The sequence below is a fragment of the Microcoleus sp. N3A4 genome, from assembly GCF_036701805.1.
Taxonomy (GTDB): Bacteria; Cyanobacteriota; Cyanobacteriia; order Cyanobacteriales; family Microcoleaceae; genus Microcoleus.
This window is the reverse complement of sequence record NZ_JAUBRJ010000047.1, coordinates 1-55,724: the sequence shown is the minus strand read 5'-3', so window position 1 is coordinate 55,724 and position 55,724 is coordinate 1. Positions and strand designations below refer to the sequence as shown.

Genomic DNA, 55,724 nt, shown 5'->3' with positions numbered 1-55,724 from the left:
CCCTGCATGAGGTTGAGGTGCGACTTGTGAATGCAGCGAGACGCCATATCCTGCTTGCGGCAAAAGTTTGGGATAATATAGGTATTCTAGGCTGAGAAAAAATGCTACTTTGTGATGAGCAACAGAGGTCGATCGCGATCGGCGTCACAATGATCAATAAGAATTGGGAATTGCGAATTGGGCATTGGGCATTGGGCATTGGGCATTGCGAATTGGGAATCGGTAATCGATGATTCTTCCTTCTTCCTTCTTCGTTGTTCCTTGTAACTGAGATATTGCACCATTCTCAATAATCTTTTCAGGGCAGGATGCCCACCCCACAAGAAAATCTACTCTTTGTGGAACAGGCATCTTGCCTGTTCTTGAGAATGGTGCAAGATGTGAGTTCTAACTAATATCAACTTTTGCCTTTAATTGAACAATAAAAGTAGATCCAACACCCAACTGACTCTCAACAGAGATATCGCCCCCCATCATCTGGCAAAACAAGCGGCTAATGGCCAATCCCAAACCGGTGCCCCCGTACTTGCGAGTAGTCGAAGCATCCCCTTGAATAAAAGGTTCAAACAAACCGTGCTGCTGTTCTGCCGACATCCCTATCCCCGTATCAGATACCTGCAAATAAAGCCAATCGCTGCCGCCTGCGCGTTCGCGAGTCGCGCTCAACAGCACCGTTCCACTTTCGGTAAACTTCAGGGCATTCGAGAGCAAATTGAACAGAATTTGCCGGACTTTAGTCAAATCTGCATACATCACTCCCAAATTCACAGAGCAAGAAACTTGCAATTGATTGTGATTTTTTTCGACCAAAGGGTGCAAAGTTGCAACGACTTCTTCTATTAAATTGCCGAGGTCAAATTTTTCTAAATAAAGCTCCATCCGACCGGCTTCTATCTTAGAAAGGTCTAGAATATCGTTAATTAAAGTCAGCAAGTGTTTGCCGGCGTTGTAAATTTTTTGGGTATCGGGAATGATGTTTTCGAGTCCCGATTCCAGTGCTTCTTCTTGTAGCATTTCGCTGTAACCGATAATCGCGTTGAGCGGCGTCCGCAGCTCGTGGCTCATATTGGCTAAAAAAGTGCTTTTAGCTCTGGAAGCTGCTTCAGCTTTGTGTACGGCTTCTTGCAAAGCTATTTCGGCTCTTTTGCGCTCGGCAATTTCGATGCGGAGCAGTTTATTGGCGGCGGTGAGTTGAGCGGTGCGCTGATTGACGGTCATTTCTAGCTGCGCTTTGGCTTTAGAGAGTGCTTCCTGAGCCCGCTGGCGTTCAAATCCTTCGATCGCCAGCGCTACCAAATTTGCCAAAGAATCGGCGAAGGTGCGCTCCTCCAAAGCCCACTGGCGGGGCGCGCCGATATGTTCGAGAGAGAGGATGCCCACGATCTGGCCGCCGAGCCTAATTGCTACATTTAATATGCATGAATTGGGCTTGGTGGCATTCGGCTGCACAGCGAAATGTTCCGCTATCGAAGATGAGGGGTACAAATTTGTTTTTATAGAGTTTTGACTGTTTGGCGCAGGTTCTAAAGCTTTGTCCGATCGCAAGTTTTCGCCCGGTGCGTCGCCTTCGACACCTAAAACTGAAAAGTTTAAATCGCTTGCCAATATGGACTCGCGGCTCAAATGATTCTCGTGGGTGCGATCGTACAAGTCGAGACAAACTAATTTGAGGTTGGGGATTTTAAATTTTGCAGGATTGACCGACTCTTTTTCCTCTCGGGCGGCCGTCTCTGTATCGATTGATTCTGTTTGGTTGTGGGCGAGCGCTCTCTCGGTAAAATTTAGGCGAGGATCGATCGGGTAGCGAGTTCCATATCTGAAATGGTTGTAAAGCCAGACGCTGACTTTTTCCACCTCCAAAGTGCGGGCTGCCGCTTCGGTAATTTCGCGAATTCCCACATTCAGCGCACCGCTGTTGAAAGTTCTCTGCCGGCCTAGCTGCAACAAAGCCAGACTCTGGCGGCGGAGCCGCTTTTCGCTCTCTTGGAGGGTTTGTTCTGCTTCCTTGCGCTGGGTGAGGTCGTACAATGCACACAATGCTGTCTGTTCGCCGTTAAACTGAAGGGGCTGAACGGAAATCATCGCCCAGAAGAGAGTGCCGTCTGCCTTTTTGCAATGGAGTTCGTAGTTTTTGAGATAACCGTTTTTGGTAAGTGTGTCAAGTATCTTTGGGCGATCGGCGGGGTTGAAGTAAAAGTCTGGGGTGCTGCTGCCGATCAATTTTTCTAAGGGTATGTTCAGCAGAGAAGCCAATTGAGCGTTGGCATAGAGAATTAAGCCGTCACAGAGGCGAGAAACCAATACCGGAACGGGAGTTGCTGAGGCGATCGCCCGAAACTGGTCTTCGCTTGAGAGCGCTGCCACCTCAGCTTTGCCGAGCAAGTCAGCTTTCATCGTATCCGAATGTTCGGTGGTAGTCTCCAGCAAAATTTCTAGCTCAGCCTTTTCGCGTTTCAAGTTTTCAAGTTCCGCACTCAGTCGCTGAACGTCCAAAAGTAGCTGTTCTCGTGATGGTTCTTCCTGCATAGCAATTGACAATTGGTAATTTTTAGTCTGTTGAGAGTTTTTTAGGATTTGGTGGTAACTTAACTATGACTTATTCCCATTAACTTGGGCCGCCCTTATCTTGGTTCTCGGACTTAGCCTGCACTGATTTTTACCTTTTTCGATTTACTATTCCAATTCTAAGTGTAAAGAAGGCATCAGCCGCTGCAAGTTCTTCAGGGATTTTCCCTGCCACGGTATGTGTTTAGAGCCTTTTATGGCGATTTGAATATTTTTTTGCTGGCGCACTTTGATCACAAATTTTGAGACAATGTTAATTCCCGAACTATTTAAAAATTCTAGCTTTCGCAAGTCTAGAGTAATCGTGTTTGGCGAGGAGTCAGCCACTTCGTTGAGCAGATCGACGATCGGCGTGTATTCTTCCATCTGGCTGAGCCGGAACGAGCCGCAGCAGGTGACTGTTTGGGTAGCGCGATCGTAGTGGATCGTGTAATCTTTGGTCTGAATCTCCATACTTTTGTCAGTTGCCGGTTGTGAGCGGTAAAGGGGCTGTGGCTGCGCGAGGGAGGATTGAGCTTCAGGCTAGCACGATAAAAATTCGGCCGAATGCCGACTGCCGACTGCCTTTGCCTGTGTAACTTGTACTACATATACTGCCAACTGTATCATTGCCGCAGGGCAGTGATGAGTTATTTTGGGATTTATCAGTTGTGATATCAATTCCGGTTGCACTCCTCGAAATGATTGTTGATTGTTGACTGTTGACTGTTGACTGTTGACTGTTTGGACATTTGAACAATACCCATGCAACTGGAAACGATATGAGTTGTCGAAGTTGAGGAGACCAGCTTTTGCTGAAGTTCCGAGCGATCGATTCTGTTTTTTTTCTCAGCTTGGTATTGACAAAATCACCAAAATGTGAGACAAATTTCACATCTAACACAGCAGTGAGTAGGAGCATATTTAATGGCAATTTCACAAATTACAGAAAAGCTTTTGGCTGCTAAAAAAGCTAAGGGAATTAGTTTTGCAGATTTGGAAAAACTTTTGGGGCGCGACGAAGTTTGGATTGCCGCGGTTATTTACCGTCAAGCAACCGCATCTGAAGAGGAAGCAGAGAAAATTGTCTCGGCTTTGGGACTAGATGGCGAGACGGTTGCGGTTCTCTGCGAACCTCCGTTAAAAGGTTCTTTGGATCCCTCAGTTCCAGTTGACCCTCTGATTTATCGGTTCTATGAAATTATGCAGGTTTACGGGATGCCGCTCAAAGCAGTGATACATGAAAAATTTGGTGACGGGATTATGAGCGCGGTAGACTTTACTTTGGATGTCGAGAAAGAAGCAGACCCAAAAGGCGATCGAGTGAAATTAATTATGTCGGGGAAATTTTTAGCCTACAAAAAATGGTAAGCAAGTGTCGCTAAACTCGGCCGGTGAAAATTAAAATATTTTAATCGGTCGAATGACTGATGACTAATCACTAATGCCTCACAAGTGTTAACTTAGAAATAGAGTCGGCGAAGCTTGACTGGTTTTGGTGTCCGCGGGAAACCTTTCTAGGGTAAGGCTAAGATCGATCGCGCGGCAACTTCCCCAGTCAAAGAAAGCAACCGCAACCGTAAAGTAAGAGGCAAATATGTCAAAATATGACTCCCATCTCAGATGCTCATTTTGCGGCAAGTCGCAGGAGTACGTCCGCAAGTTAATAGCTGGGCCCGGCGTCTACATTTGCGATGAATGCGTGGAACTGTGCAATGAAATTTTAGAAGAAGAGTTTTTTGACTCCAGCAAAACAATTGGTCAACAGATTCCCCAATCAGAGGTGCGAGAGTCTCAGGGACAAGGAACGCGGCGTCAAGGTCGATCGAACAAATCGAAAATCGTTTTAGCTCAAATTCCGAAACCGACAGAAATTAAGCAGCATTTAGACAACCACGTCATCGGCCAGCATTCAGCAAAAAAAGTCCTTTCTGTAGCAGTTTACAACCACTACAAGCGCTTGAGCGTTGACCAAGCTAAAGATAGCGACAAGTCTTCTGCTGACAGCGATGTAGAACTGCAAAAATCCAACATCCTGCTAGTTGGGCCGACAGGTTGTGGCAAAACTTTGTTAGCGCAAAGTTTGGCGCAAATGCTCGAAGTCCCCTTTGCGGTAGCCGATGCGACGACGCTGACAGAAGCTGGATATGTCGGCGACGATGTAGAAAATATTTTGCTGCGGCTTCTGCAAATGTCGGATTTTGATGTCGAATCGGCGCAGCGCGGCATTATTTATATTGATGAAATTGACAAGATTGCTCGCAAAAGCGAAAACACTTCGATCACAAGGGATGTATCGGGAGAAGGAGTGCAGCAAGCCCTGCTAAAAATGTTGGAAGGAACGGTGGTTAACGTGCCCCCGCAAGGCGGCCGCAAACATCCTTACCAAGATTTTATTCAAGTTGACACGAGCAAGATTCTATTTATTTGCGGCGGTGCTTTTGTCGGTTTAGAAAAAATAGTTGAACAGCGTTTGGGTAAAAAATCTTTAGGCTTTATTCAGCCAACAGAAAGCGACAGTAACTCAACTTTGCCGGCCAAGGATAAGCGGGCTGCTGATATTTTGCAGCAGGTACAGCCCGACGATTTAGTCAAGTTTGGTTTGATTCCTGAGTTTGTCGGGCGGATTCCGGTGGTGACGGTGATTTCGCCGCTGGATGAAGCAGCTTTGATGCAAATATTGACCGAGCCCCGAAATGCGCTGGTGAAGCAGTATCAAAAGCTGTTGAAAATGGACAGCGTGGAGTTGGAATTCCAGCCGGAAGCGCTGCGGGCGATCGCCCAGGAAGCCTACCGCCGCAAAACTGGCGCGAGAGCTCTCCGCAGCATTTTAGAGGAGTTAATGCTAGATGTGATGTACGAATTGCCTTCTCGCAAGGATGTGGCTCACTGTATGATTACTCCTGAAATGGTCGAGAAGCGATCGACTGCTGAATTGCTGTGGCATCCGGCATGGCGCAAACAGCACGAAACTGCATAATTTGTAATCTGTAGGGTGCTTGTGGCGCACCCTACAAACTACTAAACCAGCCCCAGATTTATCCCTGGGGTCGCTTTCTCTAATCAGAAATCTAAAATCTAAAATCTAAAATCTAAAATTGATTGGTGGCAAGTGCGGTATGATGTGATTTCGCGATCGGTTCTAGCGGGGAGCAGCCGCTAGAGGAAACGGGGAAAGTTCGGTGCAAGTCCGGCGCTGTCCCGCAACTGTAATGAAACCCTTGTGGTTTCTCAAGTCAGAATGCCCGCCGATATCTAACTCACTTTTGAACGCATCTGCGAGGTACGGATGATGGATGGAATTAATGCGGCTGTACCCACAAAGCACAGTCTGTTTGTTTGCACTGCTTGCGCTAGTGTTTGGAAAAACGGCAAGCGCGAAGGCAAAAGCGGCGGTCAACAATTTATGGAAGACTTATCGAAACTCGCTAAAGATTGGGAATTTTGCGATGAGTTTGATATTCGGGAAGTTGAGTGCATGAGTGCTTGCAGTCGCTCTTGTGCGGTGTCTTTTGCTGCTGTTGGAAAGTACACTTATCTGTTTGGCGATTTGCCTGCAAATGAACCGGAAAGTGCGGAAGCTGTACTCGAATGCGCGGGTCAATACTATGCTAAATCGGACGGTTTGTTGCCTTGGTCTGAGCGTCCTCAAGCTCTGAAAAAAGGCATTTTGGCGAAGATTCCGCCGCTGGGAAATTAGATAGGTTTGTAGTAGGGACTTTAGTTTTTTCCTTCTCGTTCCTAGGCTTTGCCTGGTAACGCATACGCCGAGGCTCTGCCTCGTTTTAAAAGCGATCTTTTATTCCAGCGAGGCAGAGCCTCTAGATCGGTATTCCCAGGCAGAGAGAGCCTGGGAACGAGATATCCCATCACCAAATAAGCACAAAATCATCAATGCACAAAATTCCTGTTACAGTCATTACCGGCTTTCTCGGTAGCGGCAAAACTACCCTAATTCGTCACTTATTGCAAAATAATCAAGGTCGCCGAATTGCTGTTATGGTTAACGAATTTGGCGAAATTGGAATTGACGGAGAACTGCTGCGCGATTGCCAAGTTTGCGACGAAGAAGAAAATGTCAGCAGCAATATTGTAGAACTAACAAATGGTTGTCTTTGCTGCACTGTTCAAGAGGAATTCTTGCCGACTATGCAGGAATTGTTGAAGCGCCGAGAGCAAATTGATTGTATCTTAATTGAGACTTCTGGTCTCGCACTTCCTAAACCTTTGATTCAAGCTTTTCGCTGGCCGGAAATTCGCACGGGTGCTACTGTAGACGGTGTTGTTGCTGTTGTCGATTGCGAAGCTGTTGCTAGCGGTACTTTTGTCGGTGATATCGATGCTTTGATGGCACAGCGGCAAGCTGATTCTAGTTTAGATCACGAAACTCCGATCGAGGAATTGTTTGAAGACCAGTTAGCCTGTGCCGATATGGTACTTTTAACGAAGGTCGATCGCGTAGATGCTGAAACTCACCAGAAAGTCCAAACCTGGTTGCAACAAGAATTGCGTCCGAGTGTGAAAATTGTGCCCTGCAAAGGTGGCGAAATTAACCCCGATGTGCTGTTGGGATTTAATGCGGCGGTTGAGGATGATTTGGAGTCTCGCCCGAGTCACCATGACACTGAGGAGGAACACGAGCACGATGATGATATTAACTCGACTTTCTTTATTGCCGATCGCGAATTTGAACCTGAAGCTTTGGTGAAAAAACTGCAATCCTTGATGCAGCAGGAGGAAATCTATCGGATTAAAGGGTTTGTGGCGGTTCCCAAGAAACCGATGAGGATGGTGTTGCAAGGTGTGGGTTCGCGGATCGAACATTTTTACGATCGCCCTTGGCAACCTTCGGAGATCCGGCAAACCAAATTAGTGTTTATCGGTCGGGAACTCGACTCTGTTAAAATACAGTCATTCTTGTAGTTGAATGCGGGCGATCGCTTTTTTGTAAAAAAGGGCGATCGTTCGATTTTAGATTTTAGATTTTAGATTTTAGATTGGGGATTAAATAATCGATTATAGTGGTTCCAATTACCTACGAATTACCCATTACCCATTACCCATTAAACCAACCTGATATCATATACTGCCACAGGTTCCTGTTTCATTGAGGCGAAACATTGTTAACATCACACTTTTATCGCCGTACTGTTCCTTGATTTTTTGCACAATGCCTAAAAGTTTGGGGTCAACCAAATACTTTTCACGATCCGGCTCGATCGCAATATACCAGTTGTAATACTCGCCGATCAGTTCCGGACGAATTCGCTCAAATATTGCTCGGCAGCGCAAACCGAGTTCAGTTCTTTCTGCTTCGCGCCTTGCTAATTCTTCGGGTGGTATAGTCTGTTCGGGAGAGATTCTACCCCGCAGCGCTTTTCGCTTTTCTGATAGCTGAGTCATGGTGTTTTTTAGATTAAATGTATAGATTGATTTATGATAGCCCACTAAGTAGGTCGGTGGGGAAATTCATAAGTATGTAACAAAATATTAAGTAAGCTGTCGCGCATTTAAATTGCACATACTCGGCGGGCGGGACGCCCACCCCACAACAGTTTGATTGTTTTTTGACATACAATTTAAATGCCGCAACAGCTTAGGTGATGAGACTTAAATTTAATACGTTGTGTACGATAATTTCCTTTTTTTTCTCTAGCCCCTACCCCATCAATTACGGCATAAGCAAGCTCTAATTCATCCTCAAATATTTGCCCTGCTAGTTCATCTTTTTTGAGGTGTTGCCACTCCAATTCAATTGGATTCATTTCTGAACAATATTTGGGTAAAAAGAAGATGTATAAACCCTAGCTTTCCCACTTCGACCATAACTGTTGGACTTCATGGCTACGTTGTTGGGCTTGGGCCCTCAAGCGTCTGGGTGGTTATGTAAGCTGTCAGTCATACCTCATCTTTTTGAGAAAGGCTATACCTCACTAGAGCTATTTCTTCGTTTAATTATCTTAACATAGTTGTGTTTTTCCGCGCCGACTTACTTATCTGGTGGTGATTCCATCATTTGACCGTCCAAGGCAAGCAGGCCGATCGAAGTACGGCAAGTTTTACCCTGATTATCCCAATTCTTTTTAGCATTAAAGGCTACTTCCCAAACTCTATCCTCAAAATAAGCCTCAATTTCGGCATGAACTAAAACTCTGTAGGCAAGAGTTAAGGCTAACTGCCGATCGGAATATGAACCTATAGGGTTAGTCTTAGGAATAAATTGTTTTTTTAACCTAATGCTGATGACCAAGGTAATGTCATTGCGGACAATGCGTAAGGGAGCATCTCAGTTTTGCATTTATAGTGCGAGCTTAAGAGCTCGCGATTTGTAGAATACGCGAGCTCTTAAGCTCGCACTATAATAAAAAAAATGCTTTTTGCAAAACTGAGATGCTCCCATGCGTAACGCCTAAATCTGACACTTGCATTTAACCAAAGCGTCCACTAATATATTCTCCGGCTTCCTGTGTCTGCGGGGTATGAAAGATTTGCTCCGTCGGGCCAAACTCTACTAATTTGCCCCGGCGTTTGCCTTGCTCGTCCGTTTCTGTATTGAAAAATGCCGTCCAATCCGCGATTCTTGACGCTTGTTGCATATTGTGAGTCACCGTAATAATTGTGTATCGTTCCTTAAGTTCTAAGCACAGTTCTTCAACCTGTCGCGTAGAAATGGGGTCGAGAGCAGAGCAAGGTTCATCCATCAATAAAACATCGGGCTTCATCGCGATCGCGCGGGCAATACAGAGCCGTTGTTGTTGTCCCCCAGATAACGCCGTTCCTTTATCTTGCAGTTTATCCTTGACCTCATTCCAGATAGCTGCTTGTCTGAGGGAAGATTCCACTAATTCATCCAGATTTCCTTGATAACCGTTAGTTCTGGGGGCATAGGCAATATTTTCATAAATGCTCTTGGGAAAAGGATTCGGTCGCTGAAACACCATTCCCACCTGTCGCCGCAATTTGACGGAATTCACTTGCGGATCGTAAATATTACGGTTGCGGTAAATGAGTTTCCCTTCCACTCTGGCACCAGGGATTAGATCGTTCATCCGATTAAAACAACGCAATAAGGTACTTTTGCCGCAACCTGAAGGGCCGATAAAGGCCACAATTTTTTGACTGGGAATTTTGATATAGACATCGACAAGAGCTAAAAAGTCATTGTAAAAAACCTTTACGCCCTCTGCATCAAACACACTCTTGTCCGTATTGACGTGGGTATTAGTGTTAGTCATCTAGAACGATCTCCTTAATGTTGTTGAAAACCCAAGCTATACCAATTTTCGCCTCCAGAAAGCAACAATGATGAGTGTGGGTTTGTTTACGCTCATCCGCTCGTGTAAGGTGCGTCGCTCAAAGATAGTAGATATTCTTTAAGATTTTTGATGGCGACGCACCCTACAGATACTGAAACGATATCCTTAATGTTGTTGAAAACTCAAGTTAATTAATGGCTGGAATAGCGTTGGCGCAGATAGATAGCGACAGCATTGAGCGCCAAAATCAACAGAATCAGCACAATAATCGTCGCTGCGGCTGCACTGGCAAACCCCGGTTCAGGACGAGTAATATAGCTGAAAATTTGAATGGGTAACGCCATAAATCGTTGGAATAAACCCGGATCGAACGTGAGAAAACTGACAGCCCCCACGACAACCAAACAGGCGGCATCTCCAATGGCGCGGGAGACAGAAATAATCACCCCCGTCAAAATTCCCGGAATGGCATACGGCAAGACATGGTGTTGAATGGTTTGCCATTTGGTACTTCCCAGTCCATAGGAAGCATTTCTGAGAGAATCGGGAACCGCTCGAATCGCCTCTCTTGCTGTCACAATAATGACGGGTAAAGACAATAGGGCAAGAGTTAATGCCCCCGAAATCAAGGTAGGGCCAAACCCTAGTAAATAGTTAAAAACCCCTAAACCTAGCAAGCCATAGACAATAGAAGGAATCCCTGCTAAATTCCCGATATTAATCTCAATCAGGGCAGTCCACCACTTTTTAGGGGCGTATTCCTCTAGGTACAAAGCAGCACCTACCCCAATGGGAACCGCAACCAAAATGACGATCGCTCCTAACAAGAAACTTCCAATAATGGCTGGACGGATACCTCCGCGTTCGGCAAAACGGGAAGGCGTTTCCGTAAGAAACCCCGGCGTTACCAATCTGCCAAATCCATCATGGAGGATATTCAGAACCAGTAAGGCGAGGACAAATAAACCGATGAGTAACCCAAGTAAGAAGAGATATTCAAAGACTTTACCGATCGCTTCTCGGCGTTCTATGTTGTCGGTAAATTCGGCAGTGTTGACGGAATTGTTTGTCAGAGTTGATTTAACCATAGCAATCAATCGTATTTTTCCTTAAAGCGATTAGAAATCCAAAAGCTGGCCATATTGAGAGACAATGTAATGACGAACAAAACTGCCCCCACCGCATACAAAGTCTTAAAACTTAGGCTACCCCTGGGACTATCTCCCCCCGAAATCTCCGCCATAAAAGCGGTCATGGTGGCGACAGATTCCATGAAATTGGCGGTGATGCGAGGCTGCGATCCAGCCGCAATCAAAACGGTCATGGTTTCTCCCACTGCACGGGAAACGCCTAAAATTATCGAAGCCATAATCCCAGACAAAGCCGCCGGAAGCACCACTTTAAAAATGGTTTCTAGTTTGGTAATGCCCAAGGCATAGGAACCTTCTCGCAGAGAACGGGGAACGGATCGAATTGCATCTAAGCTGATGGAACCGACAGTAGGGGTGATCATAATCCCCATCATTAACCCAGCACTAAGGGCATTAAAAATCTCTAAGGGGAAAAGATGCCGCAGAACCGGAGTGACAAAGAGCAAAGCAAAGTAACCGTAAACTACTGTGGGAATTCCCGCCAATAATTCCACAGCAGGGCGTAACACGGCTGCCACTTTCGGTTGGGCATATTCACTCAGGTAAATGGCTGAAGATAAACCCAAGGGAACTGCTACACTCATAGCGATCGCAGATGTTAAAAACGTTCCGTTCAGCAGCGGCCAGATGCCAAAATGGGCTTCGGCAAACAGAGGAGTCCATCGGGTATCCAGAAAAAACTGGGCTAAGGAAACTTCTTGGAAAAAACCCAAAGTCTCTTGGAAAATGATCCAGACAATACCAAAGGTGGTGGCAACGGACACGAAGGCGCAGGCAAATAAAACCGCACCAATAATCTTTTCTGGGACATCTTCAGAAGCATTTTTAAGCAAGAAGTCATCCGCAGCGAAAAGGGAGTCATCAAAGGAACTAGGAGTTAGGGTCATGGGAAGCGAGATTTCCTCCTTAAATAAAGTTAGTAATAGGTTCACCGGGTTTGGCTTTTTTGAATTTCGTTCCGGTTTCACGCCGCTCAAATTTTTGCTTAGTTTTCACATAAGCTTCATCGGGTAACGCCACATAACCCACACCATCCACCCATTTCCAAGAATTTTCTAAATAGAATTTCACGAATCTTTCCAGGGAAGGATTGGTTTCAAGGGCTTTTTTATTGACGTAGATAAAGAGGGGTCGAGAGAGGGGGCTATAAATATTTCTCAGAACGTTATCAAGGGGAACTGGTTTAACACACTTTCCATCCGCATTTTCAACCCCCACCGCGTTCAATTTGTCTTGGTTTTGGAGCAAGAAGGAAATTCCCAGATAGGCCAGTCCAGATTTATTGCCAATTACCCCTTGAACGAGGGTATTTTGGTTGCGACTGGGGGTAAAGTCGGTACGACTATTTCTCCTTTTACCCGTTACGGCTTGGGTGAAATAATCAAAGGTTCCCGTATCGGAAGGAGGGGCAAACAGCAACAGTTTTTCGTCGGGAAATTCGGGATTGATTTGTTTCCAACTGGCGATTTTGCCTTCCGATTTGGAATTCCACATTGTGTCTAATTCCTGAATAGTTAGACATTTGGCAAAGTTATTTTCCTTATTAACAACTACCGCAAGACCATCAAGAGCCATAGGTAATTCAATAAATTCGATCCCTTTTTCCTCACATTTTTTGATTTCTTCGTCTCTGATGGTGCGAGAAGCCCCCGCAATCTCAAGGGTTCCAGCACAAAACTTGCTAAACCCTCCGCCTGTGCCACTCGCAGCGACGCTTACTTGGGCATTGGGATAAAGTTTTTGGTATTCTTCGGCGACGGCGAGGGAAACGCCAAAGCCCACAGCACCACCATCAATACTGATTTGCTGTTCCTTATCTCCTGAGTTGCCACAACTGGTTATCAGTTTGCCCATGAGGATAATAGGAATTAGGTAAAACCAACGAGAAAATTTCATAGGATTTGAGCGTAAATTTGGAAAAATGAAAGTGAATTAGGCGTTTAGGTTCAGGACTTGACCTTAATTTGGTCAAAGATGCCATCCTTTGCAAAAAACTTCTCTTTGATCGAAGGCCACCCTCCTAAATCTTGAGCATTGAACAAGGTTTTAATTGGGGGAAATTGCACCTCTGTGCCTTGAGCAATAAAGGGATTGACCGAACGGTAGCCTAATTTGGCGAATTCTTGCTGAGCTTCGTCTGAATAGAGAAAATCGACAAAGGCTGCTGCCACTTCTCTCGTTCCATGCTTATCCACGTTTTTATCAACTATCGCCACGGGATTATCGATAGAGATATTGAGGGGAGGAACAAAGTAACTGGTTTTGGGTCGGTTCGTTCCAGCTAAAATCACTTCATTTTCATAGGTTACTAAGGCATCTCCCTGCCCTTGTTGGAAGAATAAGTCGCTGGCTTCCCGCGCATCTTTGGTTAGGGTGGGAATTTTTTTATAGATTTTGCCCACAAAATCAAGGGCTTGTTCAGGCTCTCCTCCTTCTTGGGTGACTGACCCCCACAGACCTAAAAATTGCCAAACACCAATACCAGAGGTTTGAGGATTCGCTGTAATGACATTTACATCTTCTTTGGCTAAATCTGCCCACGTTTTAATATCTTTGGGGTTGCCTTCTCGGGTAACAATTGCCGCCACCGATTGACTAACTACTCCCCTTCTAGGAACTCTGTCCTGCCAGCCAGAATTAATTAAACCCGCTTCTTCGATGCGAACGACATCCAATGGGAGGGCAAGATGCACTACATCGGCTTCTTGTTTGCCGGCAATGATCTCGTCGGTTTGCGCTAAAGACCCGCCATAACTGCGTTCAAAAATGACGTTTTGGTTGTGTTCTTTCTGCCACTTTTCAACAAATTTAGGGACGATTTGGTCATGGGCCGCTTTCGTCACTGAGAAGGAAACTAGGTTGAGCTTGATATCGCCTTGATTAGCCCTACTCGTTCCAGAGCAAGCAGCAATTGATGTACTTAGAATTACACTTAGTAAAAACAAGACGATGTACGCTTTTTCTGAGCGTCCTAGATGCTGAGCTTTTTTAAGAAATTGCCCTGAAAATCGCAGCAATTGGGAACTGGCTGCGATCGCAAGTTTTAGAGACTGAACGATCGAAGTCACTGAATTTTGCCAAACTTGTGGTTGATTCACCGATACTTTTTCTTTAACTACGGTATCTTGATCGAAATTACGTAGTTTTGAGGATTATAGAGCGATCGAATTAGAGTCTTGAGTTTTCTTAATATTTTCTTAATAAGTTGTCTTAACCTACCGCTACCATGACAAAGAGTCCAAACTCACACCCGCCCGCCGCGGCCGCTAAACAGTTAGAACTGACTAACTTAAGTGACTCCCGCATTGGCGATGCCCAGAAAACGGTGATTATTGCCTCTGGGAAGCAGTGGGTGCGGTAAAAGTAAAAGTACGCTGTTGCGGATTATTGCTGGCTTAGAATATCCGACGGTGGGGGAAATGTTTATTGACCCGGATGTCCCACCGCCGTAGAAGTGTTTGAAGGCAATATCAATGATGCTTCAACCTTAAGTCCACTGCTGGAAAAAGTTCGCCAAAAGAGTTAGACAAAATTGTCACGCTTGACAACCGCTCGAATCGTCCACTTCGAGGAGCAGAAAAATTGGGGTGAGAGTGGGAAAGGTCATCAATCGCTATCAGATAGCAAAGCATTTTCATCTCAAGATTACCGACAACAGCTTCTGCTACGAACGAAACAGCGAGAAGATTGAGATGGAAGCGCATTTAGATGGAATTTATGTGATTCGTAGCTCGGTCTGTGCTTCTGGGTTAGATGAGAGAGAAACAGTGAAGGCGTATCAGAGTATATTCGATCGGACGCACCTTGCACCCTCTCCGGTAGGGTGCGTCCGAAACAAAAACTTTCGAGTTGATGCAAAAACTTCGACTGACGCACCTTACACTATCTGTATCAATTCAAACAGCTTTGCTTGCCAAAAAATCTCTCATGTACCGATTAACTAACTGCGGCTGTTCCTGCTGCACCCAGTGGCTGCAATTGGGAATGTATTGAATCTGAAAATCCCGCACGTAATCTGCTGTCCCGTAGGTTAACTCTTTGCCGAGGGCGGTATCATTTTCACCCCAAATCATCAGTGTGGGAACTTGCAGCACGCTCCAATTCTGGCGATCGACAAATCCCCCAGCAATATTGCGGTAATAATTAATAGTAGCGGTGAGAGCGCCCCGTTTGGCCGCCGCATCTTTGTAAGCTTCGATATCTGCGGGGGTAAAGGTGCTTTTGTCAACTGCCATACCTTCCAAAGCACTAGAAATTGCCTGATAGTCGCCTAACTGAATTAACAACTCCGGCAAAAATGGCAACTGAAACAAAAAGATGTACCAACTTTTCCGCAATTGTTGGGGAGTGCGTAACCCTTCAGCAAACTTTGCCGGATGCGGTAGATTCATCACAATTAATTTATCCACCATTTCGGGATAAGCATAAGCAAAATTCCAGGCGATCGCGCCTCCCCAGTCGTGGCCAACTAAGACGCAATTTTCGTACCCCAAATCCTGAATAATTCCCTTGATATCTTGCACAAACTCTGCCATAACGTAAGCAGATTTATTTTTAGGTTTTTCGCTGTCGTTGTAACCCCTGAGATCCACAGCGACAACTTTATAATCTGATGCAAATTCCGGGATTTGATGCCGCCAAGAATACCAGAATTCAGGAAACCCGTGCAGCATCAGCATCAGCGGCCCAGAACCTTGAGTGACACAATGAAGCTTGATGCCATTTGTAGCGATAAATTCGTGTTTCCAAGCAGCTTGTAGCACAGACATATTTGATGCTTCCTCTAGCTATAGAAATATCCTAGCAGTAGCTCTCTTTGAGAGGAACCAACTTTAGGCATATCTAGCAATTTTCCCATCAATTGTTAGCTCTTCCTCTTCCTTTGTGGAACAGGCATCCCACCTGTGGTTTTTCGCGAAAGGGGTTCGTAAAAAAAAGCCGTAGCACGGGCGAGGGCGGGACGCCATCGCCCGTTTCCAGAAAAGATTGCTGTATCGGTCAAAATATTAGTATAATTTTGCTACCATCCTGACAACTGTCAAGCCAAAAATCACTTACTTTCGAGCGGGCGAGAATTCCGATCCGCAAAAATTTGAGGATTTGTGAGGGTGCAAGTTAAATAATTCAGCTCGGGTGAGTATACTAATAATTGAAGGAGTTAATACCATGTCTGGCGATCGCCTGCAAAACATTGTTAACCGCTTGATAGAGCGTCTAAAGCGCGACGTATTAATTGAAAAATCCCTATACGACATTCGAGAAGTTTTGCAGAGCGATCGCGCTGTGCTATATTATTTTTACAGGCAGTGGCAAGGTCAAGTTACTTGCGAGACGTTAAGTGCGATCGAACTCTCAATCTTGGGTTCAACGGGGCCAGATGAGTGTTTTAACGGCGAATACGCTGCTTTGTACGAAGCCGGCCGAGTTAGAGCAATTGCAGATATTGAAGTAGAACAAATTCACCAATGCCACCGAGATTTTCTGCGTAGCCTGAAAGTTCGCGCCAATTTAGTCGTGCCAATTTTAACGAATAAAGGACTGTGGGGGCTGTTAATTGCTCATCAGTGCAGCGGGCCCCGTACTTGGTCGCGATCGGACATTGAATTCATGCAGCAACAAGCACAAAATATGGCAATGTCTCCGACAATTCAAGATAGTTAATCTTTCATCCAAAATCCTGCTTTGTGACTGTTCGGGTGCATTGTCTGTGCAATGGAAAATTACCAACCAACCAAAATATGGTGTTCTATTGTTAGGCAGAGGTTTGTAGCGACTCATAGGGCTGGATGAGAATCTCAGCGGGAATTCCTAACTCTTGATTCAGCTTCCGAATCATTTCCAAAGTCAAGGAGCGTTTGCGAGATAATATCTCAGAAACTTTAACTCGACTGCCAATACATTGTTCTAAATCGCTACCAGACCATCCGCGAGCCTCCATGTAGTATTGAATGGCTGCAATTGGATCGGGTATTGCGATCGGAAAGTGTGCCTTCTCGTAAGCTTCTACTAGGGTACTGAGCACATCTAGGCGATCGGACTCAGGTGTATTAGGAGCTGCATTAAACAGCAACTCAACCTCTCGAAGGGCATCCTGATAGTCAGTTTGGGTTCTAATTGGACGTATTTCCATATATCAATTTGTGTTTAGATTGTTTCTGCATCTACCTTGTCATACTCGGCATGAGTGCCAATAAAGCGGATAAAAATAATGCCGATGTCATAACGAATGGCAACAATCAGCCGATAGGAATTGCCTTTGATGTTAAACACAACACGATTGTTTGCAATGATGCTGGCATTACGATGAGCGGACTTAACATCGACTGGACTCGGCCAATCGGCGTGAGACGCTTCGCAGTACCAAGTTTTTAGTGCTTCTGAGGCATCTGGATGAGTTTCCCAGAAGTTTCGCAAGGTGCTGCGGGACAAAATACGCATAGAACTTTGTGACTGGAACTCCCGAAACACGAGACAATTGAAATATCGGTTCTGCCATTGTCAGAGGGCAAAGAATAACGTGCTATCTCATCATTTTACCACAGAATCTTTGTCTCTAGGAATAGTTGGTGGCAAGGAGTTTTCGGATGCTGGGGGAGCGAAACCCAAAAATGATATCTTGAGAAAACACACCGCGTTGAATCAGTTCTCGATCGATGTAGATTTCGGTACTGTTATGTTGAATCCAGATTTGATTTTCGATGATATCAAGCTGCATGGCACACCCATAGATGCGATATTCGTCGCGCCATTCGTTGTGCATGACGAGGTATCGATCGCGGGCGAAATCGAATATTAGCTGAGCATTTGCGTCATTTTTAGAAAAGTCTTCGAGAAAGTCACAAACAATTTTGCGGTATTCGTTTAGTCTATCCATTTTAATATCAGTTATCAACTTATTTTCCTAAAAATCACTCTTAATATGTGCTTTAAAAATAGAATTTAGGTGAAATTTTGCTGGCTCTTTTCTGGGAACTTTTTCTACTAAACCGCGTCTGGTTAAAGATTGTAGAATGTGCATAAATTTAGCTTGAGATACTTCCATATTAGCAGGTTTTTGGGAAATATCTATCGGTTCATCTTGATGGGCTAACCAGTTTATTACATTTTTTTCTAATTCTGATAACCGCTCTAAATGCGATTCTAAATTGGTTTCTATGTCACCCAAAAACAACTCATTTTCATCGACCAGAAAAAGGGAAACCATCCCGTTCAAGAACTCTCTAATAGTTAAAGAAATAATATTTAACCAAGCTGGATGACTTTGATATAGTGTTATTAATTCATCCCATTTTCCCTCATCTTGTAAATCTTTTTGTCTAAAGATTTCTTTGGCTTCTTCTCCTAATCCTTGAAGTTGTAATGCTCTTGTGTATTTGTTTTCTTTTTCTAAAGCCTCTATTTCTCCAGGTTTTTCCCAACTAATTAAAATTAAACAACTTTGATGAGATAAGGTAGCAATTTGCTGAAAAAATTTACGATAATCTTTATATTCTGTTAAATACTGACCCGCGAAGTTACCAGTTTTAAAAATATTTTGCACGTCATCAATGATTACTAAACAACGAGATGAGCGAAAATAATCTATTATTTCTGGTAATGGATTTGCGTGGGATTGAGAAAAAAACTGTTTAAGTTCATCTTTAAGGTTAATCAGTTTAGGCAAATGCTCAAGACTGCGATAAATAATATAATCAAATTGTGTGTTAATTTCTGAGATTAATTTCAGGGTTAAAGCTGTTTTTCCTATGCCACTTAAGCCATAAATTGTAATTAATCTAGTCTGATCTTCTAAAATCCATTCTTTAAGAGTATGAATTTCTGAATTACGCCCGTAATTATAGTTAAGTTCTGGTGCTTTTGTTAGATCAATTATTGGGTATTTATTTTCGTTGCGAGGATGTTGCGATCGCGTTTCTATATCCTCTAAAGATTGAGGATTTTCTCTACAAATATTAACATGACTTTTATTAATGTTAGGATTACTAATAATCAACGAAGAATTACCAAAACTGTAGATAGTAGATATAGCTTTATTTTCTAAAATCGAACGAACATTCCTTTGATCGATATCTTCGGCAAAAACATCGGAGAGAAGTTTCCATAATTTTGCTCCCTCTTTTTTAACATGATCGTAACTATACCCATTAGTTACCGCAATTTTATGAAAATTTTGACGTTGTAAAACACTTTCTAATATAAATTTGTGTAAAGAATCAAGATGTTGTCCTGTTTTAGCAACTACCTGTTCATCAGTCCATTTAGACAATTCTTTAACGTCCATATATTTTTAACCTCACTCAATCTTTTTAGTTTAGCCACTAAAACCCACTTTTAGCCACTAAAAGTTAAGTTGTGTAAAGAAGCAATCAAACAGCACCACTCAATCCCACTATATCACACCAAATCCCACTATATCAATTTTCCTACTAAATGCCACTCTAATCTAAATCCTATCAATTACAATCTGAAGTATTGGCCAATTTTTAAGAATCAATCCCATGAAAACACAAACTTTGGATAGACCTGCAAGTTCAGTGCCTTTCACTCTAAATTTTGTCGAGAAACTAGACCCAGCATTGTACGATCGAGCGATTCAGGATTCAGAGATCCTAAAACAATCCTATGATCCGGAAACTCAAACATCGAATATTCCTGTTTCTGCTGCTGGTACTTCCTTGACCTATCGTGATACTACCACGGGTATTCTTGGGGCTAAAGATGATTCAAAGGAGTCTGATACTTAAAGCTGACAGTGGCATTAGTTGAAAACCACGGGCTTTCTGCATCAAACAACATTGATTATACGGTACGGTGGAGTGCGGGGCCTTCTATCGTACCCCTTTAAGGTGTTAGGGATTGTCAGTAGGAAAAGCCTGATGTGAAGCATCAATATCAGTTGACCACCAGACCTGATTTATCCCTCAAAAACGATGTGAGAAATTAAATATGCTCTTAATTTTTACGAATAAGCAGGATGTCCACAGTGATGAAGTTATTAGAAACCTATATAAAAAAGGGATTGAAGTTTTTCGGTTAAACTCAGAAGATTTGCTGAGAAAATATAAGATAAATCTTTACATTGATGAAAATGGTTTATGGAATGGAGAGATTACTGACGAACTTGGTAGAATATTAAATTTAGCCAAACTAAAAGTAGCATGGTTGAGAAAACCTGACTTTGATTTTTTTGGAAAAATTGATCGATCTACAGAGGAACAGTTTATCGCTTCAGAAACAAAAGCTTTTATCAATATACTATATTCTATACCCAGCATAAGATGGATAAACGATCCATTTATCGCCAATAAAGCGAAAGTTAAATTTCAACAACTTTTACTGGCCAATAAATACGGGGTCAAAATCCCCAAAACACTGATAACAACACAGCCAGAAACAGCCAAAGAGTTTTTTATAGAGTGCGGAGAAGAGGTTTTAGTTAAAAGCATTTATACTGGAAATGTGACCATCGATGGGCTCAATCAAGGAATCCCCTCAAGAAAGATTGGCAAAGATGATTTTTATAAATTCTATAAAAACATTTCTTTATCACCTACTCAATTGCAAGAATATATCGAAAAAGCTTTTGAATTAAGGATTACAATTATTGGTAAAAAGGTATTTGCCGTTAAAATTGATTCACAAGCCCATGAAGAGACCAAAATTGATTGGCGACTCCATACTCAAATTAATCCACATTCTATCTTTGAACTACCGGCAAAAATAGAAAAATTCTGCATCGCTTTTTTGGAGGAGCAAAAACTATTATATGGGGCGATGGATTTTATTGTGACTCCCAACAATGAATATGTGTTTTTAGAAAATAATCCTTTTGGTCAATACCTTTGGCTAGAAATAGAAACAAAAATACCATTAACGGAAGAGATTTGTAATTTATTAACAAGCTATCTTGATGCTTGATTACTGTTTTTTGGGCTTCACCCTTCGAGTATTTCAATTGTAGGGTGCGTCAGGTGAGTTTCTTAAACGATTATTGAAGGTTTAAATATCTGACGCACCTTACTAATTATGAGAATTGCGTAATTCCTGCTAGTATTAACTAACAGCTACAGCACTACCCAAAGGATGCTGCTGCAAAACCGCTTGCAAATACTTCCCAGTATAAGACCTCTGATTTGCCGCCACATCCTCCGGCGTTCCCGCCACAATAATCTCGCCGCCCTTATCTCCCCCTTCAGGCCCCAAATCGATCGCCCAATCGCAGCACCGAATCACATCTAAATTGTGTTCGATTACCAAAATAGAATTCCCCTTATCCACCAACCTTTGCAGCACATTTAATAAATGGTGAACATCATAAAACGACAAACCAGTCGTCGGTTCATCGATCAAATAAAGCGTCTTCCCAGTAGCGCGGCGCGACAGTTCCGTTGCCAATTTTACCCGCTGCGCTTCGCCCCCAGAAAGCGTCGGTGCCGGCTGTCCCAACTGAATGTAACCCAAACCAACATCAACCAAAGTTTGCAGTCTCGCGCCCGCCCTGGGAATATTTTTAAACATCCCCAAAGCTTCCTCCACAGTCATGTTCAAAACATCAGAAATCGACTTGCCTTTGTACTTAACTTGCAGCGTTTCTCGGTTGTAGCGCGCACCCTTGCAAACCTCACACTGCACGTAAACATCCGGCAGAAAATTCATCGAAATCACGTTCACGCCTTGACCGCCGCAAGCTTCGCACCTTCCCCCTTTGACGTTAAAAGAAAACTGCCCCGCTTTGTAACCTCTTGCCTTCGCTTCAATGCTTTCGGAAAACAAATCCCGAATCACATCAAAGACTCCCGTGTAAGTAGCGGGATTAGAACGCGGAGTGCGGCCGATGGGAGATTGATCGATGACAATTACCTTATCAACCACATCCTCTAGAGAGCGTTCGCCCTTCGTTTTGAGGGCGTCCATATCGGGCGGTAAAGGCACTTTTTTTGTGATATAGTGTTGCAGCGACGGGTACAGCAATTCATTGATTAAAGTTGATTTTCCCGAACCGGAAACCCCCGTCACGCAGACGAGTTTTCCCAGCGGAATTTCCACATCAATATTTTTTAAATTGTTGCGCCTTGCATTTGTGATTGAAAGAGCTTTGCCGTTGCCTTTTCTCCTTTCATTAGGAGTTTCAATTAGTCGCTTTCCAGACAAGTAAGCCCCGGTCAAAGATTCTTCAGCCGTTAGCAAATTTTCTAAACTTCCTTGCGATATAATTTTGCCACCGTGAACGCCGGCACCGGGCCCGATATCGACAATGTGGTCTGCCGCTCGCATGGTTTCTTCATCGTGTTCTACCACAATCAAAGTATTGCCTAAATCGCGCAATTTTGTTAAGGTTTGCAGCAGGCGAAAATTGTCTCTTTGGTGGAGTCCGATGCTGGGTTCGTCCAAAACGTAGAGAACACCCGTCAAACCAGAACCGATTTGAGTCGCCAGCCGAATTCGCTGGGCTTCTCCGCCAGAAAGCGTCATTGCTGCGCGGTCTAAAGTCAGGTAATCTAACCCGACATCGAGCAAAAATTGCAGCCTTGCTTTGATTTCTCTCAGGGCTAAATCGGATATTTGGAATTGCCGATCGCTCAATCCCAAATTATTTACTCGTTCGCGACATTCGCGAATCGAAATACTCGTTAAATCTACAATTCCGTACTGTCCCAACCGCACTGAAAGCGCCTCGGGCTTCAAGCGTTTGCCGTGACAAACCTCGCAAGAGCGATCGACCCGATACTGTTCCAACTTCTGCTTGATCAAATCAGAACCAGTATCATCGTACTGGCGCTGCAACATGAAAATCACGCCCTTAAAATCTCTCTTCAAATCGGTGGCGTTGCCGTCTCGCTTCTTACTTTCTGCGGTGCGCCTTTCCTCATTGCCGTACAAAATCACCCGCTGGTGTTCGGGCTTTAATCGATACCAAGGAGTGTCGATATCAAACCCGCAAGTATCAGCAATACTGCAAAGCAAAGAGAGATAATAAGAATTGTCTTTGTCTGACCAAGGCGCGATCGCACAATAAAGAGGTGCTTTCTCGTCGGGAATTACCAACTCCGGCGCAAAAGTCCGCAAACTCCCCAAACCGTGGCAGTTCTGGCACGCGCCGTAAGGCGAATTAAACGAAAATAACCTGGGTGAAAGTTCTTCCATTACCGCGCCGTGTTCGGGACAAGCAAAGTTTTCGGAAAATACCATCGGCCCCTGTGGTTCGGAATTTTCCTCCGTCGGTAACTCTTCAATTATTGCAATCCCCTCAGAATGGCGCAAACAAGTTGCCAGAGAATCAACTAAACGTTCTTCTAAACCGGGTTTTTTAATTAACCGATCGACAACTATCTCGATATTGTGCGTATGATTTTTATCTAATTCGATATTTTCCGAAAGTTCTAAAATTTCTCCGTTAACTTTGACGCGAATAAATCCTTCGGAAGCTAAACTCGACAATAATTTGCGGTGAGTGCCTTTTTTTCCCCGCACAACTGGTGCGAGAAGGTGAAAGCGAGTGCCGTCGGGAAGTGCCATAACTCGATCGCACATTTCATCAATTGTCTGCGGCGCAATGCAGCGATCGCAAATCGGACAGTGCGGTTCGCCAGCTCTGCCGTAGAGCAATCTGAGATAATCGTAAATTTCTGTAACAGTGCCAACAGTCGATCGCGGGTTGTGAGAAGTTGACTTTTGGTCGATCGAAATAGCCGGACTCAACCCCTCGATCGCGTCCACATCCGGTTTGTCCAACTGTCCCAAAAACTGGCGCGCGTAGGCGCTGAGAGACTCCACGTAGCGGCGCTGTCCCTCGGCAAAAATTGTATCGAAAGCCAGGGAAGACTTGCCAGAACCGGAGACACCAGTAAAAACGATCAGACGATCGCGCGGCAGTTCCAGATCGATATTTTTCAGGTTGTGCTGTCTCGCACCGCGAATCCGAATTGTATTTTGGCTGTTGGAGTTAGAAGGCGTCACATTATGCCCGTTGTGGGATGCACTTGGCTGGCTGTGTGAGGTTTCGGCGCGTTGGGACATGAGAGTAGTGCAAAACAGTGCTTAACCATCTTAGCGCTGCCTTTGGAATAGCTGGCATCCAAACTCAAGAATATCAAAGAATCGTCAAATAAGTTTCCGTCTGCCCGTCGGGCAAAACCTTCAATATTTGATTTTTCAAATCTATTTCAATTCCCAGCGCTTCCATCGGAAGCTTGCCCAAAAGCGCAGTTTTCCCTTCTGGTAATTCCACACAGTCAAAAGTCCCTTCGCGCCCGCACAGAGAAATTGAAGCATCTTGAAAAATCCTCGCTTCACTAATGCCAGTGCCTGTTTCCACAACCACTTGCTTGAGGATTTTCAAACCCAGTCGGGCGATGACATCTTTAGGCAAACACAAAGTTGTCGCGCCCGTATCCACTAAAACATTTTCTAGAGTGACAGAGCTGACTTGCTCGATCGGAATCAGACCATCTTCGGCTTTCCCTTCATCCAGCCGATTCGTAATTACTAAGGTTGTTGTAACTTTTCCCATTTGATTTTCAGTAGCTGCTTGCATTGCTTTCATCATATAATAAATTGGTGCTTTAATTTTAGCAGATATAAGATTTACTCACACAACTAAAGCAGCCTGCTTTATTGATAAAAACTTACACTTTCAGGTCGCTCGACCTATCAAAACCCCGGCCGCCAATTATTGCACGCCAATAAACTTGTGAGTTTGCAAAGATAGCCTGTAACTAGGATTTTGTTTTAGCAATTCCAAGATAATGGGAATTGCTGATTTTTGCGAGTTCCATTCAGGTTGCAAGAAAACCGGAATATTCACATTACTTGCCAAATGCTTGTGATAAAAATCCACTTCTTCGCCAGTGCTAACCACCAACTTAATCTCATTAGCTCTAGTCCATAAAAACTCTTGCACTGGATATTTAGAATTGACGTGTTCTTTAGGAGAAAGAGTAATCCAAGCCTGCGGGGAAACATCCAGCCAGCAAGCGCCGGAAGTTTCAATACTCACCTGCTTGTCAGCTTCTAACAAAGCTTCAACTAACTCAGGCAAATTCTGGTGAATGAAAGGTTCGCCGCCAGTAATTACCACTCTCGGAGACTGCAATTGAGCTAGCAATTGTGCGATCGACTGCGGCACAGACGGCAAACCTTGGCCCCCATTTGCGTAACCCGTGTCGCACCAAGGACACCGCACAGGGCAACCGGCCAATCTAATAAAATCTACTAAAGTCCCCGTCCAGTAACCTTCGCCTTGAACAGTACACTGAAAAGTTTCGTGAATCGGTAATTTTACCTGTAAATTTGAACCCAGCATTTGCGCCTCTGATTAACTAAAAAATAAATCATTCTGTAGGGTGTATATTGCACACCTTACTCTATACTTTTGAGTTTACACGATCCGCAATGCGTACCTTACTCTATATATAAAACTGACCGAAAGTAATTAGATCCGGGGCCAGAGGATTCATCCGTGGAGGGAGAAAAAAAGCTCCGAATCATCTTGTGTTCGCCCCCGGATTCATCCGTGGGGTCGATTCTAAAATCTAAAATCTAAAATCTAAAATCTAAAATCGATTGACTGGTATATTCTTGAATAATTAGCAGTTTGTGGCAATTTAAAAATGAACCACAAACCGCAAATAACTCTTTAATTATTCTGTTCGGGTTCCATCATAGTAGCCCAGCGACGTTTCAATGCCAAAGTCAGTCCGTCAGCAATCGGGACAACACTGAGAGTAACTCTCGGATCGTTGCGTAACTTGTCGTTGAAAGTACGAAGGGCGAGGGTACTTTCGTCTTGTACTTCAGGATCGGCAACTCGTCCAGACCACAGAACGTTGTCAATTACAATTAAACCGCCATTGCGTACAAGTTGCAGCGATCGCTCAAAATAAGCCTCATAATTTTCTTTATCGGCGTCGATGAAGGCAAAATCAAAGGTTCCTGCTTGTCCCTCGGCTATTAGTTTATCGAGAGTATTTATTGCTGGGCCTAACTGCAAAGAAATTTTGTTGGCGACACCTGCAGCTTCCCAATAACGTCGCGCGATCGCAGTATATTCCTCGCTGACATCGCAAGCAATAATCTGACCGTTTGAAGGCAGCGCTAAAGCTACGCACAGCGAGCTATAACCAGTAAAAACGCCTATTTCTAAGGTTTTTGTCGCTCCCATAAGCTGCACCAGCATCTCCATAAACTGACCTTGTTCGGGAGCTATCTGCATCATACCCATAGGATGCTTACCTGTTTCTTCCCGCAGTGAAGCGAGAATATCTGGCTCCCGCAGAGAAATAGATAACAGATAATCGTAAAGTTGATTTTCTAGGCCAAGAGTTGAGTTCGCCATCGGTTTGTCCTTCCTGCTGACTTTTTATTTGAGATTGTAGACGCGCAGTTAATGGAAATTGAAGACGGTAGAGTTAATTGTGGCACCTATTTTGCTGTGGGTGATGACTGGTTGCATTAGCAGTGTCTCCGTTACTAGAGAGGCTACTTGCAAAACACGCGATCGACCTTCCAATCAGTGTATCTCAGCCACAGGTGATTTAGCAGCTCTGCAAAAGAAAAGTGGACAGAGGGGAGCGTTTTGAGAGTGCTGTGTTCCTCCCCGAGGGTAACGCTACGAGCGGTACCAGTTCAAAAAAATGCAAGTGTATATAAGCTACAAACCCAGACACAATCAGTCATTTCCTATCTCAAATCTCACATCTTAAATCTTAAATATGAAATGGTATGAGTTGAGGAGAATGTGACTTAATCGCGATCGCTAATCGTTAATGACTAATTATTGAGGACTTACCCAGTCCTCACGAACAAACCGTTTCATTTAACTATGATTGATGGGTTAAAGCCCGTGTATTTTTCTCAAACAAACCAGGGGTTTGGAAACCATTGTGTCCCGGAGTATTACTAAGGAATGAGAATTAAATAACTTACACAAGTTTGTGGGTGGGCTCTTATAGCCCGCCCTTTTTTGGACGGGCGGGACGCCCATCCCACCATAACAATTAAAATTGTAAGTTATTTAATTCGCGATCCTAATTACTAATAAACGGGGTTTAATATGACGATTTCTTAACTGTCACAAGTTATTCCTACACACCTAAACAACCTACCCACAATCAAAACAACATTCCACGATGCAGGTAGAGCAAGTATTTGTGTGAAAAAAACTGCTTTCTGGCAACCCTGGCCCCACGCTGTTACAAATCACTAACGAACCAGGATTTATAGGACGATTACTTAACTGTCACAGTTTATTACTCAATACCTAAACAACCTACCCACAATCAAAACAACATTCCACCAAGGCGATCGCTATGTATTACACTTTTGCGGGTTTCGGTGCGGGCACTGGTCTATTTTTATTGTTAGTTTTTGCCATCCTGCAATGGCTGCACGTCTCCGCCGGCAGTTTTATTGATTGGGTAATTGCCATTGCTATTTTTGAATGGTTGTTGCTGATAGTTACAGTTCCTTGGAATATCCATTTTGAAGCTAAAGAAGTTTTAGCGCAAGCCGCAGAATCTACTAAAAAAAACATTGCTGTAGATCCCGAACAACTCAAATACGTTACTGTATTAGTTAGCCGATCGCTCTTTGTGGCGATCGCACTTCACCTGTTTAGCGCGATCGCACTTTACGCCCTAGCCGCCGCCGGAATTAGTGCTATTGGCTATCTCAGTTCCGGTGCTGCACTGCTTTTAACTGTACTGCGTCCAGCTATCCGAGGTTATCAGTATTTAGCCCAGCGGCTGACAAGTATCCGCCGCCAATTTTTGCACCCCCGCGAAGATATTGTCGAACTCCGCAGCCGCTTTGCAGAATTAGAATCTACAGTTAGAGATTTGACCGATCAATTAAGTTCAGACAATCCGAATTCGTGGGTAGCTGTCCAAAATCGGGAGCAACAGGCCATCAAAATACAATTAACTAATTTATCCGCATCTCTACAATCTTTGCAAGCGACAAATCAGGCAGAACACACTAAACTCAGAAGAGATGCAGAAAGTGCGATCGCCCAACTCACCGATGACGGACAATTTCTCAACCACGTCCGCGAAATCATCCGCTTCTATAAAGAAGCATAAAGTCAGTTGACAGTTGACTGTTGACAGTTGACTGTTGACAGTTGACTGTTGTCTGTTGACTGTTGTCATTAGTTACCAATGCCCGATGCCCGATGCCCAATTCCCAATTCCCTAGCTTTAGATAGATGTCAAAGACTTGCAGACTGTGAAACCTGCAATGAAGATAGAATTTTATCAGTCTTGAGGAAGACTCAATAAATGTATTTTTCATATAGCAACCGCCCTGACGGTTAGCACGTTCTTAATTCCTGAAACCCTTGCAGAAGATTGCTTCTTCCTTTTCTCCTAGATAAATAAAACCTTCTTCCTTCTTCCTGCTTCCTTCAACATCTGCTATAAAAGCAAGTTCTCGAAAACTATAACCAAAGATAGTTTGTGAATGAGCTAGCTTGGGCTTAATATTTAAACATAAGCCAAACATCTTTTTGAAAAGATAACTCAGGAATAAATCATGACTAATCGCCAACCAACACCGCCCGACGAAGAAATTAGCAAATCAACACCGTCAGACGAACAAATCGAAGCTAATATGGAAGCCCCCCACTACGACAGGGGCATTACTCCTGCTGAGACAGCAGCGCGGCAAGAACGCGAAGGCTCTAACTTCATGCACGCAACCACCGAAGGGAAGCAGAAAGGTACAAAAACCGACGACCAAACCGATGACGAAAGCATTAACACTACAGATGGTTATACAGTAGACAAAGAAGGTCTGGTTAACAATTACGCGATCGAACCCGAAATGTACGTCAACGAACCGGGCGATTTGAGAGAAAAAGAGGAAGCCGAAGCCCAAGAACGCGCTCGAATTCTCGCAGAAGTCAAAGATAAAAAAGGCGAGGAAGGAAAACTGACAGCGGAAGAAGACACCCGCGGTAAAGGGCCGGGAATTATCTAGATTGTGTGGTTGGTAGTTGCATTTGGGCGCGCGAGGTTGCAACTGCAAAGGAGGGGGTTTTATAGTTCCGGCAGTTCTTAATCGATCTTTCTGGTAAAACCCCCTCCTCTTTTGCTTTCGACTGCTGTTTTTTGAGTTGATAGTTTACATCCATCAATTACCCTATCAATTGGCAAGTTTTCACACCCAACTTAAAAAACCCTTAAAACTGCTCAAGCCCTAACATTTTCCCTCAGCCAATTAAACTTAGCCTGAGCTAGCGCCAAATTTTCCAAGACGCTAGGATTCACATCCTCCCGTTCAAATTCGGGTTTATCCAACTCTATATTGCGACCGTATTCTATATGTCTGATCGTACCGCGCATCCTGTCTGCCAGACACAGAGAAATTCCATAATAAAACCGGGAAGCAAAGCCCATATCTTGTTGAAGTTTGATTACTAACTGCCGCCTGGAAATTGCCAGCAAGTGAGTTTCTTCGACGGCCTTCACTGTGGCCAAAGGAGGGCGAGCGTCAATGAAAGAAACTTCTCCCACCAGTTCTCCGCTGGCTATTTTAGCGAGTTCTTTAGTCTGATCCGCTTCGATCAAAACGCTCAAACTCCCATTCAAAACGATGTATAGCGCATCGATCTGTCTCCCTTCATGGATCAAAATGGCGCCCGGAGCGAGAACTTCCTTTTTGCCTTTTTGGACGATCCAGTCGATATCATCGTTATTTAACTGGCTCAAAATGAAAAGTGCTTTTTTTCTGCTGCTGTCGGCCATAAGTTTAGCTCCCGATCGCTTCTTATTTATATAAAATTTAGAGGGCGCGCGGTTACAGCTTCTTCCGAAGCAGTCAGTCCTCGCTAAATACAGTTTTTTATCTTGCCTAACTTATTCGCAAAACGCTTCTAGGGCAGACCTTGCCAATAGCAGGTGAATCAGACTGAATAATAATCTCTCAATACTAGCATTTGTTGAACAATCTTTTTTTACTCGATCGACCTCGACAAAATCCTGTGAAATGCCCGTCTCAAAAATCATCGGGTTCGCCCGCACAGCTTTGGTACGGGCTCGGGCGCGGCAGACAATGCTCCGCGCCCAGTCTTGCTCGCTAAATCGATCGCAAATCAGGATAGCCCGCCAACATATCGTCAGCAGTCAGAGTGTCCCCGTTGGCTTGAGGAGTCCACAGCACCTCAACCGCCAGCAACTGCTCGCTCGATACTCCGCCAATCTGGCGCAAAGCTTGGCGCAAATCTTCAGAGTTTTTCACTGCTGGCAATTGCAGTTTACCTTCAGTACCGACAATCACCGTCACTACAATAAATTCCCCGGGCTCTGAATTCAAATCAGAAGCAACCAGCGCCCCATTTTCCTGCAAACCTGGCAGGATATTGCTGCTCCCTGCTTGCCGGAGCTGGTTGTTATAATTCGAGAGCGTTTCTTCAGTAAATTTACTGCGTTCTGCCAAAGAAAATTGATTAAACTTAGCTTCGGCTGCTTCCAAGCGAGTTTGCACAGATTCAGCGCCCGCGTAAACCCAGTATTCAGGATGCCGCAGCAGCGCCAGAGTAGATTCTTGCAGCACTTGAGCGCGACCCGCCGCTGTGTCGGTATCCGCTTTTAGCGCTAAGGAGTCGAGTTCGGCTTGCAAACCGCGGGCCTCTGCTAGCAAACCGACTTGCAAGCGGGCGACAGATACGGTGGTAGTGGAGGTGCTGTTGCCGAGTTCGTCAGTTCCGCCCCCGGCGCGGCGGAAGCTTTGGACGAGGAAATTAGCGATCGAAATAAAAATCAAAATCGAGAACAGGCCGCCAAACCCGCCTCCAAAGCCAAAAAACGGCAGCAAGAAGGGGAAACCGAAGCCGCCGCCAAAGCCGCCACCATAGCCGCCGGGGTAGTAACCCCCTCCCGAGGGCGCGTAAGTGCGACTAGGCGATGAGTAACTGCGCGCCGGAGCTCTAAAAGAGCCGCCGCCAATGCGTCCTCCGCTGCGGGCCGCCAGAGCTCCGTCAGCGTTACCGAGGGCTAGCGTCAGTACCAGACCGATCGCAAATAGTGATTTCAAAAGCGGTTTGATCTTTGAAATTAGTTGCTTGTACATAAGACCGTTACTATTCGATACATTTATAATTTACAGTCTATCCTCGCTTCTGGGCAGCCCGGTTGCAGGTATGAAGCCAGCGAGATATCCGTACCAACCGATCCCAGCACCGTTAGGGATCAGTCTGGGAACCAAACAAGGACTCTTTTTCCTGACTGCAAACAACAGACATCCCGACTTTCACAGAACTTTACTTAAGTACAGGGCGATCGGCCAACAATAAGCTTTAGACTTTTAAAGAAACGCCGCGAGTCCTAGAAAACAGGGCTTTATCTACCGTAAAAAAAACATTATGTTTCCAACTCACCGCCCCCGCCGCCTCCGCAACCATCCCCAACTCCGCCGGATGGTACGCGAAAATATCTTGACAACCAGCGATTTAATTTACCCTCTATTTGCCGTACCGGGGGAAGCTTTTGCTAAAGAAGTCACATCGATGCCGGGAGTTTACCAGCTATCGGTAGACAAAATAGTAGAAGAAGCAAAAGAAGTTTACGACCTCGGCATTCCCGCTATTATTTTATTCGGCATTCCCGCAGATAAAGACACAGACGCTACAGGTGCTTGGCACGACTGCGGCATCGTCCAAAAAGCGACCGAAGCAGTTAAAAAAGCCGTACCGGATTTAATCGTCATGGTCGATACTTGTCTGTGCGAATATACCAGTCACGGTCACTGCGGCTATTTGGAAGTCGGAGATTTAAGCGGCCGCGTCTTGAACGATCCGACACTAGAATTGCTGAAGAAAACCGCAGTTGCTCAAGCTAAAGCCGGTGCAGATATTATCGCACCTTCGGGAATGATGGACGGTTTTGTCGGAGCAATTCGCGAAGGATTGGACAGTGCTGGATTTGAAGATATTCCCATCATGTCTTACGCGGCAAAATACGCCTCAGCTTATTATGGCCCGTTCCGGGATGCGGCCGATTCTGCTCCGCAATTTGGCGATCGGCGCACCTATCAAATGGACCCGGGAAACGGCCGCGAAGCTCTTAAAGAAATTGCTCTCGACATTGCCGAAGGCGCAGATATGCTCATGGTTAAACCCGCTTTAGCTTACATGGACATCATCTGGCGCGTGAAGGAAGCAACTAACTTGCCAGTTGCTGCTTACAACGTTTCTGGAGAATATGCGATGGTGAAAGCCGCCGCCCTCAACGGTTGGATAGATGAAGAAAGAGTAGTGATGGAAACATTGACAGGATTCAAGCGTGCTGGTACCGATTTGATTTTGACTTATCACGCCAAAGACGCCGCCCGCTGGCTGCAAAACTGAGCCATTCTATTTTCTAGGACTGACGCACGATTGTTGAGAAACCGGGTTTTTTTATCAAAAGACCCGTTGTAGACCACCGAAACGATAAAAACCCGGTTTCTGGGCTGTAACTGACATTTTGCACCATTCTCAATTACTTGTTTAGGAACAGGCTTTCCGGCCTGTGAAGCGAGAGATAAATTTTCTCGCTTCACAGGCCGGAAAGCCTGTTCTTGACAATGGTGCAACATCTCAGCTTTAACGAAGTATGTTCGACAAAAAACCCGGTTTCTCTGTAGGCAAACTCTAAACCCATAGGGAGCATCCCAATTTGGTAAAAAGCGTTTTTTACGAGTGCGAGCGTCTCGCTCGCGGCATAGTTGCGAGTGCGAGCGTCTCGCTCGCGGCATAGGTTGCGAGCGAGACGCTCGCGATCCGCGCAGCGAGCGAGGACGCTCGCACTACATAATTCCGATGCTACCGGATTGGATATGAGTTATAAGTTGGGAATTTTGAGTCAATTTTTTTTTTCAAAATTGACCAAAAAGTATTAATAATTACCGAAATTAGTTAGAGAATATGTATGAATAAAAATAGTTTTGTAAATCGGGAATTCAATCATTGATTGTTCCCAAGCAAAATCAACTATACCCAGTAAGACAGTAAAAGTAACACACTTTAGATACAACTTGAAGGCACCGCAGAGCATGACATCAACGACTAGGGATTCCAGTCACATTCAATTTTGTATAGGTCGCGATCGCGCCGACATCGCACAGATCCAAGAACTATTTAAAGCCGCCGCCTTTTGGGCGAGGGAACGCAAGATAGAAGATTGGGAAATAGCGATCGCCAACAGCGAACCAGTTGTTACAGTTTGGGACGGCTCACGGGCGATCGGCTTTGCCAGAGCCACCTCAGACGGCATCTATCGAGCCACCATCTGGGATGTCGCCATTCACCCGGATTATCAAGGTGCAGGACTCGGCCGCAAATTAGTGCAAACCGTCTTGAGTCACCCTCGGATGTGCCGAGTAGAGCGAGTTTACCTGATGACAACTTACAAACAAAGCTTCTACGAGCGCATCGGTTTTCAGCAAAACGCTAGCACCACAATGGTACTTGAAAATCAGCTTCTAGAAGAGAATCTCGAATTAGAAATTAGCAACGGCGAATTGCTAACTGCTAATTGTTAAACAAGCACAAGATTTGCACCAAAATCAATATGTAGGGTGCTCTTCGGCGCACCTTACTACCTATCAATTACCCACAATCAGGACACGGCGCCGTGCCGTTTTCCTACAATTAATAGAGCGATAGTTACATCTCTTGCGAGCATGATGGCAAGAGAGTCCTCGCCCGTGCTATGATTATTTTGGGGTAGGGAAACGGCATTTCCGTGTCCTCGGTTACTCGTGCAACCGGAATTGATATTAATCCGTTACAAAGTCCGGTGCCGAACTTTCTCGATCACAAAGTTGCCAAAGGAATAGAACACTGAGTTCGGTTAAAATTGCACTCTTCGGAGTCAGAAAGCACGGCCAAAACCTCCAATTTTCCGTTCATCAAACTTAAAAGAGTCTGATTCATTAATAACCTCATTCCAGAAGACACCTTAGAATTATCGCTGCTCTTAGTAGCATCAGACTCCAAATCGTGCTTCAGCAAATCCCAAGACTCACTCCAAGCACTCACTGAACGCTGATCGTCCACCCAAATGTGAACGTATCCAGATTCCGGCGAAGAATGTGCCGAAACAGAAATACTCCCCTCCTCCATCTGAGCAACAGCAGTATCTACCAAATTGACTAAAACTTGCCTAAACCTCGGCCAATCTGCCAATACATAAATTCCGGGATCGGGTGGCAATATCTCCAAACGAATGCTGCGATTAGCAGCTTGCAAGTAAGTTAAATCATCAACTTCATCAAAAACCTTAGCTAACTGAATCGGCTCAATATCCATCGTTTCAGTGCCGTGTTCTGTTTTAGCAACAAAGATAATTTCATCTATCAATTTCACTAGCTTGAGTGCGGCTAGGTGAGCTTGCTCGACAAACTCTCGTTCCTCAGCAGGATCGTCGCACAAATCCGACAGAATTAATTGCAGCGTACCAATCATACTGCTCAGGGGCGATCGCAACTCGTGAGAAGTTCGAGCCAAAAAACCAGCCTTAAATTGACTCATCTCCGATGCCATCTGATAAGCCAATTGAGTTTGCTTAAGTTGCTCGGAAAGGGCATCAAACTCCTCTAAGTGAATTTCTTGAACAGGGGGCGGCACTTTGGGCGCAGGTTCGGGCGGTTGCGAGCTTTTTTGCCGCAGGCGCCAAATCAAACTGCTTCCCAAACCCAGCCCCAGTCCCATACCTAAATATATCAAGTCGCTCCAGCCGATCGGCGCCATATTGATTTGCCTTGGAGTTTAGCTTTTAGCATTCTAACTCGATCGCGCCTTGTCGCAAGATTTCCCACTCGCTGCCAGTCCATTTAGCCACAGTTGAAGGCAAACTCGAAGCTGTTGTCGCTGTTGCTAATTCAGAAGGAACTAATGTCAAGACTTCCGCAAACTCCGCCTCAATTTCTGCCACCGACTCCAGAGGCGGCTGGCCGGATAAATTAGCACTGGTAGTAGCCAAAGGGCCTGTCTGCTGTAGAATTTTGAGGGCAAGGGGAAAGTTAGGAACTCGTACCCCGATTGTAGTCCGATCGATCGAATTCACGGCCGCCGGGACTTTTGCCGAAGCCGGCAGCACCAAAGTTAACGCCCCCGGCCAATAGGATTCGGCCACTTGCTGCCACAATTTTAACTCTGTTGGACTCCCCTGCACGTAAGGCCACAAAGCCTCCGCCGATGCTGCCATCAAAATTAGCGGTTTGTCTTGGCTGCGCCGTTTAGCTGCAAAAATCAACTCGGCTCGATCGGGCCGCGCAGCCAAAGCGGGTACAGTATCTGTAGGAAAACTGATGATACGATTGCCAGAAATTGCCCCTTGAACTAAGGCATTTATCGAAACTTGTGTCATGCCATTTGATATTTTAGATTTGAGATTTGCGGCGTATTCTTGAAATCTAAAGACGGTAGGCTAAAGCAAACCGATCGACTCCTGCTAAATCAGAAAATATCTGAACTTTGCCATAACTCCCGTGACTTTTCAGCATATCAGCTACCGCCTCAGCCTGTCCCGCCATCATCTCAACCAACCAAACTCCCCCCGATTCTAAATAATCGGGAGCCGTTTCGACCAAATGCCGGATGCACTCTAACCCGTCAAAACCGCCGTCTAAAGCCAGATGAGGTTCGTGCTTCAAAACTTCCGGTTGCAGAGTCAGCACCGTGCTGCTGGGAATGTAAGGCGGGTTAGACACCATGCCGCTGACTTGACCTTTGAGAAATGTTAGCGGTTCCCACCACAAACCTTGATAAAAATTAACTCGCGATCCAAAACCCAAATTCTCAGCATTCAGTCGAGCAACTGCCAAAGCTTCCGAACTGCAATCTACTGCATAAACCCTAGCATTTGTCAACGCACAAGCTAAGCCGATCGCGATCGCCCCGCTGCCCGTCCCCAAATCCACCCAATGCGATTTTGGATTAACACAATAGCTTTTAACAGCTTCTACAGCCAAATCGATCAGCAATTCGGTTTCAGGACGCGGAATTAGTACCGCCGGAGTTACTTTAAGCGAAAAATGCCGCCAATGTGCAACTCCCGTTAAATACTGCACCGGCACCCGTTCCTGCAAGCGCCTCTGCCACAATTGAGCAAGTTCAGATAAAGACAACTTTAATTCAATTTTTGGCAAATCTTTAAACGACTCCAAACGCAGAGCCAACCTATCTAAACCTGCCAGCTCTTGCAGCAGCCAGTCGAGTTCTGCTAACGGAATGTCATAATCGATCGCCTCGGTTTTAGCTTGATTCATCCACTGCCAAAGCTCTAAACCAGAAACAAACATAAGACTTTTTTGGAAGGGGTAATTGTTAATTGCTAACTGGTAATTAGTAATTAGTAAATAGTAGGCTGAGTCGAGAAACCCAACCTACTAATTAATGACTGATAACTAATGACTGATGACTGCTGACTAACTATTAGCGAGCCGGTCGAGGTTGACTCGGAGCTGGAGCCGGAGAGGCTGGAGCCGGTCGAGTTTGATTCGGAGCAAGCTGTGGATTTTGGCCAGCACCGGCAGGTTGGAGCGATCGCACAAATTCCAGCGACTCCCGCGAGGGAATCAAAATCATTTGAGTCAAAAACGGGTCGTTCTCAGTACGCAAAGCTTCCAAAACGCTCTCCAAGTTCACCACCTCAATCTTAATTGCGGCAGTCACGTTCGGCTGCTGCTGCTTAAAACGCTCGACCATTCCCTGCAATTCCTCCTTGTTAAAAAACAAAGGAATCACCTCTTGCTGACCGCGCTGAATCGTCAAATAACCATTTTCCGCGCCGCCTCTGGCCAAAAACAGAGGTACACCGTTGAACTCGTTAACTTGTTTACCAGTCTCCTGAAGTACAGTTTTAGCCGACTGCACCTGCTGCGGAGCCGGAACAAAAGCAAACTGCACCTCATCCGGCTTGCCTTTATTTGCTTGAGTGATCTGATAAATTTCCCCCAGCGATACCGGCATCACGCGCACCGACGCCGCCAACTGAGGATTTCTGGTTTTGAGTTGATCTACAAAAGCTTGAGCATCTTTCTGGCTGATAAAAATTCCCGCCACAGAAGCATTACCAGTTTGACCCTGACCCTGCTTGGGAACAGAAGCGATCAGGGGCGCACCCTGAGCGTCTGTAATCGTAAATACCGGCACCGATCGCAATTTTTCCAAAATTTGCGGCTCCGGCAGTGCCAGTGCAGACATCTTGCCAATTGGGGAGGGGCCCAGCAGAGTGCTGCCGACAATTCCCAATATTGCGCCCAAACGAACTAATGATTTCATGTTTTTTCCATCAGGAGCGATCCTGAAACACATTAACATATTAACCATAAATCAAGGCTTACAGCTCTTTAGCCTACACTTTCTAGAGTGCTTCTAGACTTTTAACGAGTTTGCGTTGTTTCAGCCTTTGAAATTGCTTATCTTGAGACTCTAACTTTCTAGACAGTTTCTAGGGCCTGTCCTCAATTGAGCCATATACAGCATATTCCATGTATGTGCGGTACACACAATCTTGTAGTAAGTAAGGTGCGTCGCCACCCGCAAAGCGAGCAAGTTTCATTGAACCGACTCCGCAGCGACGCACCCTACATAACTAAATTGATTCAGCTTTGAGAATTTAGAAGTCCTTAAAGCTCGATTTTAACTGGGTTAATTGCATCAGATTTAAGAGTTTTAAGAATGGTTTTTTCAAATAAAAAGTCATGCACAAATATGATTTTCTGTCAACTTAATTTAGATGCGTTTACCCTGGATTGTTTAGCACAGATATTCACTTACCACTTCAACAAATTTTTGAATACGATCGGACTCGTTTTCAGATTGAATTTATTTTTCATGATGCCAAGCAATTTACGGGCTTGTCTGATTGTCAAGCTCGTAAATTCCCACGGCTTGATTTTCATTTGAATGCTAGTCTTATTGCCTGAAAATTAGCCAAATATCAGCTTTCTAGTTGTCATTTACCTGCCAAATTATTTGTGTTTTCGATGGCTTCTTATAAACGACTTGAATTCAATAAACACCTACTTTATACCTTTATACTTTTATAGACAAGTTAGATTTAGACCCGGATTTGATTTAAAATCATCCTAATCTTCCTTCAGTCTTGTCTTATGGTACTCTGGCTGCTTAAAAACTGTCCAGACTATTGTTACCATAGGAGGTATAATTATAGCCTTTCTCAGGTAGATGAGGTATGAGTATTAATTGGTAATGGAAGTTGATGGCGGTGCTTACCTCACTTAACTACATAAGCACAATTAAGAGGGCTAGAGCATCGACTACGTACCTCACTTACTTGAGAACCGCTATAGTTAAACTTTGATTGATTTTAACACGCGCTTCTCCCATCTCCATCCACTGTGGCACTGGCGTCGCGCCTGTGCTTCCGAAGTGAGTCATGTCCACCGTGGCACGGGCGTCTCGCCTGTACAATGGATCGGTTCAAAAAAGTGCGATCGCCCTTTATCAAAAAAGTGCGATCGCCCATTTCAATTCCTAACCAGAAATCACCTCACTCAAAAGATGAGCCTGAGAACCCTCAAGCCGAGGCCCGTGAATCTGCACCACCCTAGAAGCCAAGAAATTGCCCCAGCGAGCCGCTTGTACAGAACTCAAACCGTTAGCAATTCCAAACAAAACACCGCCCGCAAAAGCATCTCCAGCACCCACAGTATCGATCGCCTTTACCGGAAATCCCGCCACATCAACAATCTGTTTGTTCTCCACCACCATGCAGCCTTTATCCCCATTAGTGATAAAAGCCAAATCTGAAATCTCGCTCATTTTCCGAGCGCACTCTTCCAGAGATTCCTCCTTAAAAAAGCTCCTAACTTCATCAACATTGCAAAAAATTACATCGCAATATTCCGAAACCACCTTGTGAAAATCATCAGCAAATCGATCGACTAAAAACCCATCCGAAAAAGTAAAAGCCACCTTCACACCCAGACGCTTAGACTGTTCCATCGTCTCAATGCTAGCCTTTCTCGGATCGGGAGCATCCCAAAGATAGCCCTCAACATAACTGTACTTGCAGTGAGCCAGTCGATCGACATCAATATCAGTCGCAGCCAGAGTAGTAGAAACACCCAAATTAGTACACATCGTGCGTTCCGCATCCGGCGTAGTCAGCACTACACAAGTACCAGTGGGCTCGTTCGACTCAGCAGCAGGATGCACGTTAAAATCAATCCCCGCCGCCAGCAAATCTTGCCGGTAAAATTCCCCGTTAGTATCCTTAGCAACCTTCCCCGAATAATACGCTTTACCGCCGCTCTGAGCCAAACCAATCATCGTATTTGCCGCCGAACCCCCCGATCGCATTTGCAGCGAATTGTGTTCTAAATCGTGCAAAATCCCCCCCTGCGTTTCCGAATTCATCAGCGTCATCCCGCCGCGATTCAGCCCGTGCCCGAGTACAAATTCATCTTCCACCAATGCTAGGATGTCTACAAGGGCATTGCCTACGCCAAACACATCCACGGAACCAGATTCTTGATTATTTTCTGTCATCGCTGCTTTTTTTTACACTAACTATCAACTCTATAATAAATCGGATTAAAGTCAACATCCCCACTCCCAATCTAAAGTCCCCAACTTAAAATCTAAAATTCAAAATCCAAAATCCCCAATCTAAAATCTAAAATCCAAAATCTAAAATCGCTATGACTTATCTCCCACCTCTGATTCAGCAAATGTTGCAGCCCGGGTTCTACCCGCACGGGGTGACAGAACCAGTGCAGCTAATTCAGACTCATGCTTCCTTTGTTTTGCTGACAGGAGATTATACTTACAAAATCAAGAAACCAGTCAATTTTGGCTTTTTCGACTATTCAACCTTGGAGAAAAGGCAGCATTTCTGCAACCAAGAATTGCTGATGAACCGACGCACTGCACCGGAAATTTATCTAGAAGTTTTGCCAATTATTCAAATTGGGGATTCGTTTCAATTTGGCAGCAATTTACCTGCTATAACTCCGGCTGAAGTTGCTGTAGAATACGCACTGAAAATGCGGGAGTTTCCTCAAGATTCGCTATTGCTTAGTTTGTTGGAACACGGACTGTTGACCGAGCAAATTATGGCAGACTTAGGGCGGAAAGTTGCCAACTTTCACAGCACGGCAATTAGTAATAGCTACATTCGCACATTTGGCGAAGTCAGTCAGATTCGGACAGCAATAGACAACAATTACCTGATTTCGCAAAAATATATCGGCGGGCCGCAGACTCAGACACAATATCAGGAAAATAAAAATTATACTGACGCCTTTTTTGCCGAAAATCAAGAGTTATTTAACCTGCGGATTGCCACCAATAAAATTCGCGAGTGCCACGGAGATTTGCACTTGCGGAACATCGCTCTGTGGCAAGATAAAATATTGCTGTTCGACTGCATTGAATTTAACGAGCCTTTTCGCTTTGTTGACGTGATGTACGATGTGGCTTTTACAGTAATGGATTTGGAATCGCGCGGGCGCAGAGACTTAGGCAATGCTTTTCTCAATACTTACATCGAACAAACAGGAGATTGGGAAGGACTGCAACTGTTGCCTCTGTATTTGAGCCGTCAAGCTTATGTTAGAGCAAAAGTAACTTCGTTAATGTTGGATGATGCTGCTATTTCAAATGCCCAAAAAGCAGAGATTTCACAGACAGCAGCTAATTACTATAAACAGGCTTGGCAATACACACAACCGCGCCGGGGAAAGTTAACTTTGATGTCTGGTTTGTCGGGTTCTGGCAAGAGTACAGCGGCTCGATATTTGGCTCGCCGCACTGGGGCAATTCACATTCGCTCGGATGCGGTTCGCAAACATTTAGGCGGAATTCCTTTAAATGAACGCGGCGGGCAAGATTTGTACTCGAATGAAATGACCGCGCAGACTTATGGTAGATTGTTAGAGTTGGGGATAATTCTGGCTGACGGAGGTTGGGATGTGATTTTAGATGCCAAGTTCGATCGCCAAAACTTGAGAACGGATGCAATTAATCAGGCTCAATCCCACGGCTTGCCCCTGCAAATCATTTACTGCACGGCACCAATTGAAGTCTTGCGAGAACGGCTGCAACAGCGCAGGGGCGATATTGCTGACGCGACAGCCGAACTATTGAGTTCGCAGCAAGCAGCTTTTGAAGCTTTTACAGAATTAGAGCAAATTTCTGTAAACATTGTAGATACCGCGCAAGACTTAGAGGTACAATTAAACTTGATTTGTGGGGAGTAGTTGCAGCTCGATCGCCCTTGTCAATTTGATTGTCTGCTAATATTGTCAATATCTTTCAGTGTTATTACACACACAACTCGCAGCCCATGCCAAAATTTACCGGAGACTCCAAGGGGTTTAGCCCCGCGCTGATATGGTTTGTGTTGTTTACCGTTGGGTTTCGCTTAGTAGGATGTACGCTGCCCGTGAGTCTCGGCCTTGGTGTCCTCGGCGGCGTAGCAGCAGGTTTAATGGTCGCTTGGTGGCACAACGAACTAATACTCAACCCGAATATAAATTCCAAGGATAAAACTTCGGATGCTATCCTCAATAAAGAAGTAGTGCAAACGGACGGCCATAAATATAACAAAACCTCTAGGCGTGAAGCTGCTACATTCTTTGGCTGGTTGTCAGGGCCAGAGGATCGTCGCTAGCTTTAGTTATTAGTTATTGGTTATTAGTTATTAGTTATTAGTTATTAGTTATTAGTTATTAGTTATTAGTTATTAGTTATTAGTTAACTAATAACAGTTAACAGTTAACAGTCACTAATGCCCTTCGGCCCAATACTCAATACTTCGGCTACGCGATCGTATAAGTTCCCAATGCCAAATTCCCAATTGAATGTTTGTATTTCTATCGAAACTCCTGCCGCTGTTTATTTATCCTTTGGGGTTGAGTTGCCTGTTAATGATGGCTGCTTTAATCACACTTTGGAAGCGTCCCAAATGGGCGGCGGCGCCAATTGCTGCAGCTCTAATTATTTTACTGCTTGGAAGTAGCGGTTGGGTTTCAAAATCGTTAGTTCGATCGCTCGAATGGCAAAACTTGCCAACCGCCGAACTCCCCCAAGCTGAAGCGATTATCGTCTTGGGCGGCGGTGTCAAAGCAGCTTTACCTCCCCGTCCTTGGGTAGAATTAGGTGAAGCGGGCGATCGAATAATCTACGGTTCCCGACTTTACAAGCAAGGCAAAGCTTCCCTGTTAATTCTCAGCGGCGGTAGAGTAGATTGGAAAGGCGGCGGGGCTCCCGAATCGGCAGACATGGCAGAAATTGCCCAAACAATGGGTGTACCGACATCAGCAATTCTGCAAGACCCCGATTCACACAACACTTATCAAAATGCCGTCAACGTGCGGAAAATTTTAGATGCTAAAGCTATAAAAGGGCCAGTTTTGCTAGTGACATCGGCGATGCACATGACTCGATCGCTCTTAATTTTCCAGCGTCAGGGAATAAAAGCAATTGCCGCACCAACAGACTTTCAGATAACGCAGCAGGATATCGCAGCATCCCAAAGCAATTGGCAAGCGACCGCACTGGATTTATTGCCGGATACTTATCAGTTAAACCAGTCAACTAAAGCTTTGAAAGAATACATCGGCTTAATCGTTTATCGTCTGCGGGGATGGCTTTAAGCTGCTACGCTTATTGGTTATTGGTTATTGGTTATTGGTTATTGGTTATTAGTTATTAGTTATTAGTTATTAGTTATTGGTTATTAGTTATTGGTTATTAGTTATTAGTTATTGGTTATTGGTTATTAGTTATTTGTTTAACAACTGCCAACTGCCAACTGCCAACTGCCCACTGCCCACTGCCCACTGACAACAGTGTTATATTAAAGTCATTACAGCCAATATTAGCCACAGTCGCCCCCAAACAATCATGCTGCCCCACGAGTTGCAAAACATTGTCCCACAACCGACTCCCGCGGCCGAAATTTTTCAGAGACACCAAATTGTCCGCGAGTTTTACGATGAAATAAAGTACCGTCAAGAACTAGAACTTCACTGCCAGTGGTATTACGCTACAGCCAAGCAGCATCAGCAGGAATTGCAGAAAATGCAGGGAGATTGGAATATTTTAGGTTGGTTTAGCCGCAGACGGTCGAAAATTTAAGGATTAAATAAAAAAGATGGTTTGTAGTAAGAACTTTAGTTCCGCCGATCGACTAAAAGCCACAGAAAAAACTGAAGTCCTCGCTACAAACTGTACAACAGCTATATAAATCCCGCCCAAAAACGGATACTTGCTTTCCGACAGCAGCCGCAATCAGCCCAAAATTTTAGAACCTAGTTCCAACTCCCAGATTCATCTGTGGAGTAAATCTAAAATCTAAAATCCAAAATCTCAAATCGACTGACGGGATTTGATATTGTCTTCGGGCTCCGGCTTCAACTTTTGAGACAGCTAAACTTCCGAAGATATCAATTCGACTTCATCCTCTTTCAGGTGAGCTCGAAATTTTTTGTCAAACTGTACTAGAACCGGCCAATTAGCACTGACAGGTCGGCCGTGCCATTCGTGAACGATCGCCACGATTTCTCCTTCCATACCCTTAATATCAAATGGTTGACTGCGATTTTGAGGGTGGTGGTAGACAACAACAGAGTTTTTAATGCAAACGCGATCGCCAACTTTCATAAATTTAAACTTAGTGTTCTTTCTTCAAAACTCTACAAAGCCTGCAAGTGCAGAACACCTATACGCTTTGGGGACAGTCTTTTTATCTTCCCACATAAGTAGAGCGAAAACTTAAACAAAGTTGGCGGTTCCCTGTCGGTGCTGCGATCCCCAGCCGCGATCCGTGCAAGCCGAAATGCCGGTGATTCTCGGTTGAACCCGCAGGCCCGATCGGCATTTAAAGCTCGATCGGGCGGATTCTCAAGGGCGGGAATTGATTTGATGGCTAATCGACAAGCGATCGATTTAACTGCTTCAACCAACACTCAACATCAACGGCCAGAGTTTGACCCAACTCCAGCAACTGCCGGATCGAAGACAACTCCCAGCCGCCGTCTGGTCGGGCGATATCCAAGGCAACGGGGTAGACCGCACTTTCGCCCGCCGAGCCAGCTTGCCGTTGCAGCCAGCCCAAGCACAGAGGCACAATTTGGCTGTACAGAGAATCGAAATACAGTTCCTGCGATTTGTCCAAACACAAACCCAGACTCAGCCGATCGCCCACCGCAATCAAACGCTCGATCGTGCGGATGTCAGTTTCCAACTTCACAGGCGATCGGTTCTCTACGCCCGATCCTGCTTGCAGCAGGGCGTCTAGCGATCGCCAAACCAGCTTTTCCAAAATTTGCTTGACTTCGGGAACCTTCAACCGGCAGCGGAGGTGGCCGGTTTCAGTGGCGATCGCCTCAATTTCCGCCAGCAGCGACTCCATGTCCTCCGTTTCCACTTCCAGGGCCTTGGCCGCCGTCAAACAGCGGTGTCCCAAAGCCACCTCAGCAGCCACCTGCAACTCTACAGGCACCGGCAACTCGTCTCGGTGGAACGCCATCATCACCCCGTAATTTTCCCGGTAAACCTGAGTGTAAAGCTGATCCAACCGAGTCAAATTTTCCTGACTCAGCAACTGCACGATCCGGTGGCGTTCCTCAGCGAATAAATCCCGCAAGCTAAAGGACTGATCCCCAAACAGCCGCACCATTTCCAGAATCGCGTGGGCCGCCGAAGCTTCTTGCATAACTCCAAACAACCGCTCTTTCAGCATAGTGTAAGACCGGCGGCTGCCAAAAGGCTGAATGCAGCAGTGGAAGTCCCAGCCGCCGAGGTGGAACGCAGCAAACACATAAACCTCTGTTTCCCGCGTAATTTCCGAGGTTAGCTGCAATTGACCCACAACCAGAGTCATCGAGCCCATGCGCTGAATTTGGAAATCTTGCTGCAGGGCCTGATAGCAGTAAACTCGCTGTTCGCGGGGGTATTTGGCAAACAGAGAACTGATCGCGTAGTGGGCGGCCACTTGTCTGAGACTAATTTGGGCTGTCACCACGAGTTTGCGGTAAACTTCGGCCCCTGTTGTGAAATAGTCAACGTTGCTGGGTACGAGGGCTAGTCGATCGACAAAATCCTTTTCTAGCTGCACGCCAGTAACTTCGCCCGCCAATTCCAGCGCCCGGGCCGCGTAGCGCAGAATTTGCACGCCTTCTGGCCGCGAAATTTCTTCAAAAAACCAGCCGCAGCTAGTGAACATTAACAGGGTGTGGCGCTGCATTTCCAGCAGTCGCAGGGCGTCCACCTGTTCGGCTGCGTCGAGGGGGCGAACTTGATGGCGTTGGAGGAAACTGTCAATATTAGCGGGCGATCGATCCCGGATGACATTAATATATTCATCTCTGGCTTTCCAGGGATCGCACAACATTTGGCGCCCCGCTTCTTCGTAAATCGGAATCAGCCGATCGCGCAGCCAATTTAGAGTATCCCGCAAAGGGCGGCGCCATTTTTGGTTCCACTCGCCGCCGCCACCGCAGCCGCAATCATCTTGCCAGCGATCGACCCCGTGAGAGCAACTCCAGGCCGTCACGGGTTTGAGTTCCACTTCCCAAGCGCTCGGATTTTGACTTAAATAATGAGCAAAATTCGTCACCGTCCAGCCGCGGCGGGGAAACTCTTCTGTGAAGGCGTAGGCGAGGCATTTTTCGGTACTGTGTTTGTGGTGGCCGAAAGTTTCGCCGTCCGTCGCCACGCAGATTAATTGAGCTGGTCGGTGGTCTCCCCGCACTGCTTGACCCAAGCGCCCCACCAAGTGGTGGCTGCTGCTGAGAACGTCATTGAAGCCCATATCTCGCGAGATCGGGCCGTCGTAGAAAAAGATATCGATGTAGGGAGTGTTGGCAGGTGTGGCTGCGGAATTTTGAAAGTGCCTGCGGCCAAAATGGTGAGTGCTCAGCGGCGAGAGTTGGTGGTCGGCCATCAACCGCATTTCCGGTTTCAAATAGCAGCGGTACGGGCGAGTCGGATCGATTTGACCGCCGCCGACTTCGTGCCATTCGGAATTTTCCGCTGGTTCTCCTTCTTGATTTTGCCCGATTAGCAGGCGGCAGCGTTCGGCTTGGGAGGGGGCTAAGACAATGAAGCGGATGCCTTCAGCGACTAAAACTTCGAGGGTGGCGTAGTCTACGGCGGTTTCGGCGAGCCACATTCCTTCGGGATCGCGATCGAACCGGGATCGAAAATCTGCGATCCCCCACCGAATTTGGGTGTATTTGTCTCGCTCGTTAGCGAGGGGCATGATGATGTGATTGTAGACTTGGGCGATCGCGTTGCCGTGACCGTTGAGACGCTGACAGCTTTTGCGATCGGCCTCCAGAATCCGTTCGTAAACTTCCGAGTCGTAGCGTTCCAGCCAGCTCATCAGGGTCGGCCCGATGTTGAAGCTCATATACTCGTAGTTGTTGACGATCCCCGCGACTTCGCCGCGGTCGTTGAGTATGCGGGCAAAGGCGTTGGGGCGGTAGCACTCGTTGTCAATGCGTTCGTTCCAGTCGTGGAAGGGATGGGCGCTGGCTTGGCGTTCGATCGCGTCCAGGTAAGGGTTTTCCCGGGGCGGCTGGTAAAAGTGACCGTGAACCGTCACGCACACCCCTGTTGCAGTCGCCGCGCTGCTTTGGGTTGCAGCCGTTACGGTTGGCGCAGACAAAGGCAGCAGATCGGATTGAGTTTTTGAAATCGAAACCATGCGATCGAATCCTCAAGTAGTTAAAAACAATAAAACCAGCCTAATTAGCAACTAAAACCTTACGCAGCAAGAGTTTCAGCTAGGCATCTGTTCGGTCTAAATTTTGGCAGATAAGTTTTGATACATTTGTAGTATTGCGAGCAAAGCATTCGTTCCAAGATGCCAACCGTCGATCCCTGGTTTTTTTTGCCAATGCTTTGCTGTTGAAAGACTTAAAAAAGGTAGCTTTTGCTGCTTTTTGGCACTTGCGACCCATTTCGGGTTCGTGCTTGCAGGGCTGCTCGTTGAGATTTTGATTTACATTGCTGGATTGTAAAGTCTTATTCATTAAATAGCAACTTTTCGCCGGAAAGATTTAATTTTTGGCAAGAAATCTTGGCGGTTGTGGAGAGCGGTTTAACGCCCGATCGATTTATAGAATAAGAGTTTTTGCCGAGTTTCGCATCATACTTTAGGTGCTTGTTACCTAAGTTCTGGAGAAGTTAGGCCGGTTGGGTTAGGGCGGGGCAGATTTGCTGCAAATGTACTTTCCAGAAGAGATGTAACACTGGTGCGGAGTCAAAAGGCAACAAAAAAGGAAAACGGTAACGGTTATATTTTAACGCCTGAGAGGTATGTGGGGGCCCAGGAATTGGAGGAGGATGAGGAAGGTTTGGACGAGAAGATGCTGCATTTGACGGCGAAGTTGGAGAGGCAATTTGCCTAGCGTGCGAAGTTAGAGGCGATGATTCGGAAAAATCTGCCGAGGGTGGAGTTATGGGAATTGAGGAATTGCTGAAGTCCAAGCGCTGCGATATCCTGAGAATTGCTACTCACCCAGGCGCGTTAAATGTGCGCGTTTTTGGTTCGGTTGCCAGGGGTGAAACAACAGCAGATAGGGAGGTTGATTTTTTAGTATAATTGGAACCCAAACGCACGTTTTAAGCAATATTAAAGAATGTATTGAGCGGATTTAGTCTTGCGAAATCCGGGTAAAAAACGCCGAAATAATTGTATAGGGGACAATCTAATGCCAGAACTCAGCCGATTTTTAGGCATCATCATCACGATGTACTATAACGACCACCCGCCCCCGCACTTTCATGTCCGCTACAATCAACAAAAAGCCATCATTGATATCGAAACCCTCTCAATTCTAGAAGGCAAACTTTCCCCTCGCATCTTAGGATTAGTTGTAGAGTGGGCGGCCCTTCATCAAACAGAACTCATGCAAAACTGGCAACTTGCCAGACTTCAAACACCATTAGAACCTATTGCCCCTTTGGAATAAACAATGCTCAAAGATATTAGCTCCGTTCAACCATTAGAAAACTATCAACTTTACCTCAAATTTGAAGATAACCAAGAGGGAGTAGTTGACATCAGCCAATTAATCGAATTTACCGGAATCTTCGCCCCTCTGCAAGACTTGACTTACTTTAACCAAGTCAAACTAAATCCAGAATGGGGGACAATTTACTGGGAAAATGGAGCCGATTTAGACCCAGATGTTCTCTACTCCATTGTCACCAACCAACCGATACAAATCAAGGAAACCATAACCAACATGATGTAATTTTATCTACGAGCTAGCACCAAACAGGTTAACAAGAATATATCGCTACGTAAAAAGTGGACATCAACCAACAAAAAGAACAATTCAGCAACATCTACCTGCAAGCTGTCACCACCGTTGCCGGCTATTCCCTCTACAAACGATTCGTAGACGATGACAGCGTAGACTGGGGAGTAGCTGCGAAAGGCGGGACAGGCCCCATTAGAGCACCTCGCTGAGAATTGCAGTTAAAATCTACATCAAGAGATATCCAAGACGATAACTCCATCCGCTACCCCCTCAAGCTCAAAAACTACGACGACTTAAGAATGGATAACTTCGCCATCCCCCGAATTTTAGTTGTCGTTTTAATCCCCGAAACACCCGAAGACTGGTTAACCCAGTCCGAAACAGAACTCTGCATCAGAAACTGCGGATATTGGATCTCGCTGCGGGGAAAGCCAAAAACACAAAACACAAGCACTGTCACCGTCGCCCTCCCCAGAACCCACCAATTTACAGTCGCCGCCCTTCAGTCAATTATGGAGGGAATTAGCCAAGGAGTTCAACCATGAAAGTCACCGTAAAAGATAGCCAAACTCTCAAAACAATTGAGCTAAATCAACTGAGAAATTACTTACAAACTCACGGCTGGCATGAAGACCAACCTTTCTTAGATAATGCCACACTTTGGCACAAACCAACAGCCGATGCAGAAGAATTTGAAATATTGCTACCTAACCGGGAAAACCTGGGAGATTATGCAGCCCGCATCCGCGAGGCAATCCAAACCCTAGAAAACGCAGAAAATCGCCCTCAAATTGAAATTTTAAGCGAACTACTTACAAGCATTCCCAACACGATAATTCAGGGAATTGTTATGCAAATTCACACCCCAAATACCCAAAAATTAAGTGGCGAAATTACTCTCCTCGGCCTTGTAGCTGACAAATTGCGGAAAATTCAAACTTCACTCGCAGACAAAGATTACATTCTGGCGATTAAAGCTTATCAAGAACGCTTACCGATTCTCTGTAGCGGTGACTTAATCAAAGACAACAACGCCTTCATCCTCAAAAACCCCCACAACTTAACCCTCGATGAATTGTCGTAAAACTAAATGTCACGCACAGTCTATCTCGCTCAATTGTAAATGATGCGTCGTATGCTGCCAATTGCGCTGAGTCTTGAATCCCAATTTTTGATAAAACCTGTCGGCTGCTGGCGTATCTGTTCGCAACGTCAATAACTGATAATGCTGACTGGCTTCGTAAATCAGCCGATCGACCAATAAACGCCCCACCCCCTTTCCCCGCCAAACTGACTCAACATACAAATGCCGCAATCGTCCAACTTTTGGATCGTTGAAATAAGGATCTCCATTCAAGCCGCAAATTCCGATCGCTCTTTCCTGCGATGACGCTAAAAATAAAGCTTCACCAACCTTATCGAAGCAGTTATAACCATTACGATAATCCCGGACCAGTCTTTCCACAAACTGAAAACCTTGGGACAGACTTTCCTCAATTAAATGGATAATTAATCCCTCATCAAACTCGGAAATTTTAGCGATGTGAATATGCTGCATACTTTGAAAAAAGATTTGTTAAGTAAGGAGTGCATCGACTTGACCAGATTTATGAGCTCTGACAAAGAACATTGTGATATCGTTCCAATAACCTGCTGCGGTTGAAGCTTCATTTATTTCTGTAAAATATTCCAGCTTGCACTGCTGCCACTGTTCATCTGACCATTTCACATTTTGAAGCCCGAATGCACTCTTGGCATTGCCAGTCCACGCAGCTTCCGCATCTTGCAAGTAGAAGCCAAATTGCTCAGTCGTGATTTCGATGTCTTCAAATCCGATATTGTCAAGCATTTCGCAACACCTCTGCGGCGTTCCCAGTAACTCATTGGGATTCGGGATAGCAATACCGTATCTTTGTACTACTTTCCGAAACAAGACAGACGCGGTAGGGGAGGTTTCTGCCAGACAGGAAAATGCAAGTAACCCTCTTGGTTTCAGAGCATTGTGCCAGCGACGCAGCGATGTCGGAATATCTGTGAAGTAGACGATCGCCGACGAACACAAAATAACATCAAATTGGCTTTCCTGGAACTCTTGCTCGTCTGCATCCACTTTCTCAAACCTGATATTCGTCAGTCCCGAAACAGCGACTTTCTGCTCGGCTTGCAGCAGCATTCCCGAAGCAAAGTCAGTTCCCAAAACACGACCTGTGGAACCAACAGCAAAAGCCGCAGCAATCGCCCCTAAACCAGTTCCCGTAGCGACATCTAAAACTTGCTGACCGGGTTGTATTTTTGCCAACTCTACTAATCGGTTTGCAGCCCGTATATGAAGCTCTGTCTCGTAGTTTTGACGGTTGTTAAAGTCATTAAGAATTTGCTGTTTGTAGCTACTTAGCGAGGAGTCATTCATATCGATTCTTTTCCCAAACAAATATCCAGTTCCCTAGCAAAGGCCTCCGGCGCATCCAGCATCAGCCAGTGTCCAGTATCGGGGATCGTAGTTGTCGTCAGTGTGGGACGGAGGATGTGGAGGCTGAAGGGAAAAGTGTTTGAGGGAGCAATAATTGCGTGGGCCCGTGTTCCAGGGGCTGCTAGGTAGCGATCGAGATTATCAACTGCTTCAAAGGCAAACATCCCGCGAGACATTCCAGACAGACAATCCTGTGGAGTCGCCGCCAACCAAGCGAGAACCCGATCGCGCGTCTGGGCCCTGCTTCCTGTCAGCGCCTCGTTGAAGCTGGTTTCCACAGCAGCCCGCCAGTCCTCCGTCTCCAGAGCCCTCTGGTAAGGGACGATCCGTGCCTCGTGCACCTCTACAGGCACCTTGGTAAAGTCTCCAGGTGGGTCTACCAGGATCAACTGCGCGATGCGCTGCGGTGCGGCCGCTGCTGTGGCGAGGGCAATACAAGCACCGAAACTGTGCCCGACGATCGCCACTCGATCGAGTCCCAGCCCATCGAGCACGGCGAAAACATCCGCTGCACAGGAGGCGGGGGCATAGTTGCCGTCCTCCGGCGGTGCGGAATCACCGTGTCCCCGCACGTCAAGGGCGATCGCCCGTCGGGTACGCGCTAAATTGGCAAGCTGCGCCTCCCAGATGCTCGCGGAAACCGCCATACCGTGCACGAAAACCACCGGTAAAGGCTCCGACTCCCCAGCCGTCACAGGAGGGCTGGCTTCGAGGATGTGAATATTGCCGATCGGTCCTTTGAGAGTTGTCGATCGCATACAATTTTCTCCTAAGTTTTAATTTCCTATTTTCACACAACCAATTTTACCTCTGTTACTCCTTGGCGCAATTCATACTGTCCTTTCACCCAAAATTGTTGAATTTGTTTACCCAAAAACGGAGCAATTTGCATCATTAATAAACGTATAAATACATTGTTTCGCAGTTGTTCGCCTTTCCACGCTTCTTGTGCTTGCAGTTGTTGGGCGCGAATAATTTCTGGCTCGCGTTCTGCTTGAATCCGCGATAATGCTAAGTCAATATCCTCGGAATTAGCCCCTGCTTTCCATAAAGGTACAAGGTGATTGGCGGCAACAATTACATCGCGCAAAGCCAAGTTAATTCCTTGAGCGCGAACCGGAGACATGGGATGTGCCGCATCTCCCAAAAGTATGATTCCTGGCTGATAAGCTGTCGCCCATCTCCTAGCTTTACACCCGCAATGCGATCGTTGCTGTAGAGTAAATGGTTCTTCCGTATTCCTCGATCGCCCAAATCTCAGTTTTGGGCCCAAAATCTGAGTAAATATTGAGCATAATTTGCTGATTGACAAATGCTTTCTTAGCTTAAGTTGTTACCAATGGTTGTTGTGGAACAGGCCGGAAAGCCTGTTCTTAACAATAGCGATCGGGAGTGAGTTATTACCGATCGCCCTTTTGTTTAGCAATTAAAGCTTTGGCTTGCTGCCACAGAGATTCTAACTCTTCTGGGGGATAATCTGACAAAGGTCGATCGCACGCAGCCTCTACCTTCGCAAACCGCTGCACGAAGCGATCGTTTGTTCCTTGCAAAGCTTCCGACGCATCTAAACCGTACCAGCGAGCTAATTGAATCAACACAAACATAATATCTCCCAATTCTGACTGCTGCGCTGCCTTATCCTCGTGTTTGAGAGCGTGTTCAAATTCTGCCATTTCTTCGTGAAATTTATCCCAAACGCCGTCTACACTGTCCCAATCAAAACTCACTTCCGCAGCTTTTTGGGAGATTTTCATCCCGGCGGCGATCGGCGGCAAAGTGCTGGCATAACGGCTCATTTTCGAGGCTAAAGTTGGCGGCTTTTCCGAAGTTGTGCCTTTTTCTGCTGCTTTGATTTTTTCCCAGTTTTCGTTGACTTCATCCACGCTGTTGAGTTCGACATCGCCGAAGACGTGGGGATGGCGCCGAATTAGTTTTTCTGTAATGCCCGCAGCAATTTCGGCGAAGGTAAACTGATTCGATTCGCTGGCAATTTGAGCTTGCAGAATTACCTGTAACAGTAAGTCGCCCAATTCTTCGACGATCGCATCTTTATCTCCTTTGCGAATCGCGTCGGCGGTTTCATAAGCTTCTTCGATGATGTGGGGAATTAGAGTTTGGGGAGTTTGGGCTAAATCCCAAGGACATCCGCCGTCTGGCGATCGCAATTTAGCCACAACTTCTATAAGTTCTTGGAGTGCTGTGAGCGATCGACTTTCAGAATTAGACATAATAATTTACCTTTTAGATCAACCGCCAAGATGGTTATAACCTTGTTAATGGCTTCAACCATTAATTTTATTACTTCTTCCTTCTTCCTTCTTCCTTCTTCCTTCTTCCTTCTGCTATGGATTTGCTAGATGTGCGACTGGGAGCTTTGATTTTGCGCCTCTTAATTGTGCCAGGAGGCCGCAACCCGCTCAATCCTTTCTTTTTGAATCTTTTGTAAGCCGAGCCGCCCCAATCGCTCAGATAGTGGCTCATCGCGCCCAATTCTAGACCGATGTAAACGGCTAAAATTTCGATGTGGTGTTCCCAGATCGATCGTCCGCAACTCAAAACCACATCCTGCCAATTCCCCCCCAAGTTCCCGACTTTTTCGGCAATTGCCAATCCCAACATTCCGAAAACCGCGATCCAGATAGCGAGGTACAAGATTCGCAAAGCAGTGCCGATCAGAGGGCCGTGGGACAAAAAAGAGCGGTGGCGCAGGCTTTTTTGGTACGGGAGCCAAATCGGTTTGAACCATCCCCAGCGCTGATACTGACAGGAGTAGATATCCAAGTCGGGGCCAAACATCAGCCCGCCGAATAAGAAACTGCCGGAAACGAGCAAAGTCAGGTTGCTGCTCTGAGTCTGGCCAAAGGTAAGGGCTGCCACCAAGGGCAAACTCCACAGGGTTATTCGATCGTGGGTGCGGCCAGAGGGCATTTAAAGTTTAGGATTTTTTTTACTTGATCTTTCTGAGTTACTGTGATATGATAAATCCCTGTGAGTGCAATTGGGCGATTAGCTCAGTGGTAGAGCGCCTGCTTTACACGCAGGATGCCGTAGGTTCAAATCCTACATCGCCCATCCGATAACTCAATATCAAAAGTTTCAGCCGTTTTTAGCCGTCAAGCCGAGAACGGCTTTAACTGTTTGTGTTGACCGTTGACTTTTGAATTTGGTGACGGCTAAATTTAACATTCTGTGGCGGATGTCTCAAAAGTTGGCACGCAATGCTAGAAAATGAATTTATTGATTTTCTTTTTTAGAACCGTGTATATGAAGCCTAAAATAACTAGCCCGATCGCGTGGCAGCAAGCTGAACTGCTAATGCAGCCAGCGATGATCCGAGTGCTCGACAACATCCGCAAACAATTAGAAGAGTCAGTGTGGACGGGCACTTATCAAGAAGTGCAGATTCCGATTCCGGGCTATCAACTAATTTTAGAACATCAAGGCGAGCAAATATGCGTCGATATTTGGGAACTTTGCTATCGAGTCTGCTTTGTCAACTACCAGCCCGCCCACAGTCAAATCCAAAGCCAAGAAGTCGTAATTGACACTAGCTTGATTGAGGATGACACTGGCGATGTAGATTGGAATCGTCTTGATGCCAAAGCCAGCAAATTAATCCAAGAAATATTCGCCAATTTGGGTAATTAGTTATTGGTTATTGGTTATTTGTTATTGGTTATTGGTAGCAGCTAACAAATAATATCGTTTCCGGTGGCATCGGAGTAATATATTTGGATAATGTCAGTGCGAGCGTGCCCGCTCGCTAGCACGATCGCACGCTTATAATTCCGATACCACCGGATTTGATATAACAAATAACAAATAACAAATAACCAATAACCAATAACAACAGTCAACAGTCAACAGTCAACAAAATCTTATGCTGATTCAAGAATTGCACGACATTCAAGCAGCGGCAGGTGCTACTTTTGCAGAGTTAACAACCTCAGAAACAGTCCCCGTCAGTTTTGGTAACGACGCAGAAGCGATCGCAGCAACGAAACAAGGTGCCGCTTTGTACGATCGCACTCACTGGGGACGCATTCAAATCTCACATAGCGATCGCCTCCGGTTCTTGCACAATCAAAGTACCAATAACTTTAATATACTCAAACCCGGTCAAGGTTGCGACACCGTTTTCGTGACTTCCACCGCCCGGACGATCGATCTCGCCACCGCTTACGCGACAGAAGATGCCGTACTGCTGCTAGTTTCAGCCAACCGCCGCCGCCAACTGCTGGAATTGCTCGATCGCTATATTTTCCCAATGGATCGCGTCGAGTTAACAGATTTAACCGATACAACTGTTGCTTTCAGTTTCCTCGGCCCGGAAAGCACTCAACTATTAGAAAAAATCGGAGTTGCCGAACTTGAAAATCAACCTTACGCTACCCACAAATTGATAAATTTTGCAGGTATGGAAGTCCGAGTTGCGGTTGGTAGCGGTTTAGCAACTCCCGGATACACGTTAATTGCGCCAGCAAGCGGTGCAGCCAAGTTGTGGCATGAATTAGTCAAAGCTGGGGCCGTACCGATGGGCGATCGAGTTTGGGAACAACTGCGAATCGAACAAGGACGCCCCGCCCCAGATTTTGAACTCACAGACGATTACAACCCCCTAGAAGCCCGTCTTTTACACACGATTACCTATGACAAAGGCTGCTACATCGGTCAAGAAACAATTGCCCGGTTGAACACCTACAAAGGAGTCAAACAGCAACTTTGGGGCGTGCAGTTGAGCGGTGCGGTTGAACCAGGAACAGCAGTTACAATCGGAGAGGAAAAAGTCGGCAAACTCACCAGTTTTACGGAAACTGAATCCGGCTTTTTTGGTCTTGCTTACATCCGCACAAAAGCTGGCGGCGAAGGACTGAAAGTGCAGGTAGGAGAAATTGCCGGGGAAGTAGTAAACCTGCCTTTTTTAAGTTGCTAAGGAATGAGAATTAAATAACTTACAATTTGATAGTTCTTGTGGGATGGGCCCATGAGCCCGTCCGGGAGCATCTCAGTTTTGCATTTATAGTGCGAGCGTCCCCGCTCGCGTCTTGTACCACTCGCGAGCGGGGACGCTCG

62 protein-coding genes, 1 tRNA gene and 1 riboswitch are annotated in these 55,724 nt (G+C 45.6%); of the genes, 27 read left to right on the top strand and 36 right to left on the bottom strand.

Features of this window, described 5'->3' with window-relative positions:
- Positions 1–153 precede the first annotated feature (153 nt).
- From QUA56_RS23975 to QUA56_RS23965, 3 genes are all read right to left on the bottom strand, one after another.
- Positions 154–351: a hypothetical protein gene (locus QUA56_RS23975; protein ID WP_333362556.1), complete on the bottom strand. Its 198-nt coding sequence runs from the start codon at positions 349–351 to the stop codon at positions 154–156.
- Positions 352–387: 36 nt separating this feature from the next.
- A complete protein-coding gene (locus QUA56_RS23970; protein ID WP_333362553.1) occupies positions 388–2,526 on the bottom strand; it encodes an ATP-binding protein in 2,139 nt (712 codons plus the stop codon).
- 147 nt (positions 2,527–2,673) lie between these two features.
- Entirely contained in the window at positions 2,674–3,018 is a 345-nt protein-coding gene (locus tag QUA56_RS23965; RefSeq protein ID WP_333362550.1) for a slr1659 superfamily regulator, read from the bottom strand.
- Positions 3,019–3,471: 453 nt separating this feature from the next.
- Here QUA56_RS23965 and cynS point away from each other — a divergent pair, with 453 nt between their 5' ends.
- From cynS to cobW, 4 genes are all read left to right on the top strand, one after another.
- Positions 3,472–3,915, top strand: coding sequence for a cyanase (gene cynS / locus QUA56_RS23960; protein WP_333362547.1), 444 nt, complete (start codon positions 3,472–3,474; stop codon positions 3,913–3,915).
- Positions 3,916–4,141: 226 nt separating this feature from the next.
- Positions 4,142–5,524: an ATP-dependent protease ATP-binding subunit ClpX gene (gene clpX, locus QUA56_RS23955; protein WP_333362544.1), complete on the top strand. Its 1,383-nt coding sequence runs from the start codon at positions 4,142–4,144 to the stop codon at positions 5,522–5,524.
- A gap of 140 nt (positions 5,525–5,664) precedes the next feature.
- Positions 5,665–5,811, top strand: a riboswitch (cobalamin riboswitch).
- Positions 5,812–5,833: 22 nt separating this feature from the next.
- The gene (locus QUA56_RS23950; RefSeq protein ID WP_333362541.1) at positions 5,834–6,244 is read left to right on the top strand and encodes a DUF1636 domain-containing protein; all 411 of its coding nucleotides are present in this window, start codon (positions 5,834–5,836) and stop codon (positions 6,242–6,244) included.
- Between the two features lie 194 nt (positions 6,245–6,438).
- Positions 6,439–7,467 carry a cobalamin biosynthesis protein CobW gene (gene cobW / locus QUA56_RS23945; protein WP_333362538.1) on the top strand — a complete coding sequence of 343 codons (1,029 nt, stop codon included), beginning with the start codon at positions 6,439–6,441 and terminating at the stop codon, positions 7,465–7,467.
- A 156-nt stretch (positions 7,468–7,623) separates the two neighbouring features.
- Here cobW and QUA56_RS23940 read toward each other — a convergent pair whose 3' ends face one another.
- The 8 genes from QUA56_RS23940 to QUA56_RS23905 all read right to left on the bottom strand — a co-directional run bounded on the left by QUA56_RS23940 (position 7,624) and on the right by QUA56_RS23905 (position 13,968).
- Positions 7,624–7,947, bottom strand: a complete 324-nt coding sequence (locus QUA56_RS23940) for a hypothetical protein (protein ID WP_333362535.1) — start codon at positions 7,945–7,947, stop codon at positions 7,624–7,626.
- 176 nt (positions 7,948–8,123) lie between these two features.
- Positions 8,124–8,339 (bottom strand): transposase, encoded by a 216-nt coding sequence (locus QUA56_RS23935; RefSeq protein ID WP_333362577.1) that lies wholly within the window; start codon positions 8,337–8,339, stop codon positions 8,124–8,126.
- A 194-nt stretch (positions 8,340–8,533) separates the two neighbouring features.
- Complete coding sequence (locus QUA56_RS23930; RefSeq protein ID WP_333362530.1) at positions 8,534–8,794, bottom strand: hypothetical protein; 261 nt, start codon at positions 8,792–8,794, stop codon at positions 8,534–8,536.
- 178 nt (positions 8,795–8,972) lie between these two features.
- Complete coding sequence (gene pstB, locus QUA56_RS23925; RefSeq protein ID WP_333362527.1) at positions 8,973–9,779, bottom strand: phosphate ABC transporter ATP-binding protein PstB; 807 nt, start codon at positions 9,777–9,779, stop codon at positions 8,973–8,975.
- A 212-nt stretch (positions 9,780–9,991) separates the two neighbouring features.
- Positions 9,992–10,888 carry a phosphate ABC transporter permease PstA gene (pstA, locus tag QUA56_RS23920; RefSeq protein ID WP_333362524.1) on the bottom strand — a complete coding sequence of 299 codons (897 nt, stop codon included), beginning with the start codon at positions 10,886–10,888 and terminating at the stop codon, positions 9,992–9,994.
- Positions 10,889–10,893: 5 nt separating this feature from the next.
- Positions 10,894–11,838 (bottom strand): phosphate ABC transporter permease subunit PstC, encoded by a 945-nt coding sequence (pstC, locus tag QUA56_RS23915; RefSeq protein WP_333362521.1) that lies wholly within the window; start codon positions 11,836–11,838, stop codon positions 10,894–10,896.
- Positions 11,839–11,857: 19 nt separating this feature from the next.
- Positions 11,858–12,847, bottom strand: coding sequence for a PstS family phosphate ABC transporter substrate-binding protein (locus QUA56_RS23910; protein ID WP_333362518.1), 990 nt, complete (start codon positions 12,845–12,847; stop codon positions 11,858–11,860).
- A gap of 50 nt (positions 12,848–12,897) precedes the next feature.
- Positions 12,898–13,968 carry a sulfate ABC transporter substrate-binding protein gene (locus QUA56_RS23905; RefSeq protein ID WP_333362516.1) on the bottom strand — a complete coding sequence of 357 codons (1,071 nt, stop codon included), beginning with the start codon at positions 13,966–13,968 and terminating at the stop codon, positions 12,898–12,900.
- A 209-nt stretch (positions 13,969–14,177) separates the two neighbouring features.
- Between QUA56_RS23905 and QUA56_RS23900 the strand changes: the two genes are divergently transcribed.
- Positions 14,178–14,312 carry a hypothetical protein gene (locus QUA56_RS23900; protein WP_333362580.1) on the top strand — a complete coding sequence of 45 codons (135 nt, stop codon included), beginning with the start codon at positions 14,178–14,180 and terminating at the stop codon, positions 14,310–14,312.
- Positions 14,284–14,403, top strand: coding sequence for an ATP-binding cassette domain-containing protein (locus QUA56_RS23895; protein WP_333362512.1), 120 nt, complete (start codon positions 14,284–14,286; stop codon positions 14,401–14,403). The genes QUA56_RS23900 and QUA56_RS23895 overlap by 29 nt, the downstream gene beginning before the upstream one ends.
- Before the next feature lie 444 nt (positions 14,404–14,847).
- Here QUA56_RS23895 and QUA56_RS23885 read toward each other — a convergent pair whose 3' ends face one another.
- Positions 14,848–15,720, bottom strand: a complete 873-nt coding sequence (locus QUA56_RS23885) for an alpha/beta hydrolase (RefSeq protein ID WP_333362509.1) — start codon at positions 15,718–15,720, stop codon at positions 14,848–14,850.
- Between the two features lie 397 nt (positions 15,721–16,117).
- Here QUA56_RS23885 and QUA56_RS23880 point away from each other — a divergent pair, with 397 nt between their 5' ends.
- Positions 16,118–16,612, top strand: a complete 495-nt coding sequence (locus QUA56_RS23880) for a GAF domain-containing protein (RefSeq protein WP_333362574.1) — start codon at positions 16,118–16,120, stop codon at positions 16,610–16,612.
- Positions 16,613–16,703: 91 nt separating this feature from the next.
- Here QUA56_RS23880 and QUA56_RS23875 read toward each other — a convergent pair whose 3' ends face one another.
- The 4 genes from QUA56_RS23875 to QUA56_RS23860 form a co-directional block, all read right to left on the bottom strand.
- A complete protein-coding gene (locus tag QUA56_RS23875) occupies positions 16,704–17,081 on the bottom strand; it encodes a transcriptional regulator (protein ID WP_333362506.1) in 378 nt (125 codons plus the stop codon).
- Positions 17,082–17,095: 14 nt separating this feature from the next.
- Positions 17,096–17,389, bottom strand: coding sequence for a type II toxin-antitoxin system HigB family toxin (locus QUA56_RS23870; protein ID WP_333362503.1), 294 nt, complete (start codon positions 17,387–17,389; stop codon positions 17,096–17,098).
- Between the two features lie 115 nt (positions 17,390–17,504).
- Entirely contained in the window at positions 17,505–17,825 is a 321-nt protein-coding gene (locus tag QUA56_RS23865; RefSeq protein ID WP_333362500.1) for an element excision factor XisI family protein, read from the bottom strand.
- Between the two features lie 27 nt (positions 17,826–17,852).
- Positions 17,853–19,232: an AAA family ATPase gene (locus QUA56_RS23860; RefSeq protein WP_333362497.1), complete on the bottom strand. Its 1,380-nt coding sequence runs from the start codon at positions 19,230–19,232 to the stop codon at positions 17,853–17,855.
- A gap of 217 nt (positions 19,233–19,449) precedes the next feature.
- On the opposite strand from QUA56_RS23860, the gene QUA56_RS23855 reads away from it, so the two are divergent.
- On the top strand, positions 19,450–19,695 hold the full coding sequence (locus QUA56_RS23855) for a hypothetical protein (RefSeq protein WP_333362494.1): 246 nt from the start codon (positions 19,450–19,452) through the stop codon (positions 19,693–19,695).
- 202 nt (positions 19,696–19,897) lie between these two features.
- Positions 19,898–20,869: an MvdC/MvdD family ATP grasp protein gene (locus QUA56_RS23850; RefSeq protein ID WP_333362491.1), complete on the top strand. Its 972-nt coding sequence runs from the start codon at positions 19,898–19,900 to the stop codon at positions 20,867–20,869.
- A gap of 135 nt (positions 20,870–21,004) precedes the next feature.
- Here QUA56_RS23850 and uvrA read toward each other — a convergent pair whose 3' ends face one another.
- The 4 genes from uvrA to QUA56_RS23830 all read right to left on the bottom strand — a co-directional run bounded on the left by uvrA (position 21,005) and on the right by QUA56_RS23830 (position 26,285).
- Positions 21,005–23,968, bottom strand: coding sequence for an excinuclease ABC subunit UvrA (gene uvrA / locus QUA56_RS23845; protein ID WP_333362488.1), 2,964 nt, complete (start codon positions 23,966–23,968; stop codon positions 21,005–21,007).
- Positions 23,969–24,041: 73 nt separating this feature from the next.
- Complete coding sequence (locus QUA56_RS23840; RefSeq protein ID WP_445242945.1) at positions 24,042–24,497, bottom strand: retroviral-like aspartic protease family protein; 456 nt, start codon at positions 24,495–24,497, stop codon at positions 24,042–24,044.
- A gap of 123 nt (positions 24,498–24,620) precedes the next feature.
- A complete protein-coding gene (locus QUA56_RS23835) occupies positions 24,621–25,253 on the bottom strand; it encodes a 7-carboxy-7-deazaguanine synthase QueE (RefSeq protein ID WP_333362485.1) in 633 nt (210 codons plus the stop codon).
- 333 nt (positions 25,254–25,586) lie between these two features.
- On the bottom strand, positions 25,587–26,285 hold the full coding sequence (locus QUA56_RS23830) for a class I SAM-dependent methyltransferase (protein ID WP_333362483.1): 699 nt from the start codon (positions 26,283–26,285) through the stop codon (positions 25,587–25,589).
- Between the two features lie 973 nt (positions 26,286–27,258).
- Between QUA56_RS23830 and QUA56_RS23825 the strand changes: the two genes are divergently transcribed.
- Complete coding sequence (locus QUA56_RS23825; protein WP_333362480.1) at positions 27,259–28,029, top strand: hypothetical protein; 771 nt, start codon at positions 27,259–27,261, stop codon at positions 28,027–28,029.
- Between the two features lie 451 nt (positions 28,030–28,480).
- On the top strand, positions 28,481–28,927 hold the full coding sequence (locus tag QUA56_RS23820) for a hypothetical protein (protein ID WP_333362477.1): 447 nt from the start codon (positions 28,481–28,483) through the stop codon (positions 28,925–28,927).
- Between the two features lie 212 nt (positions 28,928–29,139).
- On the opposite strand, the gene QUA56_RS23815 is transcribed toward QUA56_RS23820, so the two are convergent.
- Both QUA56_RS23815 and QUA56_RS23810 read right to left on the bottom strand, forming a co-directional pair.
- Positions 29,140–29,694 carry a cyclic nucleotide-binding domain-containing protein gene (locus QUA56_RS23815; RefSeq protein ID WP_333362474.1) on the bottom strand — a complete coding sequence of 185 codons (555 nt, stop codon included), beginning with the start codon at positions 29,692–29,694 and terminating at the stop codon, positions 29,140–29,142.
- A gap of 331 nt (positions 29,695–30,025) precedes the next feature.
- The gene (locus tag QUA56_RS23810) at positions 30,026–31,018 is read right to left on the bottom strand and encodes a DUF1517 domain-containing protein (RefSeq protein ID WP_333362471.1); all 993 of its coding nucleotides are present in this window, start codon (positions 31,016–31,018) and stop codon (positions 30,026–30,028) included.
- Positions 31,019–31,310: 292 nt separating this feature from the next.
- Here QUA56_RS23810 and hemB point away from each other — a divergent pair, with 292 nt between their 5' ends.
- The gene (hemB, locus tag QUA56_RS23805; protein WP_332983878.1) at positions 31,311–32,294 is read left to right on the top strand and encodes a porphobilinogen synthase; all 984 of its coding nucleotides are present in this window, start codon (positions 31,311–31,313) and stop codon (positions 32,292–32,294) included.
- 686 nt (positions 32,295–32,980) lie between these two features.
- Positions 32,981–33,469 carry a GNAT family N-acetyltransferase gene (locus tag QUA56_RS23800; protein ID WP_190656314.1) on the top strand — a complete coding sequence of 163 codons (489 nt, stop codon included), beginning with the start codon at positions 32,981–32,983 and terminating at the stop codon, positions 33,467–33,469.
- Positions 33,470–33,743: 274 nt separating this feature from the next.
- On the opposite strand, the gene QUA56_RS23795 is transcribed toward QUA56_RS23800, so the two are convergent.
- From QUA56_RS23795 to QUA56_RS23775, 5 genes are all read right to left on the bottom strand, one after another.
- The gene (locus QUA56_RS23795; RefSeq protein WP_333362469.1) at positions 33,744–34,679 is read right to left on the bottom strand and encodes a HAMP domain-containing sensor histidine kinase; all 936 of its coding nucleotides are present in this window, start codon (positions 34,677–34,679) and stop codon (positions 33,744–33,746) included.
- Positions 34,680–34,704: 25 nt separating this feature from the next.
- Positions 34,705–35,298 (bottom strand): L-threonylcarbamoyladenylate synthase, encoded by a 594-nt coding sequence (locus tag QUA56_RS23790; protein ID WP_333362466.1) that lies wholly within the window; start codon positions 35,296–35,298, stop codon positions 34,705–34,707.
- Between the two features lie 46 nt (positions 35,299–35,344).
- Positions 35,345–36,232, bottom strand: coding sequence for a peptide chain release factor N(5)-glutamine methyltransferase (gene prmC / locus QUA56_RS23785; RefSeq protein WP_333362462.1), 888 nt, complete (start codon positions 36,230–36,232; stop codon positions 35,345–35,347).
- Between the two features lie 133 nt (positions 36,233–36,365).
- Positions 36,366–37,214, bottom strand: coding sequence for a Tic22 family protein (locus tag QUA56_RS23780; RefSeq protein WP_333362459.1), 849 nt, complete (start codon positions 37,212–37,214; stop codon positions 36,366–36,368).
- Between the two features lie 1,218 nt (positions 37,215–38,432).
- On the bottom strand, positions 38,433–39,449 hold the full coding sequence (locus QUA56_RS23775) for an adenosine kinase (RefSeq protein ID WP_333362456.1): 1,017 nt from the start codon (positions 39,447–39,449) through the stop codon (positions 38,433–38,435).
- Positions 39,450–39,601: 152 nt separating this feature from the next.
- Here QUA56_RS23775 and QUA56_RS23770 point away from each other — a divergent pair, with 152 nt between their 5' ends.
- The 4 genes from QUA56_RS23770 to QUA56_RS23755 all read left to right on the top strand — a co-directional run bounded on the left by QUA56_RS23770 (position 39,602) and on the right by QUA56_RS23755 (position 43,043).
- Positions 39,602–41,161 (top strand): AAA family ATPase, encoded by a 1,560-nt coding sequence (locus QUA56_RS23770; RefSeq protein WP_333362453.1) that lies wholly within the window; start codon positions 39,602–39,604, stop codon positions 41,159–41,161.
- Between the two features lie 86 nt (positions 41,162–41,247).
- Positions 41,248–41,574, top strand: coding sequence for a hypothetical protein (locus tag QUA56_RS23765; RefSeq protein ID WP_333362451.1), 327 nt, complete (start codon positions 41,248–41,250; stop codon positions 41,572–41,574).
- Positions 41,575–41,764: 190 nt separating this feature from the next.
- Positions 41,765–42,559 (top strand): YdcF family protein, encoded by a 795-nt coding sequence (locus QUA56_RS23760; protein WP_333362447.1) that lies wholly within the window; start codon positions 41,765–41,767, stop codon positions 42,557–42,559.
- 250 nt (positions 42,560–42,809) lie between these two features.
- Positions 42,810–43,043 carry a hypothetical protein gene (locus QUA56_RS23755; protein WP_333362444.1) on the top strand — a complete coding sequence of 78 codons (234 nt, stop codon included), beginning with the start codon at positions 42,810–42,812 and terminating at the stop codon, positions 43,041–43,043.
- Between the two features lie 291 nt (positions 43,044–43,334).
- Here QUA56_RS23755 and QUA56_RS23750 read toward each other — a convergent pair whose 3' ends face one another.
- The 3 genes from QUA56_RS23750 to QUA56_RS23740 all read right to left on the bottom strand — a co-directional run bounded on the left by QUA56_RS23750 (position 43,335) and on the right by QUA56_RS23740 (position 46,945).
- The gene (locus QUA56_RS23750; RefSeq protein WP_333362442.1) at positions 43,335–43,568 is read right to left on the bottom strand and encodes a ferredoxin-thioredoxin reductase variable chain; all 234 of its coding nucleotides are present in this window, start codon (positions 43,566–43,568) and stop codon (positions 43,335–43,337) included.
- Between the two features lie 265 nt (positions 43,569–43,833).
- Positions 43,834–46,617 carry a DUF3536 domain-containing protein gene (locus tag QUA56_RS23745; RefSeq protein ID WP_333362439.1) on the bottom strand — a complete coding sequence of 928 codons (2,784 nt, stop codon included), beginning with the start codon at positions 46,615–46,617 and terminating at the stop codon, positions 43,834–43,836.
- A 79-nt stretch (positions 46,618–46,696) separates the two neighbouring features.
- Positions 46,697–46,945 (bottom strand): hypothetical protein, encoded by a 249-nt coding sequence (locus tag QUA56_RS23740; protein WP_333362436.1) that lies wholly within the window; start codon positions 46,943–46,945, stop codon positions 46,697–46,699.
- A 222-nt stretch (positions 46,946–47,167) separates the two neighbouring features.
- Here QUA56_RS23740 and QUA56_RS23735 point away from each other — a divergent pair, with 222 nt between their 5' ends.
- From QUA56_RS23735 to QUA56_RS23705, 7 genes are all read left to right on the top strand, one after another.
- On the top strand, positions 47,168–47,323 hold the full coding sequence (locus tag QUA56_RS23735) for a hypothetical protein (protein WP_333362434.1): 156 nt from the start codon (positions 47,168–47,170) through the stop codon (positions 47,321–47,323).
- Between the two features lie 50 nt (positions 47,324–47,373).
- A complete protein-coding gene (locus QUA56_RS23730; RefSeq protein WP_333362431.1) occupies positions 47,374–47,517 on the top strand; it encodes a nucleotidyltransferase domain-containing protein in 144 nt (47 codons plus the stop codon).
- Positions 47,518–47,626: 109 nt separating this feature from the next.
- On the top strand, positions 47,627–47,887 hold the full coding sequence (locus QUA56_RS23725; RefSeq protein WP_333047603.1) for a DUF4160 domain-containing protein: 261 nt from the start codon (positions 47,627–47,629) through the stop codon (positions 47,885–47,887).
- 3 nt (positions 47,888–47,890) lie between these two features.
- Positions 47,891–48,172: a DUF2442 domain-containing protein gene (locus QUA56_RS23720; protein ID WP_333227438.1), complete on the top strand. Its 282-nt coding sequence runs from the start codon at positions 47,891–47,893 to the stop codon at positions 48,170–48,172.
- 56 nt (positions 48,173–48,228) lie between these two features.
- Positions 48,229–48,390 carry a hypothetical protein gene (locus tag QUA56_RS23715; protein WP_333362426.1) on the top strand — a complete coding sequence of 54 codons (162 nt, stop codon included), beginning with the start codon at positions 48,229–48,231 and terminating at the stop codon, positions 48,388–48,390.
- Positions 48,391–48,393: 3 nt separating this feature from the next.
- Positions 48,394–48,726 carry a DUF4365 domain-containing protein gene (locus QUA56_RS23710; RefSeq protein ID WP_333362423.1) on the top strand — a complete coding sequence of 111 codons (333 nt, stop codon included), beginning with the start codon at positions 48,394–48,396 and terminating at the stop codon, positions 48,724–48,726.
- Positions 48,723–49,265: a hypothetical protein gene (locus QUA56_RS23705; protein WP_333362420.1), complete on the top strand. Its 543-nt coding sequence runs from the start codon at positions 48,723–48,725 to the stop codon at positions 49,263–49,265. Before QUA56_RS23710 ends, QUA56_RS23705 begins: the two co-directional genes overlap by 4 nt.
- Before the next feature lie 9 nt (positions 49,266–49,274).
- Here the strand turns inward: QUA56_RS23705 and QUA56_RS23700 are convergent, their stop codons facing one another.
- The 6 genes from QUA56_RS23700 to QUA56_RS23675 all read right to left on the bottom strand — a co-directional run bounded on the left by QUA56_RS23700 (position 49,275) and on the right by QUA56_RS23675 (position 53,579).
- Complete coding sequence (locus QUA56_RS23700; RefSeq protein ID WP_333362417.1) at positions 49,275–49,739, bottom strand: GNAT family N-acetyltransferase; 465 nt, start codon at positions 49,737–49,739, stop codon at positions 49,275–49,277.
- Positions 49,740–49,757: 18 nt separating this feature from the next.
- A complete protein-coding gene (locus tag QUA56_RS23695; RefSeq protein ID WP_333362414.1) occupies positions 49,758–50,591 on the bottom strand; it encodes a class I SAM-dependent methyltransferase in 834 nt (277 codons plus the stop codon).
- Positions 50,588–51,409 (bottom strand): alpha/beta hydrolase, encoded by an 822-nt coding sequence (locus QUA56_RS23690; protein ID WP_333362411.1) that lies wholly within the window; start codon positions 51,407–51,409, stop codon positions 50,588–50,590. Before QUA56_RS23690 ends, QUA56_RS23695 begins: the two co-directional genes overlap by 4 nt.
- Before the next feature lie 32 nt (positions 51,410–51,441).
- Entirely contained in the window at positions 51,442–51,804 is a 363-nt protein-coding gene (locus QUA56_RS23685) for an FAD-dependent monooxygenase (RefSeq protein WP_333362568.1), read from the bottom strand.
- Positions 51,805–52,051: 247 nt separating this feature from the next.
- Complete coding sequence (gene mazG / locus QUA56_RS23680; RefSeq protein ID WP_333362408.1) at positions 52,052–52,879, bottom strand: nucleoside triphosphate pyrophosphohydrolase; 828 nt, start codon at positions 52,877–52,879, stop codon at positions 52,052–52,054.
- 70 nt (positions 52,880–52,949) lie between these two features.
- Complete coding sequence (locus tag QUA56_RS23675; RefSeq protein WP_333362405.1) at positions 52,950–53,579, bottom strand: metal-binding protein; 630 nt, start codon at positions 53,577–53,579, stop codon at positions 52,950–52,952.
- 72 nt (positions 53,580–53,651) lie between these two features.
- On the opposite strand from QUA56_RS23675, the gene QUA56_RS23670 reads away from it, so the two are divergent.
- From QUA56_RS23670 to ygfZ, 3 genes are all read left to right on the top strand, one after another.
- Positions 53,652–53,723, top strand: a tRNA-Val gene (locus QUA56_RS23670).
- 192 nt (positions 53,724–53,915) lie between these two features.
- Positions 53,916–54,299, top strand: coding sequence for a hypothetical protein (locus QUA56_RS23665; RefSeq protein ID WP_333362402.1), 384 nt, complete (start codon positions 53,916–53,918; stop codon positions 54,297–54,299).
- A 235-nt stretch (positions 54,300–54,534) separates the two neighbouring features.
- Positions 54,535–55,584, top strand: coding sequence for a CAF17-like 4Fe-4S cluster assembly/insertion protein YgfZ (gene ygfZ / locus QUA56_RS23660; protein WP_333362565.1), 1,050 nt, complete (start codon positions 54,535–54,537; stop codon positions 55,582–55,584).
- The last annotated feature ends 140 nt before the right edge of the window (positions 55,585–55,724 follow it).

Excerpts from the sequence above, each read along its gene's own strand:
- QUA56_RS23975 (WP_333362556.1), bottom strand. The coding sequence starts at position 351 with ATGCCTGTTCCACAAAGAGTAGATTTTCTTGTGGGGTGGGCATCCTGC.
- QUA56_RS23970 (WP_333362553.1), bottom strand. The coding sequence starts at position 2,526 with ATGCAGGAAGAACCATCACGAGAACAGCTACTTTTGGACGTTCAGCGA.
- QUA56_RS23965 (WP_333362550.1), bottom strand. The coding sequence starts at position 3,018 with ATGGAGATTCAGACCAAAGATTACACGATCCACTACGATCGCGCTACC.
- cynS (WP_333362547.1), top strand. The coding sequence starts at position 3,472 with ATGGCAATTTCACAAATTACAGAAAAGCTTTTGGCTGCTAAAAAAGCT.
- clpX (WP_333362544.1), top strand. The coding sequence starts at position 4,142 with ATGTCAAAATATGACTCCCATCTCAGATGCTCATTTTGCGGCAAGTCG.
- QUA56_RS23950 (WP_333362541.1), top strand. The coding sequence starts at position 5,834 with ATGATGGATGGAATTAATGCGGCTGTACCCACAAAGCACAGTCTGTTT.
- cobW (WP_333362538.1), top strand. The coding sequence starts at position 6,439 with ATGCACAAAATTCCTGTTACAGTCATTACCGGCTTTCTCGGTAGCGGC.
- QUA56_RS23940 (WP_333362535.1), bottom strand. The coding sequence starts at position 7,947 with ATGACTCAGCTATCAGAAAAGCGAAAAGCGCTGCGGGGTAGAATCTCT.
- pstB (WP_333362527.1), bottom strand. The coding sequence starts at position 9,779 with ATGACTAACACTAATACCCACGTCAATACGGACAAGAGTGTGTTTGAT.
- pstA (WP_333362524.1), bottom strand. The coding sequence starts at position 10,888 with ATGGTTAAATCAACTCTGACAAACAATTCCGTCAACACTGCCGAATTT.
- pstC (WP_333362521.1), bottom strand. The coding sequence starts at position 11,838 with ATGACCCTAACTCCTAGTTCCTTTGATGACTCCCTTTTCGCTGCGGAT.
- QUA56_RS23910 (WP_333362518.1), bottom strand. The coding sequence starts at position 12,847 with ATGAAATTTTCTCGTTGGTTTTACCTAATTCCTATTATCCTCATGGGC.
- QUA56_RS23900 (WP_333362580.1), top strand. The coding sequence starts at position 14,178 with ATGACAAAGAGTCCAAACTCACACCCGCCCGCCGCGGCCGCTAAACAG.
- QUA56_RS23885 (WP_333362509.1), bottom strand. The coding sequence starts at position 15,720 with ATGTCTGTGCTACAAGCTGCTTGGAAACACGAATTTATCGCTACAAAT.
- QUA56_RS23880 (WP_333362574.1), top strand. The coding sequence starts at position 16,118 with ATGTCTGGCGATCGCCTGCAAAACATTGTTAACCGCTTGATAGAGCGT.
- QUA56_RS23875 (WP_333362506.1), bottom strand. The coding sequence starts at position 17,081 with ATGGAAATACGTCCAATTAGAACCCAAACTGACTATCAGGATGCCCTT.
- QUA56_RS23870 (WP_333362503.1), bottom strand. The coding sequence starts at position 17,389 with ATGCGTATTTTGTCCCGCAGCACCTTGCGAAACTTCTGGGAAACTCAT.
- QUA56_RS23865 (WP_333362500.1), bottom strand. The coding sequence starts at position 17,825 with ATGGATAGACTAAACGAATACCGCAAAATTGTTTGTGACTTTCTCGAA.
- QUA56_RS23860 (WP_333362497.1), bottom strand. The coding sequence starts at position 19,232 with ATGGACGTTAAAGAATTGTCTAAATGGACTGATGAACAGGTAGTTGCT.
- QUA56_RS23855 (WP_333362494.1), top strand. The coding sequence starts at position 19,450 with ATGAAAACACAAACTTTGGATAGACCTGCAAGTTCAGTGCCTTTCACT.
- QUA56_RS23850 (WP_333362491.1), top strand. The coding sequence starts at position 19,898 with ATGCTCTTAATTTTTACGAATAAGCAGGATGTCCACAGTGATGAAGTT.
- uvrA (WP_333362488.1), bottom strand. The coding sequence starts at position 23,968 with ATGTCCCAACGCGCCGAAACCTCACACAGCCAGCCAAGTGCATCCCAC.
- QUA56_RS23840 (WP_445242945.1), bottom strand. The coding sequence starts at position 24,497 with ATGATGAAAGCAATGCAAGCAGCTACTGAAAATCAAATGGGAAAAGTT.
- QUA56_RS23835 (WP_333362485.1), bottom strand. The coding sequence starts at position 25,253 with ATGCTGGGTTCAAATTTACAGGTAAAATTACCGATTCACGAAACTTTT.
- QUA56_RS23830 (WP_333362483.1), bottom strand. The coding sequence starts at position 26,285 with ATGGCGAACTCAACTCTTGGCCTAGAAAATCAACTTTACGATTATCTG.
- QUA56_RS23825 (WP_333362480.1), top strand. The coding sequence starts at position 27,259 with ATGTATTACACTTTTGCGGGTTTCGGTGCGGGCACTGGTCTATTTTTA.
- QUA56_RS23820 (WP_333362477.1), top strand. The coding sequence starts at position 28,481 with ATGACTAATCGCCAACCAACACCGCCCGACGAAGAAATTAGCAAATCA.
- QUA56_RS23815 (WP_333362474.1), bottom strand. The coding sequence starts at position 29,694 with ATGGCCGACAGCAGCAGAAAAAAAGCACTTTTCATTTTGAGCCAGTTA.
- QUA56_RS23810 (WP_333362471.1), bottom strand. The coding sequence starts at position 31,018 with ATGTACAAGCAACTAATTTCAAAGATCAAACCGCTTTTGAAATCACTA.
- hemB (WP_332983878.1), top strand. The coding sequence starts at position 31,311 with ATGTTTCCAACTCACCGCCCCCGCCGCCTCCGCAACCATCCCCAACTC.
- QUA56_RS23800 (WP_190656314.1), top strand. The coding sequence starts at position 32,981 with ATGACATCAACGACTAGGGATTCCAGTCACATTCAATTTTGTATAGGT.
- QUA56_RS23795 (WP_333362469.1), bottom strand. The coding sequence starts at position 34,679 with ATGGCGCCGATCGGCTGGAGCGACTTGATATATTTAGGTATGGGACTG.
- QUA56_RS23790 (WP_333362466.1), bottom strand. The coding sequence starts at position 35,298 with ATGACACAAGTTTCGATAAATGCCTTAGTTCAAGGGGCAATTTCTGGC.
- prmC (WP_333362462.1), bottom strand. The coding sequence starts at position 36,232 with ATGTTTGTTTCTGGTTTAGAGCTTTGGCAGTGGATGAATCAAGCTAAA.
- QUA56_RS23780 (WP_333362459.1), bottom strand. The coding sequence starts at position 37,214 with ATGAAATCATTAGTTCGTTTGGGCGCAATATTGGGAATTGTCGGCAGC.
- QUA56_RS23775 (WP_333362456.1), bottom strand. The coding sequence starts at position 39,449 with ATGACAGAAAATAATCAAGAATCTGGTTCCGTGGATGTGTTTGGCGTA.
- QUA56_RS23770 (WP_333362453.1), top strand. The coding sequence starts at position 39,602 with ATGACTTATCTCCCACCTCTGATTCAGCAAATGTTGCAGCCCGGGTTC.
- QUA56_RS23765 (WP_333362451.1), top strand. The coding sequence starts at position 41,248 with ATGCCAAAATTTACCGGAGACTCCAAGGGGTTTAGCCCCGCGCTGATA.
- QUA56_RS23760 (WP_333362447.1), top strand. The coding sequence starts at position 41,765 with ATGTTTGTATTTCTATCGAAACTCCTGCCGCTGTTTATTTATCCTTTG.
- QUA56_RS23755 (WP_333362444.1), top strand. The coding sequence starts at position 42,810 with ATGCTGCCCCACGAGTTGCAAAACATTGTCCCACAACCGACTCCCGCG.
- QUA56_RS23750 (WP_333362442.1), bottom strand. The coding sequence starts at position 43,568 with ATGAAAGTTGGCGATCGCGTTTGCATTAAAAACTCTGTTGTTGTCTAC.
- QUA56_RS23745 (WP_333362439.1), bottom strand. The coding sequence starts at position 46,617 with ATGGTTTCGATTTCAAAAACTCAATCCGATCTGCTGCCTTTGTCTGCG.
- QUA56_RS23740 (WP_333362436.1), bottom strand. The coding sequence starts at position 46,945 with ATGAATAAGACTTTACAATCCAGCAATGTAAATCAAAATCTCAACGAG.
- QUA56_RS23730 (WP_333362431.1), top strand. The coding sequence starts at position 47,374 with ATGGGAATTGAGGAATTGCTGAAGTCCAAGCGCTGCGATATCCTGAGA.
- QUA56_RS23725 (WP_333047603.1), top strand. The coding sequence starts at position 47,627 with ATGCCAGAACTCAGCCGATTTTTAGGCATCATCATCACGATGTACTAT.
- QUA56_RS23720 (WP_333227438.1), top strand. The coding sequence starts at position 47,891 with ATGCTCAAAGATATTAGCTCCGTTCAACCATTAGAAAACTATCAACTT.
- QUA56_RS23705 (WP_333362420.1), top strand. The coding sequence starts at position 48,723 with ATGAAAGTCACCGTAAAAGATAGCCAAACTCTCAAAACAATTGAGCTA.
- QUA56_RS23700 (WP_333362417.1), bottom strand. The coding sequence starts at position 49,739 with ATGCAGCATATTCACATCGCTAAAATTTCCGAGTTTGATGAGGGATTA.
- QUA56_RS23695 (WP_333362414.1), bottom strand. The coding sequence starts at position 50,591 with ATGAATGACTCCTCGCTAAGTAGCTACAAACAGCAAATTCTTAATGAC.
- QUA56_RS23690 (WP_333362411.1), bottom strand. The coding sequence starts at position 51,409 with ATGCGATCGACAACTCTCAAAGGACCGATCGGCAATATTCACATCCTC.
- mazG (WP_333362408.1), bottom strand. The coding sequence starts at position 52,879 with ATGTCTAATTCTGAAAGTCGATCGCTCACAGCACTCCAAGAACTTATA.
- QUA56_RS23675 (WP_333362405.1), bottom strand. The coding sequence starts at position 53,579 with ATGCCCTCTGGCCGCACCCACGATCGAATAACCCTGTGGAGTTTGCCC.
- QUA56_RS23665 (WP_333362402.1), top strand. The coding sequence starts at position 53,916 with ATGAAGCCTAAAATAACTAGCCCGATCGCGTGGCAGCAAGCTGAACTG.